Below are 57,671 nucleotides of genomic sequence, written 5' to 3' on the forward strand. Positions count from 1 at the left end.
GACGAGCCTGCGCCACCCGAGCCTGCGTTGCGGCCCGCAGTTGTCCTCACCGGCATTGCCGTAGACGAGCCGTATGCAGCACGCGCGCAGATCGCACCAGATTTCTCCGCGCTCAAGCTGCCCGTGGGCGCCACGGTCACCATCACCGCAGAGCTGCAAATGGGCGGGCAGCGCATCTCCGGCTTTGCGGCTGAGTTTGCGATGCCCATGCGCAGTTCTGACTTGCTGTACCGCTACCTTGATGTGCAGTTTGTCGATGGGCAGGCCGTGTTTTCCGCAGTCATGAGCGACAGCAAACGCTGGGAAGTCGATGCAGAGCTGATCAACAGTGGCCTGCCGCCCGAGGCCCATATGGACTTCGCTGGCATCGTCATCACTGCCGTCGAGTAACCCCTGCTAGCAACTCGAAACACAACTTGTTTCGGCACTGGTGACCTAGCATGAATCTGCAATTAGCGATTCAGGAATCCTTACTACTCTCTTTTCCTGCCTAGATTCTGGATCTCATTGATCTAGACTTAGATACATTTATATGATGCTAGGAAATTATATTTAATTGCACTATTAACATTTGGAGATAATTAAGTGAGTAAGCACATTGAAATTATTAAGGGTTTTCACTAATTTTGTATTTTTACAAAATCGTAAAAATGGATATGCGGCGAATCGCTGCATATACAGATAGGGAGATTTGATGAAGAAGTTTTTTTTGGCAGTCGCCATTGCATGTGGGATAGCGGGTATTGCTCAAAGCGCCCAGGCAGCTGGCAACGTAGAAAGCGCGTCCAAGTCCCATATGAGTGGATGGGCCTGTGATCCCAATTTCCCTGGATATCAAGGCCAAGTGATGATGTATCGCGATGATGGCCTGTGGATCGGAACCGCGCAGATCAATATAGCGCGTGAGGCTGCAGTTAGTAATGCATGCGGTGGTGGCACTATCCATGGTTTTAATGCTAGTTGGGATCTTGATCCTTCGTTGATCGACAACAAAAATCATTATGTTCACTTTTGGTATATCGGTGGCCAAGAAATCGAACTCACCAGTTCGCGGCGATTGATGGGGTTCTGTAATGCAGTGCTCAGCCCTAGCGGTCTTTGCCCATGAACTAATGATTTCTTAGACGCATAAATTGCTGCATTGACAAAAACCCGCTTCGGCGGGTTTTTTCATATCTAGCCCGCCTCAGTTGCGGGCTTTTTCATTTCTGAGGGAGTCTCTTGATGCAGAGCACAGACATCAGCATGCCGATTGCAAAGGCGACAAGTGCGGTGACGTTGGCCACGGCTGCGCAAGCCGATGTGGCAGACAAGATCGCCCAGGCGGCCACCGTCAATTCCAGCTTCGAGACCTGGTACTGGGTCAATTCCATCCCGTGGGGGACCATCGCCTCAATTGTGGCTGTGCTCTACACGGGGCTGCTCATCTGCGAGTGGTTCTGGAAGAAGCTGTGGCGGCCGGCGTTTGAGCGCTGGGGCTGGATCAAGCCGCGCAAGGGCCCGCGCATCATCACGCTGGACGAGTACCGCCAGATGAGCGAAACGCAGAGGGCGGACCTGTCATGAGCAACAAGCAACGGGTCGCAGTAGCGGCCCTTACTGTCTCTGCGGCGGCGATCCTGAGTTTGTTCGGCGCCGAGGGCTTCCGCTCTGCACCCTACATCCCCACTCAGGGCGATGTGCCGACCATTGGCTACGGCTCCACGGTCTACGAAGACGGCACCCGTGTGACCCTGGCCGATCCGCCAATCACCAAGGAGCGAGCCCTGCAGATCGTGCGCGACCACAAGAGCAAGGACGAAGCCATGTTTCGGGCCAGCCTGCCTGGGGTGAAGCTCACCCAGGGCGAGTATGACCTGTACATGGACTTCACCTACCAGTTCGGCATCACCAACTGGCGGTCCAGCTCCATGCGGCGCAATCTCCTGAATGGCGAGTACCTGCAGGCCTGCAACGCGCTGCCAGCCTGGCGCAAGCAAGCGGGCCGTGATTGCTCGCTGCCGCAGAACTGGGGCCCGAAAGGCTGCAAGGGTGTTTGGACCCGGCAACTGGAGCGTCAGGCCAAGTGCCTCGGGGAGCAGTCATGACCACCGGTGTAATTCTGCGAATTTTGGCCTGCTTGGCCCTGTTTGGCACCGGTGCGCTGGTAAACGGGTGGCGCATGAGCGGCCAGGTGGCCAAGTGCGAGGCCGAGCAATCCCAGGGCCAAGCCACCCGCGCGGAAGCCGCACGAACCGACGAAACCCAAACCGCTATCAAGGAAAGCAAGCATGCCCAAGAAACGATCTACAACGCCGACCGCCTGGCGAACCTCAAGACTGGCATTGATGTTGATGTGCGCGCTGAGCTTGCCCGTGCTGAGCGCCTGCACCGCGACACCGACAGCCGAGCCGCCACTTATCGCGCGCAAGCCCAAGCCGACGAAGCTGCCCGCAGCGATCTTGCAGATAAAGCCGCAGCCCTCGACCGCCAGCTTGCAGAAGGCCTCGGCGTGGTCGCAAGCCTCGGAGGCGACCTTAAGCGACGAGACGCCGAAGTAGCCGCGCTGTGCGACCAGGTGAACATCGAGCGCCGGCTGAGCGGTGATGACAGCAATCAGGCCTGCAGCCAGAAATAGGAAAGCCACCCCGGAGCCAATATGGCCCGGGGTGGCTTTTTCCGTTTGTGTGGAAGTTTTAAGGAGTGGAGCTGTTAAGCAAAGCTCTCTTCTGCTGATCGAATTCTTCAGCGGTCAGGATACCCTGATCTCGCAGAGTCGCTAGCTTAGACAATTCGTCAGCGATAGAGCTTGATGGAGCGTTGGTTGAAGGTGCTGTGAACGCCTTAGGCTGCGTGGCTGAGATTGCCCGCAACGATTCGAGTTGCTTTTCGTGCTCCCGCTCGCGCTCTTTGGTGCGGTAGTACTCTTCACGTTGGCGCTCGGAGTACTGCTGGTTTTCTTGAGCAAGGTCCCTCATGATGAGAACAATGATCAAGCCAAGCAGAGGAGACATGAAAAAAGACAGGAGGAAAAAACCCCACCCGCTTCGACCCCTAGAAGTCGCCAGAGAAGCGACTCCCCAGCTCAACAGCCCCCAGAAAACGAGAAGAAGAAAAAGCTCCAAGATAGATGCTCCTATGACCTTTTGAAGGATTTGGTTACAGGATCATAGCCTATGCGTATGCTGGAGATATTTCAAGCCTCCCTCCCATCGCTCAACTCAAAACGGCACGTCTTTGCTCAGCGAGTCCATGAAGTCGGCAGACGGGGCGGCGGGCTTGGGCGGCAAGTACTGGCCGGGGTTCATGAGCACGCCGGTAGAAGTCTTCCGGTATTGCTCCCACATCTCTTCATCTGTCTCTGGCACCCATCTGTCAATGAGCGAGCTTTCTATGCAGATCGCTTCAGGGTGATCGTCTTTGATGTGGTCCTCAGTGCAGCGAAAGCGGGTGGTCTTCCACTTCCCCAAGTCCTGAATTTTCCAAAAGTAGTGCTTCTCAAGCTTCATGCTGACCTCCTAGGTTTACTGTGTATTTATACAGTAAAGCAGGAAGTCAAGAAATACAGCTTGGTTCTAGGCCCGGCCAAGAGTGCAAATGAAATGCACGAATTGTGCACGGAAAGCAAGAATAATGGCGTCAATGCTAGGTTCTCGATCCCGGCTCGGGGCACCACTGCTGAGATGCATGTCGGACCTGGGTGCAATGCCCGGGCAGATCATCTACAAAACAGCAGATGCTTGCAGGCATCGCAGCAACTTCCATCCTATCGACCCCAAATGGCTTGCAGGCGCAGGCAGCCTAACGGTCCTCCTTCAGCGGAAACCGCTGACCCGGGAAGAACACCCGCTCAATCTCTCGCAGCGTGCGTGCACCAATCGTGTGGATCTTCAATAACTTATGCGGATAGGCCTCACGCAGTTGCTCGGGCGTCATGATGCCGGCGCGGGCAAGTGTGCGCACCGTTACCAGTGGCAGCCTGCCATTCAAGGCCGAATCCTGGGCAAACCGGATGGATGGCGGGGCAAAGTCCGGTTCAAAGCACTGGTCGGGGAAGAAGGCCATCTCGATCTTGCGAAAGCGCAACATGCCAATGCCATGCATGCGCAGCAATTGCAGTGGATAGGCTTGTTTGACGGCTTCCACCGAGTGCACGCCATTTTTGGCCAGGATTCGGATGATGCGGTCTGACAAAAGACGGTCTAGTGGGGTGTGAGGAGGGGAGGATTTGTTGTATTCATTCGACATCCGGCCGGATCGTAGGGCCTGATGGTACGGAGGGATGACGGCCGGCAGAGGGCATCGGCTGTAGGCCTTGGCAGACAGCAAATGCCAGCGCCTTTCAGACGCGGCCCTCACTGCACCTGCGCTTTGTGCTTAGCGGTCCTGCGAATGTTGTTTTTCCACGCTGGCCGGCATCGCTTCGCGGTCTGCTGACTGATCCTTTTCCAGTAGATGCAGCGGTCCCATCCACCGGAACGGCCTGCGGTTGGGACTTTGTTGGCGTGCCAGCGCATCGACGGATTGCAGCCACTGGGTCAGTTCCTCGGCCCGCATCTTTGCGCTACGCTGCGCACCCAAACGGCCCAAAAAGCGGCTCAGTTCCTCCCGCCACGCGGCATAGTCGCCGCAGCCATGGGTGCACCAATGCGGGCGCATGCCCAGCCAGGCCTTGATGCTGGGGTGCTGGCTCAGTGCGCTGGTGTCGAGGATGCAATGCACATCGACATGCGGCGGGAACATCGCTTCAACCTCGCGCAGAAACACCAGAAACTCCTGGTGCCGCAGGCGTGGCTTGCACTGCGCGGCGGGGCTTTTGCAGACGCTGTTCAGCGCCTTGCAAAGTGCGGCTGAGAGCGGGTGCTGGCAGCCTTCGCTGCCCGGCAGGGTTGGGGCTTCGCTAGGTTTTGCGGGGGTGGCCGGCAGGCTGAGCGGGCTCTTGGTATCCAGGCAGATGACCAGGGCCTTGTCGCTGCCGCTCAGGTAGAGCGCGGCGGGGGCCTGCAATTGCTCCAGCAGCAGCGGGTCGCTGAAGAGAGCAAAGTGGGGGCGGGACTTGGTCTTGCCCAGCAGCTGCAGATAGCGGGCCACGCTGCTTTTAGACATGCCCGTGCGTGCAGCCAGCGCACGCACGCTGTCGGATGCTGCGTCCTCAGACCCCAGTGCTGCCTTGGCGGTGGTGGCGATAGCCAGCAGCTTGCCATCATCGATGGTGCGGGGTTTGCCGGTGCGCATGCTGTCGTACAGACCCAGGATGCGATGGCTCGCAAAGCGGCGGCGCCACTTGCCCACCGTCGCCTGGGTCAACGCCATGCTGTTGGCAATGCTGACATTGCTGTCGCCTTCCACGCTGCGCAGGATGATCCTGGCGCGCGTGGCGATATGGGTGGGCTGGGCGGGATTATTGGCTAAGTGTTCGAGCTGTTCTCGTTCACGCGCAGTCAGTGTGATCCCTGACTTGGGTCTGCCTTTTTCCATCGTGATTTCTCCGTCTCTCGGAATCTTCTGCGAAGCCTCTGCGGAGGGGAACGGCTAGGAGTCGGGACGCAGCGTAAGGCGTTTTCGCAAGTCAACAGACAGCTATTGACAACGAAGAACGAGCAGCGATTCGCCCGAGCCTGCATCCAGCCGACTCCAGGGTTTTCCAGAAGATTCCTTGCTATGCGTTGAGGCAGCCTTTAATGCTGCTTATTTAATGGACAGATGAAATGATTACCAGCTAATTATGGCAATGTATTCTGGGACGGTATCGAATATCGATTGCATATATATGTTGTGTAGTTATGGGACGGGGAGTCATGTGGGTAGCTTGGGTCATGATTTCTATGAAATTATTGTGTCTTGCGGCGGTTGCTGCTTAGGATTGTTCAATAACCCATTGATGTCATCAATATGACGGTTGAAAAATTTCATCTAGCAACAAATTAATTTTGACAAATAAGCTCATACAGTCTATTTAGGCTGAGAAACACTTTGTTAACATTTTAATGAAAATGGCATGTACATCGACAAAACAGATCGATACCATTGCGCCGTTCAGTAATTGCGCTGCGCGGTCGCATGGCATGGTTTCTGAAAACACTGAATTTTCATCTGAATGATCCATGAATGAGGAGCTCGCCTTGAATATGACAAATCACACCAATTCCCATATCGCAACTATTGCCAAGCCAGTGGCCAAGCGCAAATCGCGCGGTCAGGGTATGACGGAATACATCATTATCTTGGGCCTGATCGCCATTGCTGCGATTGCCGCTTTCAGCTTTTTCGGTCAAACGGTTCGCAGCCAGGTTGCGGGTATGGCCAAGGAAGTTGGTGGTGAATCGGGTAAGGAAGGTATTACTGCTGCACAGGCTGCTTCGGGTAAGGCGCTGACCAATGCCCAGAAGAACATGAATATGTCGACCTACACCGAAGGCGGTAACGACGGCGCCAAGTAAGAGCCGCTATCGCAACCCTGGGTACCTTGCTGCAAAGCCGCAGGCCTTGGCCTCTGTCGTACGGTGGTAATACCTGCAGCTTAGGCTGGGTACTCAGTGCAAACCCTTGGGGTGTGCCGGGTTGAGATAATTGCTTTGAGCCATCAACGGGAGGGAGGGCCTCCGGAATTCAACGAATTACATAATAGTGGCAATCATGCATAAACCATATTCGTATCGGTCTGGCGATCGCGTACAAAAAGGCCAGGTGATTGTCTATTTGTTGGCCATCATTCCGGTGGTTTGTCTCAGCATATTTTTGGTCTATAACACGGCCATTGCTGCGCGAGACAAAATGAAGCTGCAAAACAATGCCGATGCGATGACCTATAGCGCATCCACGGTATTTGCGCGGCAATTGAATTTTTTGGCTTATACCAATCGGGCCATGGCCGCGAATGAAGCGGGCGTGGCCATGCTGGCGAGCTTTCAAACGTCCATCGGTATGGTGGTCAGCGCGGCAGCCAATATCCAGGTCGCGCGGGTCGAGATCGAAGGGCAGAAGGGCGTCTGGAACCTGGCCCAGGCCGCAGCAGCTGCTGCGCGTTATGACTTCATCAGCGCCATCAATTACCTGGTCAAGTGGGGCGGCAATGTGCAGGCCGCTGCCAAGTACCAGCGCCAGGCCAACAACATCGCCAAGGCGATCGAGCCTTCGGCCCGGCCGTTCCAGATCATGGTCGATGCACTGCGGGTGCTGAACACCGCCATCTCGCTGGCCCAGGCGGCAACCACCGGCGTCAGCATCCCCGAGGCCATCGTGGTCGCCAAGGATGTGCTCAACGACAACGACGACAAGGCCTATTTGCCGGTGGCCGCCAATGCGCCACTGATTGCGAGCTCGTCGCTGGAGTTTCTCAACTTCATCAAGCTATACAGCACCACGTCGGACCGCCGCAACGACGAAGACGATTTTTTTGATGCTATGCGCTTTGCCCATGCGGCGCAGGCCACACGCGATGACTTCACCAAGGACCGGCGCATCTTCCCGGGCCTGATCGGTCAGGGCATCAGCGGTATGCAGAACGATGGCGCCAGCTTTGACCTGTCCAGCGGCCCGATTGCGACCGCCATGCAGGAGCTGCTCAAAGGCACGGTGTCCTGGAAGGGCGGCACCGAGCTGGTCGCCACCCGGGGCTCGGACTTGGCCGATGAGCGCGGCCGTATCCGCTGGCAATCCGCTGATTCGGTGAATGTGGCCGGGGCGGGCATCCTGCTGGCCGAGCGCTTTGTCGGCGACTTTGGCCTGGGCGCAGCCGCCGCCACGGGTGGTTCCGGCTATGCCGACAAAGGCTGGTCCGGCAACCGCCTGGCCTTGCGCTCCTATGACAAAAACTTCAAACCGCGCAATGTCGACCCCGAGTACCAAAGCGACGAAAAGCGCAACTACGGCAAGCTGACCAAGGACGGGCTGTCTGACAGCGCCATCTATGCAGCAGGGCGCAACCGCGATGGCAACAACTTGCTGGTGCCTTATGCCGTGCTGCAGTTCAACTCGGCCTACAAGTACAAGCCGCGCACCGACATCGGCCTGGTCACCAAGAATTTCTCCCTGCCCCGCTACTGGGACGTACGCCAGCTGCGCACGCTCAAGGGCCGCGACCAGGACAAGTGGTACGGCGACCTGTCGATGACCAGCATCAACCCGCGCAAGTGGGGCAGTCTGACCGACAAGGGGCCCACGATCTCGGTGATGGTCGCGCGCAAGGGCAGTGATGTGCGCACCGGGGAGCAAGCCGGCTTTGGCTATGCCAAGGATGACTACAGCATCGGCCTGCGCGACCGCATGTTTGGTGGCGACATGAGCGCGCTGTCCTCCGCCCAGCTGTATTTCAAACGGCCGCAGGACCGTTGGCAGCGCCGCGACATGACCAAGGACCAGTACAAGTCGCTGCAGATTGCCGGCCGCACGATCAAGGTCGGTTTTACCGGCGGCTATATCGAGCACAAAAACCTTTTCTCCCCGTACTGGCAGGTCCACCATGTCGAGCCCTCCATCTGGGCACGTGGCGTGGCCGTGGCTGGCTCGGCCCTGGGCGGGTCGGATGGCCTGTTCGGGGGCGGCGAGCCCGACAACCAGGATGCGGCGCAATGATGTTCCAGACTCCCCCGATGAAGACCCTGCACCGCCGAGCCCGGCGCCACGCGCAGCAGGGCAGTGCGCTAGTCGAGGTTACGCTGATCAGCGGCTTTGCAGCGCTCTTGATGGCGGCTGTTCCGTTGATCGCCGACTACGGCCAGGCGCGCATGCAGGTCACGGCGGCGGCCAAGCTCAATGCCTGGCAGCGTTCGGTCTGGTTTCCTTCTGCCACCGAGACCGACGTCATGTCGGCCGACCAGTACAAGGGCGCCAACGGGGCCATCCGCAAGTCGGATACCGAGCTGAGCAATGATTTGCGCCGCCATGTGTTCCGCGACCCCAAGCAGGACACCGACACCGGCGTGCATGGCGAGACCGTCTCCGAGTTCACCTCGGGCCAGGCCCGCATGCCTGATTTCAACGAGACGCTCACCGCCAAGACCACGGCGGCACCGCTGCCCTCGGTCGCCGCCTTCATGGACACCATCTTCTCCAAGGTCGGTGAGGTGCAGAACCTGGCCAAGGGCGAGTCGATCGCCAAGTTCCGCTTTGTCACCCAGGGTTATATGCGCACCGAGGTGGCATTGGAGCGGGGTGCCGGGTTTGCTGCCGCGCGCTTTCCTACCGAGTTCGGCAGGGCCGAGTCAGCCTTGCACAAGAACGACACGCCGCTGCCGCTCAAGCTCGAGATCAAGGACCATGTGACCATGCTGTCCGAGCCCTGGAGCGCCGGCGGCACCAACCGCGAAGAGTCCAAGATTCAGGGTCTGGTGCCGATGAAGCTGCTGGACCGGCCCGAGTACCAGGATTTCCGCGCGCCGTTGGGGCAACTGGGCAGCACGCTCAAATGGCTCTGGCCCACCTTCGACCACAACATGCTCACCATGGGCCTGGCGCCAGGCGATGCGCAGGAAAAATCGGTGCCGCTGGATCGCTACGAGTGGCTGCAGAAGGTGCCGGCCGACGACACTTACAACGACAACCCGGGCGAGCATGAATGCGGACCGCTGGAGAAGCCCGAGGGCAAGGACTGCTTCCGCTTCTACCGCGCCTTCCCACCGCCACCCGTCGTCAACACCTTGCCATGACGATGATGCTGTTGCACAGGTCCAGGCGGGGAGCGCGTGCTGTCCGCCGGCCCGCTGGCCTGTGGCTGCCGGTAGCCTGGCTGTTGTTGGCCGCGCTGGCTGCCGCCATGCCGCTGGCCGCGCGCGCCGCACCCGGTAGCGCCATTGCCTGGCCGGCCATCCTGTTCCCCGACAAGAACCTGTCGCCGTACTGGGTGGCCGAGCTGATCGTGCAGAACAAGATACCGATGCAGATCCAGGCCTTTGATGTCGATGGCGACACCCGCAAGGCCCAGCGCTTCTACCAGGAATGGTTGGGCGGCAAGGCCGATTATTCGGAGACCACGTTGGAGGGCATTCCCATCGTCGGTGCGCGTGACGGCAATTTCCGCATCACGGTCGAATTCCGGCCCCTGCCCAGCGGCAAGCAACAGGTGCGTATCTCCTCGGCCTGGCTGCACGGCGCGGTGCCGCAACTGGTCAGCGACCAGCTGCAGCGCCGCAGCTACCTGGCCATGCCCATGGGCACCGATGAGTTCTCCGACACCTTTTCGTTTGATGCAGACCGGGTCAACCGCACCACTGTCTGGGGCAATACCTTGAGCGTCGAGGCCAATGAGCTCTATATCCGCGAGCAGGCGCTGGTGGCGGGCTGGACGGTGTTGAGCCGCAAGACCATCAAGGGCGGCACGCGCGCCCAGGTGGTGCTGCGGCGCGGCGGGCAGGAGGCGGTGATCGCCATCGCCCACAACGGCGTGGGTTGCTCCATCGTCGTCAGCAACACCTTGCCGCAGGCCTAGCCGTTTCCCCCCATGCCGATACCGAAACACCCCAACCCTGTTCCTCGCGCCAGCCGGCAGTCCGGGCAGATCATGACCGAGTACGTGATCGTCGCGGGCGTGTTGGCCGCCGTTTTTTTTGCACCCATGCCGGGTGCCGACAAGTCCCTGTTTCAGCTGCTGATTGATGCCTTTCGCGCAGCCTGGGCTTCCTATTCCTACACGATCTCTTTGCCATGGTGACCCCAAACTCTCCCAAATCGAATCGTTTCTCGCGGCTGGCCAATGGCTCGCGCCGTGCCGCGCCACTGATCGCCGCCATCACCCTGGGTGTGGTTGCCGCCGGCCTGGGCTGGTACTACCTCAAGACCTCCGAGGCCGAGATCCAGGCCAACCTGGAATCCGAAGCCGAACGCCTGCGCACCGATGTGGTCGTGCCGATCCAGAACATTCCCGCCGGCACCGCACTGCAGCCCGAGATGGTGGCCAAGCGCAGCGTGCCCTCGGCCTATGTGCATGCCGATGTGCTGACGCCTGACATGATCGACGGCTTCCTGGGCCGCCAGCTGTCGGTGGACATCAGCGCCGGCAAGCCGCTGCTGGCCAACTTTTTTGTGACGCCGCGCAAGCTGTTCTCCGAGGAGCTCGAAGCCGGCGTGCGCGCGGTAACCATCCCGGTCGATGAGGTCAGCACCATCTCGGGCATGCTGCGTGCGGGCGACCATATCGACTTCCTGTTCATCGCCGACAAGGATGGCGGCACCCAGGCCGAAGACGCCATCGTCGTACCGCTGTTGCAGGACGTGGTGGTGCGCGCCACCGGCCAGATCACCTCGGAGCAGTTCTCCGAGCTGCGCAAGCGCCCCGACATCGCCAACACCGTCGATCCCTACCGCCAGCGCAGCTACACCACGGTGACCGTGGGCCTGCCGCCGGTCGATGCGCAGCGCCTGATCCTGGCGCAAAAGCTTGGCAAGATCGTTGCGGCACTGCGCAATGCCGATGACCGCCAGAAGCTCGACACCGGCACCAACGCCCAGCAACTCGCCAGCTATATCGACAGCTTCCGCCCCCAGCAGCCTGTGGTGCGTGCAGCGCCCGGCCGTGCGCCGGCGATGGTCGAGTACATCGTCGGTGGCGGCGGCGTCAAAACCCAGGTGCAAACGCCGTTGGCCGCCTTGCTGGGCGCGGCAGCCGTGCCCGGTGCCACCGTGCCCACGCCCCAGGCGCCTGCAGTCGCCGGTGCTTACTGATCGCTTTTAGTCCTGATTTATTCCCTGGCCTCGCTGCGCCATTCGCTCCAAAGATTTGCTAGACCATGAATTCCTCGATGATCTGTATGTCCCGTCCCCGTCCGGCCCTTCAGACCTGGGGTGCGACGGCTTGCGTCGCGCTCGTCCTGGCCCTGCCCACGGCGCCCTTGTCGGCCGCGCAGCCCTCTGGCGGCACCACGCAGCCCTCAGCCCCGGGCGCACTCGGTGATTTGCTGCGCGCTGCGCAATCGGCCTCGCTGCAGGCCGAGGCCGAGCAGCGCGGCCAAGGCGGAGACGGTGGCGATTTTGCCCGCGATACCGAGAGCCAGGCCGCGCCTATGACCTCGCCAGGCTTTCGCACCTTGCCCACCGTCAGTGTCAAAACCCAGCCTGCGGCAGAGGGATCCAGCATCGGTGACGTGCAGCCCTTGGTGATCAAGCACCTGCCCGCATCGCTGTCGCTCTATGTGGGGCAGATGACCTTGATCGAGGTGCGCGACGTGGTGCGTGTGGCCGTCGGCAACGGCAAGATCATGGAAGCGCGTGTGGTGGACCAGAAGAGCCTGTTGCTGACGGCGCTGGACGCCGGTGAAAGCACCATCCATGTCTGGCGCAAGGACGGCCAGGTCAGCAGCCTCAAGGCGCGCGTCAACGTGGTCGATCTGGACCGCATCGAAGGCGAGATCTCGATGCTGACCGCTGGCATCACCGGTGTGAGCATCTCCCGTGTCGGTGAAAAGATCATCCTCGACGGCTCCAACCTCGACCCCGCAGCAGTCACGCGGCTGCGCGAGATTGCGCGCATGTACGGCCCGGCCGTAGTGTCCTTCGCCACCTCGGAGCGCCTGCGTGTCGACCGCATGATCGAGATGGATGTGCGCATTGTGGAGTTCTCCCGCTCGGCGCTGGACGACCTGGGCATGAAGTGGGATACCACCGGTGGTGGTTTCAACTTTGGCCTGTTCTCCGATATCGCCTCCAACGGCGGCTACCGCATCCTGCCGGAGAACTCGCCTTTTCTGAACATGGACAGCGGCTATGGCCAGGGCTTTCTGGACCAGCGCCGGCGCAAGGCGCGCTACTACTTTGGCCTGAGCACGGCGCTGACCTCGGCCATCAACCTGCAGGTGCAGCGCGGCAATGCGATGCTGCTGGCCTCCCCCAAACTCACCACCCGCAGTGGCGGCGAAGCGCGCTTCCTCTCCGGTGGTGAAATCCCCTTGCCCGCGATGAGTGCGCTGGGCACTGGCTCGGTCAACTACAAGCCCTATGGCCTGCGCCTGAATGTCAAGCCGATGGCCGATGGCGCTGGCAACATCTCCGGCTCGATCATGGCCGAGGTCAGCAACATCGACCAGTCCATCTCGGTCGATGGCATCCCGGGCCTGCTGACGCGGCGCACCGAGAGCGAATTCAACGTCGATGACGGCGACACCATCATCCTCTCGGGCCTCATCAGCCGCCAGGCCTCGCGTGCCACCGATGGCCTGCCGGGCCTGCGCAATGTGCCGGTGCTGGGCTGGGCCTTCAAGAACAACAACGACAGCGATAACCAGATCGAGACCGTGGTGTTCATCACCCCGCGTGTGGTCACTGCGCGCGATTCGCGCCCCCGCCTGGAGCGCACCCAGCAGATGGAAGAGCAGATCTCCAATGGCTTTACCGACCTGACCGAAGACCTCCACCGCAACTCCAAACCGGTCGAGCCGCCCCTGCCCGAGCGGGGTCTGGACCCCGAGAGCTATTCGCACAACTGATGGCTGCGGCCGCTGATCCCGGAGAAGACCGTGCATAAGTTACTAGTCAATTCGCCCCGCCAGAAGGCGCAGGAGTTCGAGCTCGGTGCCGAGACTTTCACCATCGGCAAATCCAGCGACCGCTCCTTGCACCTGACCGGCTGGAACGTGGCCCGCGACCATGCGGTGGTGATGCTGCATGACGGCGACGTCTTCATCGAAGACCGGGGCAGCCTGTTTGGCACCTGGGTCAACAATGAGCGCGTGACCCGCTATGGCCCCTGCCGAGGGGGCGAGGAAGTGGTGGTCGGTGGGCACTCGATCATCGTGGTGCTCGATGACAAGCTGGGCGGACAACGCGAAGAAGCGCAGAGCCCGGGCCAGACCTCGCAGCCATTGCTGGAGCACCAGCGCCCCACGCGCACCGAGCCGCGCCCGGAAGACCCGATGCTGCAGTGGCGCCGCCTGCTGCACCGCCAGCTGCTGGAGCAGCTTGAAGCGCGGCGCATCGACACCATCAAGATGAAGGACGATGAGCTGCGCTCCAACGTGCGCGCACTGATTGCCGAAATCATCCGCGACACTCCCAACCTGCCCGAGACCATTGACCGGGCCGAGCTGAGCCAGCAGCTGCTGGACGAGGCCATTGGCCTGGGCCCGCTGGAAGTGCTGCTGCAGGACGATTCGGTGACCGAAGTGATGGTCAACCGCTTTGACGAGATCTGGATCGAGCGGCGCGGCCGGCTGGAACGTACCGATGTGTCCTTCACCAGCGACCTGGCCGTCAACGGCGCGATCGAGCGCATCGTGACGCCGCTGGGCCGGCGTATCGACGAGAGTTCGCCAATGGTCGATGCGCGCCTGAAAGACGGCTCGCGGGTGAACGCCATCATCCCGCCGCTGGCGATTCGCGGCCCCAGCATCACCATCCGTAAGTTTCCGAAGAAGCGCATGGGCGCCGAGGGCATGGTGCAGTACCAGTCGATCTCGCAGCCCATGGTCGATTTTCTGCAGCTGGCGGTCGAGAACAAGCTCAACATCGTGGTCTCGGGCGGTACCGGCACCGGCAAGACCACCTTGCTGAACATGATGTCCAACTTCATCCCCAACGACGAGCGTATCTTGACGGTGGAGGATGCTGCCGAACTCTCGCTGAACCAGCCCAACCTGGTGTCGCTGGAAGCGCGACCGGCCAACGTCGAAGGCAAGGGCGCCGTGTCGATCCGGGACCTGGTCAAGAACTCGCTGCGGATGCGCCCGGACCGCATCGTCGTCGGTGAGTGCCGAAGCGGCGAAGCACTGGACATGCTGCAGGCGATGAACACCGGCCACGATGGCTCGCTCACCACCTTGCACGCCAACTCGCCGCGCGATGCCGCTGCCCGTATGGAGGTGCTGGTCACGATGGCTGGGATGAACATCCCTGTCACCGCCATCCGCGAGCAGATCGCCTCGGCGATCCACATGGTGGTGCAGCTCACCCGCTTTCCCTGCGGCAGCCGCAAGATCACCCAGATCACCGAGGTGCTCAACTGCACCGATGGCGTGATCCAGATGCAGGATATTTTTGTGTTCCGCAAGACCGGGCTGGATGCCGAGTTCCGCACCCAGGGCCGCTTTGAGGCGACCGGGGTGATTCCGGACTTTGTTGCCAAGCTGGTCGAGCACGGTGTGCCGGTGAACATGGAGGAATTGTTCTTCCAGGGAGAGCCGGCATGAAGAACTGGCAGTTCCTAGGCTTTTTGCTGGCCGCCGCCGGCTTTGTAGTGCTCACGGGCTGGCTGGTCTACAGCCGCATGGGGGAGTGGCGCGACAAGTCCAACGTCTTCCTGCGCGGCCGTGGCCTCCGAATTCTGGGTATTTCGGAGTTCCATGCGCAAAAGGCGCTGACCCTGGCGACCGGCCATATGGCCATGGTGGTCGTGGCCGGCATCATCACCTACCTGATTGCGCGCAACTGGTTGCTGGTGGTGGTGGTCTGCGGCGCTGTCTACTTTCTGCCAGCGCGTTACTTTGCCTGGCAGCGCAAGAAGCGGCGCGAGCGCATCGAGGCCGAGCTGCCCGACGCCTTGCTCTTCATTGCCAGCGCATTGCGTGCCGGCAGTGCGCTGTCGGTGGCGCTGCAGATTTTGGTGCGCGACCAGAAAGGCCCGCTGGGCGATGAGTTCGCGATTGTGCTCAAGGAGCAGCGCATTGGCCTGTCCTTTGACGACGCGGTACAGAATATGGCGCGGCGCATCCAGATTCCGGACTTCATGCTGGTGGTGGTGGCCTTGCGCGTGGCCAAGGAAGTGGGCGGCAACCTGTCCGAGCCGCTGCAGTTGCTGGCCGAAACCCTGCGCAAGAAAGCCATGCTGGAAGGGCGCATCAAGGCGCTCACGGCGCAGGGCCGCATCCAGGGCCTGGTGATGACCATGTTCCCCGTGGTGCTGGGCGGCATTCTGTACCTGATGCAGCCGACCATGCACCTGCTGTTTGTCACCCCCATCGGCTGGGGCGTGCTGGCCGTGATGACGGTGATGCTCACCTTGGGCTATATGTCCATCAAGAAAATTGTCGCCATCGACATCTGAGCCATGAAAAACGCCATTCTGCTTGCCGCCATCTTTTTGTCCGCTGTGATGGCGGCCATTATCTTGCTGTACTTTGTGGCCATCGTGCGCAAGGCCCGGCCATCGGTGCGCGAGCACATGGACCCGCTGCCCTGGGGCATCCGGCTCATCTGGCCGGCCGTCAACGTGCTGCAGTTCCATGTCTCGGAGATTGCGCCCACCTCCAGCCTGTTGCGCTGGAAGCGCAAGCTGCAGTTGGCCGGCCTGGAGTATGTGCTGAAGGCTGAGGAGATCATCGCCGTGCGTGTGATCTCGATGGCGTTGGTGGGGCTGGCCTTTACGGGCGCCACGATGGCGCTGAAGATCGATGGGCAGTGGGTGCGCCTGGCCTGCCTGGCGGGCCTGCTGCTGGGCTGGATGCTGCCGGCCATCTGGGTCAATGACCGCAAGAAACGCCGCGACAAGGAAGTGCTGCGCACCTTGCCCGGTTACCTCGACCTGATCACCTTGTGTTGCCAGGCGGGCCTGGGCTTGACGGCGGCGATCTCGCAGGCGGTGCAAAAGGGCCCGCGTGGCGCGATGCACGAAGAGCTGGAGCGCCTACTGCGCGAAATGCGCACCGGCATGAGCCGTATGGATGCCTTCAACGCCATGGCCGAGCGCATGGACAACAAGCATGTGCGCGGCCTGGTCTCCAACCTGACCCAGGCCGAATCGCTGGGTGCCAGCGTTACCGATACCCTGGTCGCCATCTCCGAGCAGCGCCGCACCGAGCGCTTTCAGCACGCCGAAAAGCTGGCGATGGAAGCGCCCGTGAAGATGCTTGGCCCGCTGGTGATCTTTATCTTTCCGGTCACCTTCATGGTGATCTTTTTTCCACTCGCGGTGCAGATGTACCAAACCTTGAAATGAAGGCGCTTGGTATGCCCGCACTCAAAGTCCAGCTCGCCCAGCGCTTTACCGAGCGTGCCTTTGGGCTGATCTTTCGCCCACCGCCCGCCAGCGGCGAGGCGCTGGCGTTCGACCGCTGCGCGGCCGTGCACACCTGCTTCATGCGCTATGCGATCGATGTGGTGTTTGTCGATGCGCAGCAGCAGGTGCTGCGCATCAGCGCCGGCCTGGCGCCCTGGCGCATGGCCTGGTGCCGGGGCGCACAACGGGTGCTGGAGCTGCGCAGTGGCGAGGCAGCGCGCCTGGGGCTGGCACCGGGCCAGCGGCTGCAACTGTGTTGAAAGGGCTTGAAATGCGCAAGATAAAACCAAGCGGCGCCCAGCAGCGCGGCGTGTCGATGACGGAGACCTTGATCGCGCTGCCGGTGGTGCTGGTGTTCACGCTGTCGCTGATCCAGTTTGCGCTGATCTACCGCGCCAGGCTGACCCTGCAGTACGCCGCGAACGAGGCGGCACGCGTCGGCTCGCTCAACAACGCGCTGCCGCTGCCCTATGACCTGCGCATTCCGCTGGCCAAGAAGGGCATGCTGGCCGATGTGAGCTTGGGCAATGTCAAATCCGCGCTCACCAAGGGCAGCGTCTGGCAAGGCTTTGTGCGGGGCATGATGCCACTCTATGTGTCGGATGCGAGTGTGTCGGGCCTGCTCAAGGGCTGGATCAATACCAATACCGATCTGATCCAGGGCAGCTGCATCGAGTACGTCAACCCCACGCAGAACACCTTTTTGGACTGGGCCATGGTGGAGAACTATGGCGAATCGCGCGGCATTGTACGCATCCCCAACGACAGCCTGCGCTACCGCAAGCCGCTGCCCTATGAGCGCGATGCCCGCACCGGCGCGACCGACACCTACAACGGCGACACGCCGAACCTGGAAGACACGCGGCTGCGCGGTGCCGTCTCCAACAAGACCTTGGGCGAGACCAATATCCTGCACCTGCGCGTGCACTATGGCTACAAGCTCAGCGTGCCGATTGCCGGGCCCATCATCATCAAGGCCATGCAGGGCTACCGCTATGTCTCCAAGCACATCGGCTCGGTGCTGACCACGGGCGACGATGTGCTCAGCGCCGAGGCCACCGACCTCTCGGCTATTGATGCCTTCTTTCTGGCGAGCGACCGCTTTCCGCTGACGCAGGAGGCCTCGGTCGGCATGCAGTCCTCGCTGTACTGGCATCCCTTCTATTCCTTTGGGCCGGCCCGCGATACCTCGGACCTCAATGCCAGTTTCAAATGGGAGGTGGCCGACGGCAACAGCGGCCTGGGTGACTACGCCACCCTGGTGCCCGACCTGGTCGGCAATATCCGCAACGGTGCGCAGTGGGTGACCGCCCATGTGGGCAATGCGGCCATGGACGGCCTCAAGGATGTCGTGGGCCTGCGCAATGCCTTCTGCCCTGCGATCTGGACCAATCCGATGGGGGTGGAGAATGTTCCCAATCCATTCGATGCGGCGCCTTGATGGGCCACTGGCCGCAGCGGCCGCGCTGCTGCTGTCGGCCGCGCTGGGCGCTGAGCCGGCGCGGGCGCAGACGGTGTGCAAGGACGATGGCGTGGAATACCTCCTTGGCGGTGCCGCTGCCGCCGGACCCGGCTGCAAGGCCGCAGTTGCGCCGCCCGCACGCCGCACGCTGCGCACGGCAGCATCTTCACCGGCCGCAACGCATACCCCGTCGCCTGCAACACGCCCGCGTGAGCGCGCTGATTTTAGCCAGGACGAGCGCCGCCTGATCCTGGAGACCGAGTTGAAAAAGGCCCAGCAGGTGCTGCAGGGCTTCTCCCAGGCATTGGGTGGGTCGGGCGGCAGCGCAGCACCGGCCGACAAGACCCGTGCGCTGGCCGATGTGCGCGCACTAACCGCCGAGCTGGCGCGCCTGCCACCAGCGGTGCGCTGACGGGCTAGTCAGGGTTCTCCAAAGACCGCACCAGTTCGGCCGCATTCGGGTAGCCCGAGGCCTTGGCCCGCTGGGCCCAGTACAGCGCGCTGGCACTGTCATGCTCGTAGATACCGATCTGGGCCAGGTTGAACTGCGCCGAGGCATGGCCCAGGTCGGCCGCCAGAATCAGCCAGTCACGTGCCTGGGCGTCGTCGTTTTCCACCGAACGCAGGTGCTGGTAGACATTGAAGGCCGCGCGCTTGTCGCCCCCTTGCGCCAGGCGCTTTTGGCGCAGCAGTTCGGCTTCGGACATGCGCGCAATGCCGACGCTGTTGGCACCCGGCTCATAGCGGATGCCGGTGGGCGGGGCCGGCAAGGGCACATAGGGGATTTGCTGGCAGCCAGTGCTGGCCAGCACGGCCAGCAAGGCAAGGGCGAGGGCGATGGGCGTTATGCGCATCGCCGCATTGTGGCATTGCGCAGCCAGGCGCCGTGGATCCGCTCAGCGCACAAAGGTGGAGGGCTGCAGGTCCGGTGTGGTGGCCTTGCGCCGCTCCAGCCAGAACGCCTCGTTCCTGGTCAGCATCTGGAAGTCCTGCGCATCCTGCAGCTTTTGCGCGGCATCCATCGGCCAGTTGGGGTTGTAGATCAGCTCGCGCGCCAGGGCGACCAGGTCCGCCTGGCCGTTGCGCAAAATCGCCTCGGCCTGCTGCGCATGCACGATCAGGCCCACGGCCATCGTGCAGGCGCCGGTGGCGGCCTTGATGGCCGAGGCCAGTTCCACCTGGTAGCCATAGGTGGCAGACTGGCCACCGCGCAAGGGCGAGCCGGCAATGCCGCCCGAGGAGCAGTCGATCACATCGACGCCCAGCGGCAGCAGGCGCTGGACCAGCGCGATGCTGTCTTCCAATGTCCAGCCGCCGGGCGCGCCATCGGTGCAGGACAGCCGGACCAACAGCGGCAGGCCCGCTGGCCATACCGCGCGCACCGCTTCGACTACGTTTAGCAGCAACCGGCAGCGGTTGTCAAAACTGCCACCCCAGGCATCGCCGCGCTGGTTGGCCAGCGGCGACAAAAAGCTGTGCAGCAAATAACCATGGCCGGCATGCAGCTCCAGCACCTGGTAGCCGGCGCGCGCGGCGCGGCCGGCGGCAGCGGCAAAGGCCTCCACGACTTGCTGAATGTCTTGCAGCGACATCGGCAAGGGCGTGTCCAAGCCCTTGCCGGCCGGGATGGCGCTCGGGCCCATTGGCATCCAGGCCTCCCAGTCGGCGATGTCCGGCTGGTAGGGCAGAGCGCCCCGCCCCTGCGCAGGGGTCAGCTGCCGGGCCTTGCGGCCGGCATGCATCAGCTGGATGCCCGGCGTGGTGCCGCAGTCGCGCATCAGCTGCACGATACGCTGCAAGGGCGCGACCATGTCGTCCTGCCACAAGCCTATATCGCCCAGGGTGCCGCAGCCACGCCGCTCCACGCCGGTGCCTTCCTGGAACACCAGGCCGCTGCCGCCTGCAGCCAGGCGGCCCAGATGCATCAGATGCCAATCCTGCACCTGGCCATGGCGGCCCTGGTACTGCCACATGGGGGCGGCCACGATGCGGTTCTTGAGCACGACATCGCGCAGCTGCAACGGGCTGAAAAGCTGAGTCTGGGTTTCGCTGTGGGCCATGGTGCGGCGGCCTACTTCTTGACGAGAGGGCAGGCCGACTCAGACAGCGGCAGGAAGGCCTTGTCGGCCGGCACCGTGCTGATGACCTTGTAGTAGTCCCAAGGGGCCTTGGACTCCTGCGGTGACTTGACCTGGAACAGGTACATGTCGTGCACCATCATGCCGTCCTCGCGCAGGCGCCCATTCTTGGTGAACACATCGTTGATCGGCATCTCGCGCATCTTGGCCATCACCGCCTTGGCATCGGTGCTGCCGGCGGCTTCCACTGCCTTCAGGTAGTGCTTGACCGAGGAGTAGGCGCCCATCTGGCTCATATTGGGCATGGCATTGACCTTGGCGAAGTACTTCTTCGAAAAGGCCCGTGTCTCGTCATTCATGTCCCAGTAAAAGGCCTCCGACAGCAGCATGCCCTGCGCGGTGCGCAGGCCCACCGAATGCACATCGTTGATGTACATCAGCAGCGAGGCGAGCTTTTGCTTGCTCTCGGGGGTGATGCCGAACTCGCGCGCGGCCTTGATCGAGTTGACCAGGTCATTGCCAAAGTTAGCCAGGCCGATCACGTCGGCCTTGCTGGCCTGGGCCTGCACCACGGCGGACGAGAAATCCGAGCCATTGAGCGGGTGGCGGGTCTCGCCGATCACCTTGCCGCCCACGGTGCCGATGGCCTGGGTGGTGGCCTTGACGATGTCATAGCCGCCGGAGTAATCGGCGGTCAGAAAGTACCACTGCTTGCCGAATTTCTCGGCCGCAGCCTTGCCCACCGCATTGGCCAGCGAATAGGAGTTGTAGGCCCAGTGTGCCACCGTGGGGCCGCACATGTCGCCGGTGATGCGGTCGCTGGCCGGGCCGCTCATCACCAGCACCTTGCCCTTCTCCTTGGCGATGTTCAGCACCGCCAGCGCAGCGGCCGAGCCGCCCACGTCCTGGATCGCGTCCACGCCGTTGTCGTACCATTCGCGCGCCTTGGCGGCGGCCGAGTCGGCCTTGCTTTGGTGGTCAAAGGTCAGCAGCTCCACCTTGCGGCCCAGCACCTGGCCGCCGGCCTCGTCCAGTGCCATCTGGGCGGCGGTGATGCTGCCCTTGCCGGTGATGGCCGAGTAGACGCCGGACTGGTCGACGATCAGGCCGATGCGCACCGGCGGGCCCGATTGCGCCATGGCGCCCAGCGACAGGCAGAGCAGCGCTGCTGCCAGGCCCAGGGGTTGGAGGGGAGTGCGCAGTGCGCGGATGTGAGAGATAGCCATGTTCTTGTCTCCTGTTCAGCCGGTGGTCAGTACCTGGGATTCGCGGATCATCTGTTGCCAGCGCAGGCGCTCGGCCTGCAAGAATTTTTCATACTCGGCCGGGCCCTGGGCGGTGACCGAGACGCCTTGCTTCTCCAGCAGGTTTTTCAGCTCGGGCGCCTGCAGCTGGGCCACGGTGACCTTGCCCAGGCGGTCGACCACCTCGGCACCGGTCTTGCGCGGCACAAAAAAGCCGTTCCAGATCGGCGCGGCAAAGCCGGGGTAGCCCAGCTCGGCCACGGTGGGGATCTCGGGCCAGGAGGCCATGCGCTGCGCGCTCAAGGTGGCCAGCACGCGCAGCTTGCCCGACTGCACTTGCGGCCGGGTAAAGAGCGCCGTCATCGTGCCCACATCCACGCGCTGCTGCAGCAGATCGGGCAGGGCCGGGGCTTCGCCCTTGTAGGGCGCATGGATCATTTGCGCGCCGCTGAGCTTGCCCAGGTACTGCAAGGCCACATGCAAGGGCCCCAGCGGCCCGGTGGACATATAGCGCAGCTTGTCCGGGTGCTGCTTGGCATCGGCCAGCATCTCGCCCAGGGTCTGGTAGGGACTGTCCTGGGCCACCGCCAGCACATAGTCCACATTGCAGATCGAGGCCACCGCCGCAAAGTCGCGCTGCGGGCGGTAGCCCAGGTCGGGCATCGTGTGTTCGAGCACGATATTGGTGCCCACGCCGCCCATCAGGATGTTGTAGCCATCGGGTTCGGCATGGGCCACCTGGTTGGCGCCAATGGCGCCTGCAGCGCCGACCTTGTTGTCGACCACCACCGGCTGGCCCAGGCCGGGCTCCAGCGCCTTGGCCAGCAAGCGGCCCAGCACATCGGTGGCGCCCCCTGCCGCAAAGGGCACGACCAGCCGCACCGGCCGCGACGGATAGGGGCTCTGCGCCCAGGCCGGGTGGCCGGCCAGCAGGCTGGCTGCGCCCCAGGCGGTGCTGCGTGCCAGCCACCGTCGCCTGCCGGGATTGACCGGTGCTTGTTCCAGGGAAAGCTTGTCGTTCATGGCATTGTCTCCGTTCCGTTTTTTGTGGTGTGCCGTGTCCTAAGCGAGATGAGAGAGGCGCTATAGCCGGGTGGCGCTGATCGTCAGTCCTCCATCGATATGCAAGGTCTGGCCGGTGATGTAGCCGGCCAGCGGATGCAGCAGAAAGTCGATCGCATGGGCGATCTCGACAGGCTCGGACACCCGCTGCAGCGGCACGGCGGCGAGCAGCGCTTGGGTCTGCGGCGCGCCGGGCGGGCTGGCGGTCTTGAACAGTTCGGTGGCCACGGGGCCGGGGGCGATGACATTGACGGTGATCTGGTCGGTGGCCAGCTCCAGCGCCCAGGTGCGGCTCATGCCGATGACTGCGGCCTTGGTGGCGCTGTAGGCGGTGCGGTTGGGCTTGCCCAGCGCGGCGCGCGAGGAGATATTGACGACACGGCCGGCGCGCGCCTGGCGCATGCCTGGCAGCAGCGCCTGCATGCAGACCAGGCAGGCATTCACGTTCAGCGCCATGGCTTCGTTCATGTCGGCCACGCTGGTGTGGGCCAGGTCGGTGGTGTGGGCCAGCGCGGCGTTGTTGACCAGGCCGTAGAAGGGGGCCTGCGCCGCCAGCTGCTCCACCTGCTGGCGCGTGCCCTCCAGGTCCATCAGATCGCAGGCGATGAACTGCTCATCGGCCCGCGCATCGGCGGGGATGCTGCGGGCCAGGCCAATAGGCTGGTAGCCCTTGTCGGCCAGGTAGCGCATCGTGGCGCGGCCAATGCCCCGGCTGGCGCCGGTGACCAGGACGCGGGGTTTGCGGTTGCTGTCTGTCATGCCAGGCCTTTCAAAATTTGCCGACCGATGATGGTCTTTTGCACTTCGGTCGCCCCTTCGTAGATGCGCATGGGGCGGACTTCTCGGTAAAGGCGCTCGACCACGCTGCCGCAGGTGATGCCCATGCCGCCCCAGAGCTGCACGGCCGCATCCACCACCTGGAACGCGGCCTCGGTGCCCTGCATCTTGGCCATGGCGGCCTCGGTGCTGATGCGGCGCTGGCGCACATCGCGGCACCAGGCGGCCTTGTGCACAAGCAGGCGCGCGGCCTCCAGCTGCGTCGCCATATCGGCCAGCTTGTGCTGCACGGTCTGCATCTCGGCCATCGCCTGGCCATAGAGTTGGCGCTGGCTGACCCGCACCAGGGTCTCGTCCAGCGCACGCTGGCCCATGCCCAGCGCAGCGGCCCCTACCGAGCTGCGGAAGATATCGAGCACACCCATCGCCACCTTGAAGCCCTCGCCGGGCTGGCCCAGCAGGCGGTTGGCCGGCACCTTGCAGTGCTCAAAATGGATCTCCGCCAGCGGGTGGGGCGCGATGATGTCGATGCTGCGGTGGATGCGCAGGCCCGGGGTGTCGGCATCGACCAGCAAGGCCGACAGGCCGCTGGCGCCCTTGGCCTCTTCGGTGCGGGCGATGACAACGTAGAAGTCGGCAATGCCGCCGTTGGAGATATAGGACTTGGCGCCATCGAGCAGGTAGTGGTCGCCCTGCAGCAGGGCCCGCGTCTTGGTGGCGGCCACGTCCGATCCGCCATCGGGCTCGGTCAGCGCAAAGGCCGCTACCTTGCGGCCCTCGCTGCAGGCCTGCACATAGGGCGTCACCAAACGGGGATCGCCTTTTTGCCAAAGCGCGGCGCTGCCAATGCCCTGCATGCTGAAGACAAAATCGGCCAGCGGCGCGTAGTAGCCCAGGCATTCGCGCACCAGGCAGATGGCGCGCAGGTCCACCACTGGCGCCATGCCATCGGCCATCGCTGGTGCGGCGTATTCCAGCAGGCCATGCCGGGCCAGGCTCTGCAGCCAGTGGCGGCATTCGGCCTGCAGGTCCTGCGGCGTCTCATCAGCCAGAAGCGCGCGGTTGTCGCTGATCCAGCGGTTGAGCCGGGCGATGACCTCGTCATGCCGTGCGTCAAAAAAGGGCGTTTCGGCCAGGGTCCATGGCTGCTTCATGCGGTGGCCTCCTGGGCAAGCAGGCGCTGGGCTAGGTCACGCAGCTCATTGCGTTTGACCTTCTTGCCATTGGGCCCCATGGTGTAGGGAAAGGTATCAACCCGGAAGATGCGGATGGGCACCTTGTAGCGGGCAATCTGCTGCTGCAGCTGGGCCTTGATGGCCTCTTCGTCCCAGCCGCCATTGGCGCTGTCGCTGGGCTCCAGCACAAAGGCCACCGGGCGCGAGCCGCCTGAGGCATTGACGGCCACCACCTGGCAGGCACTGGCGCCGCTCAGGGCGATCACCGACTCCTCGATCTCGGCCGGGTTGACCAGAAATCCCCCGATGCGCAGCACATCGCCCAGGCGCGAGATATGGGTAAAGCCGCCGTCGCCATTGAGGTAGCCCAGATCGCCGGAGCGCAGGTAGCCGTCTTCGGTGAAGGCCTGCTGCGTGGCCTGCGCATCGTGCAGGTACTGCTGCATCAGGGTGGGGCTGTAGAACTCCAGCTCGCCGGGCTCTTGCGCCTCGGCGAGGGCACCGGTCTCCAGATTGCGCACGCGCACCCGCGCTTGTGGGCAGACCGGAAAGCCGCCCGATTGGGCGCGGCGGGGCAGGGGCGCGTGCGGGTCCTGGTGGGCAAACAGCGCAAAGGTCTCGCTCATGCCAAAGCAGCCGACCATCGGGATGCCGAACTGGCCTGCGCGGGCCGGCAGCGCATCGAGCCCGGGCACAAAGTTGGCATGGCCAAAAAAGCGCAGCGCCTGCGGCTGCCAGCCCAAGGGCAGGTCGGCGATCAGCTTGTCGACCATGTCATTGGTGCCAAACATGTGGGTGATGGGCTCGTGCTGCAGGCAGGCTGCGGCGCGCGCGGTATCGAACACCTCATGCAGCACCAGGCAGGCGCCTGCGGCCAGGGTGGCCATCGCTGCGGTGTAGCCAAAGGCCCCGCACAGCGGCAAGGCCAGCAGGCTGCGGCAGCTGGTGTCGATGCCAAAGCCAGGTGCCACATCCTGCGCATGCTGGGCCACGCTGGACTGGCGGTGCACGATGAGCTTGGGCTGGCTGGTGGTGCCTGACGAGGACAGGATGATGCAGGTCTGGTCGCCCTGGCAGGCGCTGTTGTTTTGGGGCGTTGCGGGTGCTGCCATCAGCGTTTGCCAGGGCTGGATGGGCAGCGCCGAGCCAGCGACTTGCATTTGGCCTGGGTTGCTGTGGGCCGGGCCCAGGCTGGCATCGATCAGGCACTGCAGGCTGCCGCCTTGCTGCGCCAGGATCTGCTCCAGGCTGTTGCCGGGCAGCAGGCTGGCTGCGCTGGCGGCAGCGCCATTCATAACGGCAAGCGCATTCGCGGTGGCGCGGTCAAAGGCCAGTGCCTTGCAGCCGGAGCGGTCAATAAAGCTGCTGATTTCCTTGACGCCGAGCTTGAGGTTGAGGCTCAGGCTGGTGATGCCCAGCTCGGCGCAGGCCAGGTGCAGCAGCAGCCAGTGGGGGGTGTTGGGCAGCCACAGGCCCAGCACATCGCCGGCCACCAGGCCTTGCTGGCGCAGGCCGTTGGCGCATTGCTGCACCTGGCTGCGCAGCTGCGCATAGCTGTGGGTGCTGCCGCCAAACTGCAGCGCAGGCGCGTCGTCGGCGCCCAGTGCCAGCAGGCGGCGCACATCGTTGGCCCGCGCGCCGCTGGGCGCGCTGGCCATGGGTTGGGATGTCATAGGCGGCTTTCAGACGGTGGCGACTGGGGTCACGGGCGAGCCGACGGCACCGGGCAGGCGCAGCGCCGGCGCGGTCAGCATGAAGCGGTAGCGGCCATGGGCCTCCAGCCACTGCGCCAGCGGGTGCAGGTACCAGAGTTCGCCAAACGGCATGCCGAGCTTGAACAGGCAGAGCTCATGCAACGGCAGAAAGGCGCAACTGCCATCGACCGGCCGGCCCGGCACCGATTCGATGCCGTAGTTGTCGGCCACCAAGGTGGTGATGTGGCTGTCGATGATCCACTGCTGCAGCTCGGGATCGCGCCCATCGAGCACCGCGCCAACGGTCTCGGGCATGTCGGACTTGGGCGGGCCATCGCAGGCGAGCAGCAGTTCGCTGAAGCCGGTGTAGAGCGCCACGATGTCGCCCTTGCTGACCTCGATGCCATCGGCCTTTAGCACTTCCTTGAGCATCTTGCCCGACACCAGGGTGTGGCCGTCGCCAAAGTGGCGGCGCAGGTTGACCAGCACGCCCCGGCCCTGGATGGCCTGCTCGGCCAGGCGCTCCACGCCCAGCGCCTTGGCGCGGGACTGGCCGCCCATGTCCGGCAGGTCATCGGGCGCCAGGATGTCGATGCCGGCCTGGAAGCCGTTGTAGTAGACCAGCTCGTCCACGCCATCGCCATTGATGTCGAAATGGCTGCCCACATGCGACAGCGCATCCCATTGCGTCGAGTACTGCAGGTAGATCTCGGCATAGTCGTCGCTGACCACGTCGGTGTAGAGCGGGTTTTCACGCGAGAGCGCAAAGTTCAGGCCCGGGCCCAGCGGCCGGCGCGAGGGCTTGATGATGGGCGGGTGGCGGCGCGGGTTGAGCGCATTGCCGCCGGGCTTGTCCAGCGGCAGGCTCAGGCAGAAGCGCTCACCGGTCTGTATCTCCTGCGCCGCTTCCTTCACCTTGTCCGCCGTCAGGTAGTTCAGGCGGCCGAGCTGGTCATCGGGGCCAAAGTCACCCCAGTTCGATTGCGCGGGGCGCTGGGTCCAGCGGGGCGAGCCAGCGCTGCCGACAACAGGGGCAAGGTGCGGGGCATGTACAGGGCGGTAGGCGTTCATAGGGTTTTCCAGGTAAACGGGGGAGACAGGCCCCGGCAGCAATCTGCATTAGCTTGTGCGGGCCTTGCGGGGTGACAAGCAACTATGAAACGGGAAGCGCTGGAATGGCAAAAGCTGGCAGCACGGATGTTCACGATATGAACTCAGGTTTTCCCGGGGCGCAGAGCCCTGCGCGCCTCGTCAAGGTGCTGCGGCTGCTGACGCGCCACCACGTGCAAGGCCTGTCGATTGCGGATCTGACGGCGCTGTCGGGGCTGGACCGCTCGACCGCGCGGCGGTTGCTGATGGTGCTGGCGCAATCCGGCTATGCGGCCAAGGATGCCGAATCAGGCCGCTACCGGCTGGGGGTGGAGGCCATGCTGACGGGCCTGGCCGCGATGGCCAAGCCGCCCATCTTTGAGGTTTGCCACCCGGTGATGGTGAGCGTGGCCCGGCGCACCGGCGATACGGTGTTTCTGATCATCCGCGTGGGCGACTTTGCCCACTGCCTGCATGTGCAGCCAGGCAGCACGGTGCTGCATGCCCACAGCCTGATGACCGGCCAGATCCGCCTGCTGGGCCAGGGCACGGCCAGCCTGGCCTTGGCCGCCAGCCTGCGCGATGCCGAGCTGGAGCAGATCTACCAGCGCCGCCGGCTGGACTACGAGGCCGCCGGCATCAGCCAGGAGCGGCTGATGGACATGGTGCGCCAGACACGCAAACGCGGCCATTCGCTGAGCGTCAACCTGCTCACCTCGGGCGCCACTGGCGTGGGCCTGGCGATCGAGTTCCAGACCGCCCATAGCGCACACATCGCTGCCATCAGCGTGGCCAACCACGATGCGCAGATGGATGCCCGGCACCAGGCCCAGGCGTTGCAGGTGCTGCGCGAGGAGCTGGCGCAGGCGGGCATTGCGCAGGTGGGCTGTGGTGGGCGCGATCGCGTAGGACGATAGCGCAGAGTGGTCGCTGGCAGGCCTGGGTGCGGAACCTAGGGAGTACCCAGGGCTCCAAGTGCGTTCTTTTGTGCACTTTTAACGCGGAGCCCTGATCCATGACGACTGAAGAAATTCGTGCCACTTTGACCCTGTGCCTGCTTGCCTCGTTCGCCGATGGCGAGAAGCACGAGCGTGAGCGCGAGCAGATCCGCCAGGTGGCCGAGGGCCTGGCGGCCGACCAGCAGATCAACCTGCCCCACCTCTACCAGGATGTGCTGCTGCGCCGCGTGCAACTGAGCGATGTGCTGGCGCAGCTGCAGACCACCGAATCGCGCCAGCTCGCCTATGAGATGGCGCTTTGCGTTTGCGAGGCCGATGGCAGCACCAGCCCCAAGGAAGCGGAATTTTTGGCGCAACTGCGCGAGGCTTTTGGTACGGCAGGGCAGGCGCCCGGTCCTAGCGCCGCGCCTGCAATGGCTGCCGCGACGGGGGTGGCTGCAGCGGCCACCTTGGCCACGCCACCCGCGCAGGCGCTGGCTGGCAACCTGGTCGATGCGCCGTTGAACGCCGCCTTGCCCGAGGCTCCGCTGGCGCTGACCGAGCCCGCTCCCCATCCGGCAGCCGCAGACCCGCTGGTGCCAGCGCAGACCGAGCGCCGCCCCTCGACTTTGTCGGTGGAGGCCATGGACCAGAAGATTCTCAAGGCCTCGATTCTCAATGGTGCGATCGAGCTGCTGCCGGAGAACCTCTCCACCCTGGCCATCATTCCGCTGCAGATGCGGCTGGTCTACCAGATCGGGCAGAACTATGGCTACGAGCTGGACAAGGGCCATATCAAGGACCTGCTCGGTGCCCTGGGTGTGGGCTTGACCTCGCAGTACCTGGAGCAAGCAGGGCGCAAGCTTTTGGGTGGTTTGCTGGGCAAGGCGGGCAAGGGACTGCTGGGTGGCCTGGGCAAGCAGGCGGTCAGCAGCGGCATGAGCTTTGCCTCCACCTATGCGCTCGGCCATGTCGCGAACCAGTACTACGCCGGCGGGCGCCAGCTGTCGACCGAGATGCTGAAAAACGCCTACCAGCATGTGATGCAGGATGGCCGCCAGCTCCAGTCGCGCTACCAGGCGCAGATGCAGGAAACCGCCAGCGGCCTGAATACCGCCAAGATCCTGTCGATGGTGCGCGGCGGCCAGTAAACACATATCTAAATGTAACTAGTCCTGTAGGAAAAAACCTGGGATTTGTGCAGGACGATACCCTCAGTATTGTCGGAATATATGGATTGCCGAATCTGATTTTTGCGACCTAGATATGCCCAACCCGCCTTCATCGGCGGGTTTTTTTTGTCTGAGTCTGGCGCCATGGAATGTCTTACAGAAACCAGCACTTATCCCAAATTTCTCCTCTGAAAGAGGGCTGGCATCGACTGGAAAGTTCGGTTCGCATGCTGAGGTTGTGGCGGAGATTTTGGTGCTTTTCTCAGACAGTGGGACAGCTGCGCGGCGCTGGCTGTGCTTATTGACCGGAACTAGTCGTGTTTATATGTTCTTTCAATAAATTAATTTACGTTTTACCAAAGATTCAAAGTACGGTTGCCTTTGTGAATGCTTGTGTTTGTATGAGTAATCAGCGGCACCTGTCCTCGCGCGTCGGTTGGTATGGCCTGAGTTGACCTCTCCCCATCCTGGCGTCTTGGCGTGGTGCACAAGGAGACGCTATGAACCCGATTGGTGCGCAGAGGACACTCCGCCGTCTGCTGTATGGGGGGCTCGCGAGCCTGGCCCTCGTCTGCAGTTTTAACGCTTCGGCGGCATCGGCAGGGTCCGGGCGGGCCTATGGTCTGCAGGTAACCGCCGATGTGGTGGGTTTGGGGCTTGGCGTCCCGATTGCCGATACCGGGCAAAAAACGGCACCACCGGATTTCAATACCCCCACATCGGTCCTCAATGCGTCTGTCGCTGCAGGCGTCGGTAATTTGCTGACCGTGCGTACGGGCGTTCTCAACTCCGCCACCCAAAGCAAACTGGCACAAAACAGCGTTGTGTCCTCATCGTCCGTCAGCGGCTTGGCCCTCAAGCTGGCTGGGCTGGGGCTGGGCGCAGACACCATCAGTTCGCAGGCCAAGATGTCCTGCGTCAATGGGGTGCTGACGCCATCGGGCAGTGCAGAAATCCTGGGAGCTTCGGGATCTCTCCTGGGTGTAAGTGTTGCCGCAAACACCCGGGTCGACCTGACGATTGGCGTGCCCACCCTCGGAACCATGGTGGGGGTCATTCTTCACACCAATGAGCAAACCCTGAGCCCAGACGGCAAGACCTTCAGCGTCAATGCGCTGCGGGTGGAGCTGGTAGCCTCTGCGTTGGGCATTCGCTTGCTCGGCGCTTCGGTCATCGTGGGCAACTCCACCGCCACCATGGCCGATTGCGCGCCCACGGTCACCTTGGGTTCCCTGCCCTTGATCACCACCAGCAACCAGGCGGCTATCCCCGTCAGCGGAAGCTGCAGCGCTGGCAGTGGCAATGTGACGATCAGCTCCTCGCCCACAGGCGCGACGCAGTCGCTGCCTTGCTCGGCTACGGGCAGCTATTCCGGTTCGGTGAACACCACCGGGGTGGTCGATGGCCCCGTGACGCTGACGGCATCACAGCCCCCCGCAGGGCCGGCCAGATCGGCGAGCCAGTCCACTACCAAGAACACGGCCCCGGTCTTGCAACCGCCGGTCGTGACCGTCGTGTCTGCGCCCCATATCACCCTGGCCAACCAGGCGTCCTATGGGGTCTCGGGCACCTGCTCGGCCAATGGCGCGAGTGTTGCCATCACCATCGGCGGCGTCGGGGGTGTCACTTCCACAGCGCAGTGCAGCGGCGGCCTCTGGTCCGCGACGGGCCTGAATGTCGCCAGCCTGGTCAATGGGCCCATCACGGTCACGGCTTCGCAAACGGTCAGTAACCTGACCGGCACGGGCAGCCTGCTGACCAGCAAGGATTCCACCGGCGCTGTGCCTGTGGTGGTGGTGACTTCGGCACCTGCGATCACCGCAGCGAATCAGGCCTCCTACACCGTATCGGGCACCTGCTCGGTGAACGGCAGCAACGTATCCGTTGCGATCGACGTTGTCGAAGCCACGGTGCCCTGTACCGGCAATATCTGGGCCGCCGCAGGTCTGGATGTCAGTGGTTTGCTCAATGGCGCCCTCACGGTCACGGCTACGCAAACCGCCAATGGCCAAACAGGTACGGGTAGCCTGGGCACCACGAAGGACTCGGCCGGGGCCATTCCTGTCGTGACCATCAGCTTGGCGCCCGCCATCACGCTGGCCAACCAGGCTGCTTATACGGTCTCGGGCAGCTGCTCGGTGAACGGCAACAACGTGGCCGTGCTGGTGGGATCGGTGTCCACCTCTTCGCTGTGCACCAACGGCGGCTGGTCTACTGCGGGCCTGGATGTCAGTGCCTTGCCCAATGGTTCGGTCACGGTCATGGCTTCGCAAACCGTTGGCGCGCAAACCGGATCCGCGACCCTGGTCACCAGCAAGGATGTGACGGGCGCTGTCCCTGTTGTCGCCGTTACCTCGGCTCCCACGATCACGCCGGCGAACCAGGCGTCTTACACGGTCTCAGGCACCTGTTCGGTTAACAACACCGGCGTGGCTGTTCTGATCGGCTCCCTTCCTACAACGGCGACCTGCAGTGGCGGCATCTGGTCTTCTGCAGGCATCAATGTCAGCAGCCTGGCCGATGGATCGGTCACCGTGACGGCCTCACAGACGGCGAACGGCCAGACCGGATCGGGCAGCTTGGTGACCAGCAAAAACACGGTGGTAGATGCACCCGTGGTGACCATTAGCTCCGCACCCGCCATCACGGCGCTGAACGAGGCCTCATATACGGTCTCGGGTACTTGCTCAGCCAATGGCACCAATGTCTCCGTTCTGGTGGGATCTGTTGCAGCCTCTGTGCCTTGTACAGGCAACATCTGGTCCAGCTCGGGCCTCGATGTCAGCGGCTTGGCAGATGGCTCGGTGTTGGTCTCCGCCTCGCAAACGGTAGGCACACAAACGGGGACGGGCACGCTGGTGACCGCCAAGGACACAGCGGGTGTCGCACCGGTGGTGACGATCAGCTCGGCACCGGCCATTACGGCCTTGAACGAAGGAGCCTATACCGTCGCGGGCACCTGCTCGGTTACTGGTACCAACGTCAGCGTCCTGATCGGCTCTGTCTCTGCAACAGCGGCCTGCGATGCCGGCCTCTGGACCACATCGGCGGTGAATGTTGAAGCCTTGCCTGATGGTGCGGTCACGGTGACGGCTTCGCAAACCACCAATGGCCAAACGGGATCGGGCACGCTGGTGATCAGCAAAGATACGGCAGGGGTCGCACCCGCCGTGGCCGTCACCTCGGCTCCCGCTATCACGGCTGCCAACCAGGCCTCCTATGTCGTGTCCGGCACCTGCTCGGCCAACGGCACCACTGTGGCGGTGCTGGTGGGCTCCATCTCTGCATCGGCCATGTGCGACGGAGGTGCCTGGGCCACCGCTGGCCTGGATGTCAGCAGCTTGCCGGACGGGTCCGTCACCGTGACGGCCACACAAAGCTTCGATGGCCAAACGGGATCGGGCAGCTTGGTCACCAGCAAGGCTGCGGCCGGGATTGCGCCTGTGGTGACCATCAGCTCGGCGCCGGCGATCACGGCGGCGAATGAGTTGTCCTATACCGTCTCTGGCACCTGTACGGCCAATGGCATGGGCGTTGATGTTCTGGTTGGCTCCGTTGCTGCCACTGCGCAATGCAGCGGCGGCATCTGGTCCACCGCAGGCTTGAACGTCAGTGGGTTGGCAGATGGACCCGTCTCGGTCCTTGCCTCGCAAACGGTGGGAGGTCTGTCAGGCTCGGGCAGTTTGGTGATCAACAAGGACTCGGAGGGACTGGCCCCCCTGGTCAGCATCACCTCGGCGCCTGTCATCACGGCGGCCAACGAGACGGGCTATACCGTCTCGGGCACCTGTTCGGAAAATGGTCTGGGGTTGACGGTACACATCGGTGACATCGCCGTTGTGCCGCAGCCGGTCTGCAGCGGTGGCATCTGGTCCACCGCAGCGATCGATGTCAGCAGCCTGCCGGATGAAGCGGTGCTGGTAACGGCTTCGCAGACGGTGGGTACCCAGACGGGTACCGGTAGCCTGGTGACCACCAAGGACACCGCAGGCGCCGCGCCCGTGGTGGCCATCAGCTCGGCACCAGCGATTACGGCGGCGAACCAGTCGGCCTATACCGTCTCTGGCACTTGCACGGTGGAGGGCAGCAACGTAGCCGTTCTGGTCGGATCGGTAACGGCATCGGCGTCTTGCACCGGCGGTGTCTGGTCCGCTGCAGCGCTGGATGTCAGTGGCCTGCCCAATGGATCAGTCACGGTGACGGCGTCGCAGACAGCGGACGGCCAGACAGGATCGGGCAGTTTCGTGACCAGCAAGGACTCCGCAGGGACTGCACCCTCAGTGACCCTCACGACGGCGCCTGCGATCACGGCCGCCAACCAAGCTGCCTATGTGGTATCGGGCAGCTGCTCGGTCAACGGCACGGATGTCTCCGTTCTGGTCGGCCAAGTCGCTGCAACGGCCACTTGCACCAACGGCACCTGGACAACCCCGGGAATGGATGTCAGCGGCTTGCCCGCTGGCGCGGTCACGGTCATGGCCTCGCAAACGGCGGGTAGCCTGACGGGATCGGCGAGCGTGGTGGTCAACAAGGAGCAGGGAGGGATCGTGCCCCTGGTGAATATCACCACGCCACCTGATATCACTGCCACTAACCAGACGGCGTATACCGTCTCGGGCACCTGCTCGGTGGCGGGTACCAATGTGGCCGTCCAGGTCGGCTCCATCGCGGCATCGGTAGCTTGCGATGGCAGCACCTGGACCACTGGCCCTCTGGATGTCAGTAGCTTGCCGGATGGATCGGTCACGGTGACCGCTTCGCAGACGGTGAGCGGTGGCTCGGGATCGGCCAGTGTGGTGGTCAACAAGACTGCGGTCGCTACGGCGCCTGTGGTGACCATTGAATCGGCCCCCGCCATTACGCTGGCCAACCAGATGTCCTATACCGTTTCGGGCACTTGCTCGGCCAATGGCACGAGCGTCTCCGTCTTGGTCGGCGATGTGGCCGCCACTCCTATGTGTGTCGACACAGCCTGGACTGCTTCGGGACTGAATGTCAGTGCTTTGGAGGATGGCCCGGTCGTTGTAACCGCTGAGCAAGTCGTAGGCAGCTTGTCCGGATCGGACAGCGTGGAGACCACCAAGGCTACGACGGTGATCGTTCCGGTGGTGGTCATCACCTCGGCACCTGCGATCAACGCATCGAATGAAGCCACCTACACCGTCTCGGGCACCTGCTCGGCCAACGGTCAAGCAGTGAGCGTGCTCATCGGCGCGCTGCCCGCAACGGCACAGTGCAGCGATGGCATCTGGGCGACTGAGCCCATCAATGTCAGTGGCCTGGACGATGGACCGATCACCGTACAGGCCTCGCAAGACGTCGGTGGTCAAGTGGGAACGGTCAGCCTGGTGGTCAGCAAGGACACGGCCGGCGCAGCACCTGCCGTGAGCGTGACCTCGGCACCGGCGATCACCGCAGCAAACCAAACGGCTTACACCGTCTCGGGCACTTGCTCGGCCAATGGTGAAGCAGTCGATGTTGAGATCGGCACGGTAGCTGCATCGGCGCAGTGCAATGCGGGCATCTGGTCGAGCGCGGCCGTGGATGTCAGTGGCTTGGACGATGGACCGGTCACCGTGACGGCCTCGCAAACGCAGGGTGCCCAAACTGGCTCGGGCAGCCTGGTGACCACCAAGGATGCAGTGGGCGTGACACCCATGGTGAGCGTGACCTCGGCACCGGCGATCACGGCGGCGAACCAAGCAGCCTATACCGTCTCGGGCACCTGCTCGGTGGACGGCGCGAACGTGGCAGTCCTGGTCGGCTCGGTCACTGCATCCGCACAGTGCAATGCAGGCATCTGGACCTCCGGGGCCGTGGATGTCACTGCCTTGCCCGATGGGGCGGTCACGGTCATCGCCTCGCAAACCGCCAATGGTCAATCGGGATCTGGCAGCTTGGTGACCGCCAAGGACGCGGCAGGCGTCGCTCCTGTGGTGGCCATCACGTCCGCCCCTGCGATCACGGCATTGAACGAGTCGGCGTATTCCGTCTCGGGTACCTGCTCGGCCAATGCTGGGGTGGTGACGGTGCTGGTCGGCTCGGTGTCCACATCGGCGCAGTGCAACCTGGGCATCTGGACCACGCCGGTCATCGATGTCAGCGCGCTGGCTGATGGATCGGTCACGGTGACAGCCTCGCAGCTGTTGGACGAACTGACAGGGTCCGCCAGCCTGGTGGTTGGCAAGGACACGGCAGGCGCTGCCCCCGTGGTGACCGTGAGCTCGGCGCCCACCATCACCGTGGCCAACCAGGCTGCGTATAACGTCTCGGGCAGCTGCTCGGTCAACGGCACCACCGTGGCGGTTCAGGTCGGCTCGGTGGCTACAACGGCCCCATGCGCGGGTGGCACCTGGGCCGCTACAGGCCTGAATGTCACAGCGCTGGCCGATGGACCGGTCACTGTGACGGCAGCGCAGACTGTGGGCGAGCTGATGGGATCGGGCAGCCTGGCAACCCTCAAGGACACCGCAGGCGCAGTCCCTGTAGTGACCGTGGGCTCGGCACCCGCCATCACGGTGACCAACCAGGCCTCGTATACCGTCTCGGGCAGTTGCTCGGTCAGCGGCACCCCCGTGGCAGTTCAGATTGGCTCAGTGCCTGCAGCGGCGCCATGCACGGCTGGCACCTGGACCGCCGAAGGCGTGAATGTCAGCAGCCTGGCCGATGGTTCGGTCACTGTGACCGCTGCGCAAACAGCGGGCGGTCTGCAGGGAACAGGCAGCCTGATGACCAGCAAGACCACCGGCGCAGTCGAGCCTGAGGTGACCATCACGTCGGCACCTGCGATCACGGCAACCAACCAAGAGGCCTATGTTGTCGCGGGCACCTGCTCGGTCAATGGCACCAATGTGGATGTCGAGATCGGCTCGGTGCCTGCCTCGGTGTCGGCATCGGTGGCCTGCACCAGCAACAGCTGGACGACCGCCGCGTTGGATGTCAGCACGGTGCCCGATGGAACGGTGACCGTCACGGCTGCGCAAACGGCGGGCGGACTGACCGGGTCGGACAGTGTGGACGTCAACAAGGCCACCGGCGGAGTCGAGCCTGAGGTGACCATCACGTCGGCACCTGCGATCACGGCAGCCAACCAAGCGGCCTATACCGTCTCGGGCACCTGCTCGGTCAACGGCACCAACGTGGATGTCGAGGTCGGCTCAGTGCCTACATCGGTGTCGGCATCGGTGCCCTGCACCAGCAACAGCTGGACGACCGCCGCGTTGAATGTCAGCACGGTGCCCGATGGAACGGTGACCGTGACGGCTACACAAACGGTGGGCGGACAGTCCGGATCGGACAGTGTGGACGTCAAAAAGGCTACCGGCGCAGTCCAACCGGTGGTGACCATTACGTCGGCACCTGCCATCACGGCAGCCAATGCGTCGGCGTACTCCGTCTCGGGTACCTGCTCGGCCAACGGCAGCAATGTGGTTGTGGAGGTCGGCTCGGTGTCTGCCACGGCGCTGTGCAATGGCGGCATCTGGGCGACCGAGGGCATGGACGTCAGCGGTCTGGCGGATGGACCGGTTGAGGTGACGGCTACGCAAACGGTGGGCGGCCAGACGGGCACCTTCACCACCAGCAAAGATGTGGCAGGCGCCGCACCTGCGGTGGCGATCACCTTGGCACCAGCGATTACGGCAGCCAACCAGTCGGTCTATACCGTCTCGGGCACCTGCTCAGCGGATGGCGCGGACGTGGATGTGCTGATCGGCGGCCTCGCTGCATCGGCGGTTTGCAACAACGGCATCTGGGCCAGCTCGGCGATCGATGTCAGTGGCCTGGCCAATGGGCCGGTCTCTGTGTCGGCGTCGCTCACGGTGGGTGGCCAGACGGGCTCCGGCGGTTTCACGACCAGCAAGGACTCCGCTGGCGCAGTACCTGTGGTGGCCATTAGCTCGGCACCTGCGATCACCGCATTGAACCAGGGCGCCTACACCGTCTCGGGCACCTGCTCGGCCGAAGGCAGCACCGTGACTGTGCTGATCGGATCCATTCCAGCCACGGCACAGTGCAATGGCGGCATCTGGGCGACCTCGGGCGTGGATGTCAGCGGCCTGGCCGATGGTGCGGTCACGGTCATGGCCTCGCAGAGCGCTGGCGGTCAAACGGGATCGGGCAGCTTGGTGACCAGCAAGGATTCGGCAGGCGCTGCCCCTGCGGTGGCCATTACCTCGGCCCCAGCGATCACGCTGACCAACCAGACGGCCTATACGGTATCGGGCACCTGCTCGGCCGAGGGTGCTAATGTCAACGTGCTGGTCGGCTCCATCGCTGCAACGGCCGTGTGCAACGGCGGCATCTGGGCGATCTCGCCCATCGATGTCACCGCTTTGCCCGATGGACCGGTTTCCGTGTCGGTGTCACTGACGGCGGGTGGCCAAACGGGCACGGGCGGCTTTGCGACCAGCAAGGATGTGGAAGGTATCACCCCTGCGGTGGCCATTACCTCGGCTCCTGCGATCACGGCAGCCAACCAGACGGCCTACACCGTCTCGGGCACCTGCTCGGTCAATGGCAGCAATGTGACGGTGCTGATCGGCTCCATTCCTGCGACGGCGCTGTGCAATGGCGGCATCTGGGCCACCCAGGCCATCGATGTCAGTGGCTTGTCCGATGGCCCGGTCACCGTGTCGGTGTCGCAGACGGCGGGTGGCGAGACGGGCACCGGCGGCTTTATCACCAGCAAGGATTCGGCGGGTGCCAAGCCATCGGTGGCCATTAGCTCGGCCCCGGCGATCACGCAAGCCAACCAGACGGCCTATTCCGTCTCGGGTACTTGCACGGCCGACGGCAGCAATGTGGCGGTCCTGATTGGCTCGCTCTCCGTTTCCGCTACTTGCAACGGCGGCATCTGGGCCACTCCGCCTGTGGATGTCAGTGGCTTGCCTGATGGACCTATCACAGTGACGGCTTCGCAGACGGCGGGCGGTCAGACGGGCAGCGGCGGCTTTGTTACCAGCAAGGATTCGGCTGGTGCCAAACCATCGGTGGCGATTACCTCGGCTCCGGCGATCACTGCAGCCAACGAAACGGCCTACACCGTCTCGGGCAGTTGCTCGGTCAATAACAGCAATGTGCTGGTGCTGATCGGCTCGCTGTCGGTCTCGGCAACCTGCAATGGCGGCACCTGGACCGCCGGGCCTGTGGACGTCCGTGGCTTGCCGAATGGACCGATCACGGTGACGGTGTCGCAAACGGCAGGTGGCCAGACCGGCACCGGTGGTTTTGTGACCAGCAAGGACTCGGCAGGCACCGCGCCTGCGGTGACCGTGAGCTCGGCCCCTGTGATCACCCCGGCCAACCAGGCGGCCTATGCTGTCTCGGGCACCTGCTCGGTCAATGGCAGCAACGTGGCCGTCCTGGTCGGATCCATACCGGCATCGGCAACCTGCAACGCTAACGCCTGGTCTGTCTCGGGCCTGAACGTCAGTGGCTTGCCGAATGGACCGGTCCTGGTGACGGCTGCGCAGACGCTGAACGACACGACAGGGTCGGGCAGCCTGTTGACCAGCAAGCAAGGCGCGGCAGCCGCCGTGACGGTGAATGTGGCGCCTCCCATCAACAGCAGCAACCAAGCCAGCTACGGTGGCGTCTCGGGCAACTGCAGCGCGGCGGCTGGCCTGGTGACGGTGACCATGACCGACAGTGGCGGCGCCAGCGACATCAACAACACCGTGGCTTGCAACGGCGGCTCCTGGAGCTTGAGCGACGTGAACGTCAGCAGCCTGCGCGATGGCACGGTGGTGGTGACGGCATCGCAAACTGTGGATGGCACGGTCATCTCCGACTCGCTGAACACGGTCAAGGACGCAGAAGGGCCTGCGGTCGCGATCACCACGGCACCCAACATCAACAACGCCAACCGGAACGCGTACAACCCTGCGGGTACCTGCACCACCGATGACGGTCTGGTGACGGTGCGCGTGGGATCTGTGACTGCGACGGTGGCCTGTGCCAACGGTACCTGGACGGCACCTGGTATGCGGGTAGCTGCCTTGCCCAATGGATCGGTCACGGTGACAGCGTCGCAGACCGATGAAGCGGGCAATACGGGTAGCGATACGCGCCAGGTGTCCAAGAGTACGGACTCTGGTGGCGAGCCGCCCGAGCCGCCCGTCGCCTTGATCGCACCACAGAGCGGCACCTGGGTCATCAGCGAAGAGCGCAATGGCAAGCCTGGCCGTGGCATGGGCATCGACATCCAGGACGGCTTGCTGTTCATGCAGGTCTACAACTACCGCCAAACGGGAGAACCGACCTTCCATACGGCGCTGGGTACCTTGCACGAAAACACGGTGACGGCTCCGCTGTACTTCTACGAAGGCGGTCGCTTCTTTGGCAGCGAGCAACGTGATGGCCATGAAGCGGGTAGCCCTGGCAATGTGGTGATCACCTTTACCAGCCGTAGCACGGGCACGATCCAGTTCCCTGGCGAACCCACCAAGGCCATGCAGCGCTTCGACTACGAAGGCACGCCCGCTGGTGTCTTCTCCGACCCGGCCTTTGTCGATCGCTGGGCCATGGTTGAATTCAACAGCAGCAACCAACCGGTGCGCAGCTGGTGGGCCGATATCGGCAGCAGCGAGCAGGTTTCGATGAGCGAGGACTGGGCAGTTGCCGCCATGAACTGGCCATATCCTCCAGCGGTTGCGACGACAGTCCACGGCTTTGGCGGCACCTTGTCGGACCATGTGGTGGCGCAATGCAGCTACGGTGGCCGAGGTCTGGTGTTCAACTGCTCGGGCAACCGTGGCGGGGCTAGCGGTGGTCCGTTGATCACGATGACGATGCAGCGTGGCGTGGACCAGTTGAGCGGTACCATGCAAGAGGGCGGTGGCGACAACCGGCGCCTGGTGGGCTTCCGCGTGGCACGTGCGGCCTACACCTGGCAGGACAACCAGAGTGTGCGCACCAGCTACTACGCACCAGGCTACTTGCCAGAGTCGGGCACCTGGGTGGTCAGCAACGAGCGGAGGGGCCTGCCTGGACGCGGCATCTCCATCGAGCTGCAAAAGCCGCTGAGCCAGGAAGACCATCTGTTGTTCATGTCGGTCTACGACTACGAGAGCGACGGCAAAGCCACCTTCCACAGTGTGTCTGGCGCGCATGACGCATCCACCACACCAGAGCCCAACACGCCTGATCTGCCCACGCTGCAGTACCAGGGCGGGCGCTACTTTGGTGGCCCGGCTGCCATCGCCAGCTTCAAGGCCGATGCCGGTCTGACCACGGCGATCCACTTCAACGCGCAATCGGTGGGGGTGCTGGCCTTCCCGGGTGAAGAGCCCGTGCAGATCGAGCGCTTCTACTACGGCCTGAACAAGGGCTCGGCCCAGTCGCTGCGCGGATCCTGGGCGCTGCTGTCTGCCACGGATGCGATGCCCAGCCGGAACTTCCGCTTCCAGACCCGCGATGAGACCTCGGTGATCGATACCGACTCGGGCTATGTCTGTGTCGCCGAAGTGCTGCGCCAGTACAACTTCCACTGCACCGGCCCTGCAGGCGCACCAGCCTTCCGCTTTGTGGCCGGCTTCTATGGCGCCAGCGCCGGCATTGTGGGAGATGCCGAGGATGCCCCCGCCATTACCGTGATGCGGGTGACCGACCCGAACGGCGAGATGGTGCAGGCGGGCGACTGAGGAGGGTGCCACTGCTGGCCTGCCATGGCCCGGCGGTGGCTTCCGACCCTGCAGAAGCTGGTCCTAGGCCGGAACTGCTAAAATGCCCGGGCGCAATGCACTACAGAGCAACGGTTTTGCAGAAAACACCTGCAAACCGTTGTTTTTTATTGCCTGCGCCACAGGCACTGGCCGGCTCTTGCGAAGCATGCTGGCAGTGTTGAAGACCGTTTGGCATCCCCGGCTTTTGGTGACGGCGGTTCCTAGCGTGAGCCAGCAGGCATCCTGCTGGCTTTTTCTTCGTCTGTGATCGACAAACCGGGCACAATGTCCGATATTGTGGATATTGCGCCGCTCGGGTGGGTGGCGCATGGAGAGTCGCCAGTCTGGCCCGGTATCGGTAGCTGTTCTGGCGCCTTGTGGAGAGCGATGCGGCCTGCCGTGTCATCAGGCGTGGGGTTGGCCAGCGCAAGCGGGCGGCCCCCATTTAGGAAGGTACAGAACATGCCCAGTTACAACCCACCCTTTGAGATCCATGTCCACGGACAAGTGCTGCTGCGTGCCGATGTCGGCTTTGACCAGCTGCAAGAGGCCTTGAAACCACTGTGGGGCTACGCGGGCGCGAAGTCGCTGGTCGATGGTTCGGAGAGCGCTTACGAGGAAGAGCCCGGCATTCTGTTCGAGCCCAAGGACCATGTGCTGCAGATGTGCTGGACCGTGCGCGGCGATGATGATTTTCGCCAGTCGCTGGACGACATGTGCATGAACCTCAACGAGCTGGCCGACCAGGGCGCCGCGATCGAGGTCACCTTCTATGACGCCGAGTTCGACGACGAAGAGCAGGACCGCAGCGCCGAGTCGCGCGACGACTTCATGATGCTGTTTGTGGGCCCGACGCCTGCGGCCATCATGCAGGTGCAGCGCGACATGCTGGTGCAGGACGTGGTCAGCACGATGGAACGCCATTTCGATGCCGGCGAGCTCGTCGGCGTGGTGGCAGAGATCGACAAGCTGTTCAGCCAGCGCTTTGATGCACTGGTCGATTCGCTGGAGATCGGCAAGCCACCCCGTGGTACCGGTGGTCCCGGCGGCGGCCATGGCGGCGGTGGTGGACGCCGCCCACGCCATCTGCATTGATCATCGGCTGCGCTGCCAACGGCGCAGCGCTTCTTTTATCTAACCCCAAGGCAGCCGCTGTGCTGCCTTTGTTATTGGCCTTGCCCATGTCCAGCCCTGTCCTGCTTCCCTATCTGCAGTCCTACCCCGCCGCCTTGCAGCAGCAGGCAGGCAGCTTGCTGCAATCGGGCAAGCTGGGCCAGTGGCTGCTGCAGCGCCACCCGCAGCCGCACCAGATGCGCTCGGACAAGGCCTTGCATGCCTATGTGATGGGCCTCAAGGGCGAGCACATGCGCAACAGCGCGGCGCTGGCCAAGGTGGTCTATGACAGCAAGCTGCAGCTGGTCTACCAGGCGCTGGGCATCCATGTGCGTACCGGCAAGAACCATGGCGGCAAGACCCAGTCGCGCCATGAGATCCGCATTGGCAGCCTGTTCAAGCATGCGCCCGAGGCCTTTTTGCGCATGATCGCCGTGCATGAGCTCGCGCATCTGCGCGAGTCCGACCACAACAAGGCCTTCTACCAGCTCTGTGAGTACATGGAGCCGTCCTACCACCAGCTGGAGCTGGAGGTGCGCCTCTACCTGACCTGGCTGGACCAGGGCGGCCACCGGCTGTGGCAGCTGGGGGCGGATGCGGCGGACAGCGCCAGCTGATCAGTCCGCAGCCTGGCAGAGCTGGGGCGGCAAGCCCAGCCACTGCGCGGCGGCGTATTGCAGCGCGGCCAGCTCGCCGGTGGTCACCAGGCTGAAGGCTTCGTCAGCAGCGGGGGCCTGCGCTGGCTTGCGCAGCATGCCGGTGGCATGCAGCAGGCTGTAGGTGCGGCGCGCCACGGGCGTGGCCGTGTCGATCAGCGCCACCTGGTCGCCCACCAGCGCGCGCAAGGTATCGGCGGCAAAAATATAGTGCGTGCAGCCCAGCACCAGGGTGTCGATCTGGCCGGGCTGTGTGCCAAAGTCACCCATTGCGGCCAGGTAGGTCTGGCACAGGCCCTGAATATGCGCGGCATCGGCGGAAGCATCGCGCCCGGGCCGGGTGCTGTCTTCAATCGCTCGCGCCAGCCCATTGCAGGCCTGCACCGCAAAGCGGGTTTGCGTCGCATGCGCGGCCTGCAGGATGGCAAAGCGGCTGCTGTTCACGGTGCCCTGGGTGGCGATCACGCCCACCACATGGGTCTGGCTGTGCTGGGCGGCGGGTTTGAGGGCGGGCTCCACACCGATGATGGGCAGGCCCGGGTGCTGCTCGCGCAGGCCCTCAATCGCCGCTGCGGTGGCTGTGTTGCAGGCAATGACCAGCGCCTTGATGTCATGGCGCTCGCGCATCTGCTGGGTGATGTGGGCGCAGCGCTGCTGCACAAAGGCGTCGCCACGCTCGCCATAGGGGGCGTTGCCGCTGTCGGCCACATAGACGAACTGCTCATCGGGCAGCACATCGCGCAGCGCGCGCAGCACACTCAGGCCGCCGATACCGCTGTCAAAAACACCAATGGGGGAAAGAGGGCTGGGCATGGAAGCGTGCAGGGTGGGGGCTAGGGAAAAAGAAGCGGGCGCCGTGATTGTAGGCAGGCTGCAGCTTTTATGCATCGACCGCTGCCAGCAGCATCAGGCAGGTGCAGACAATGCTGACCAGCCAGACCCCGAGCGCCACGCCCAGCACATGGGGCCAGCGCGACAAACCAGGCCACCAGCGCCGCAGCAGGCCATGCACAGGCGTGATCAGCAAGGCCTGCAAAAAGCTCGCCGAGATGAGGATGGGCCAGAGGCTGTCGCCATGGATGGCCTTGAGCAGCGCGCCATCGCCGGCCCAGACAAAGAGCTGCTCGGCGGGCGCATAGCTGGCAAAGCCAGGCAGGCCCAGCGAGACAAAGCTCAGCACCAGGCCGCCCAGGCTCCAGAGCAGGGGCGTACGCTGGGCCTGGATCCATCGCCAAAGTCGCTGCAGAAAGGGCATGGCGGTATTGTGCCTTTGAACGCCGGCAACCGGTGGTGCGGCCCACGCCGCGCCGTCGCCCCGGCGTCGTTTGGCCGCCGCGATGCCCCAGGTTTTTGGCAAAGATTTCCCCTTATGCCCAGCACAGCCTTGGGCGGCGGTGTATAAATTTGCCCTGTCAATCTGGGCTTTGCCCGGCATTGTTGCCAGCAGCCACCGCTGCTGCCCAACCAACAACTAGGAAAACGCAGCCATGGGCGCGCAATGGAAAGCAAAGGGCAAGGCGCTGGTCGCCGATGCCAAGGGAAAACTCTTTGGCAAACTGGTCAAGGAAATCACGGTCGCAGCGCGTTTGGGCGGGGGTGACCCGGCCAGCAATTCGCGCCTGCGCATGGCTGTGGAAGCGGCCCGCAAGGCATCGATGCCCAAGGACACCTTGGAGCGTGCGATCAAGAAGGGCTCGGGCGCTGGCGCCGATGCCGTCAACTACTCGACCGTGCTGTTTGAAGGCTATGCACCGCACCGCGTGCCGGTGATGGTGGAGTGCCTGACCGACAACCCCAACCGCACGGCACCCAATATGCGTGTCTGCTTCCGCAAGGGCCAGCTGACCGCCGTGGCCTGGGATTTTGACCATGTGGGCATGGTCGAAGGTGAGCCAGAAAACGGCGCCGATGTGGAATTGGCTGCCATCGAAGCGGGCGCGCAGGATTTCGAGCCGGCGGAAGAAGAGGGCGTGACCCTGTTCATCACCGAGCCCACGGACCTGGACACCGTCAGCAAGGCCTTGCCCGAGCAGGGCATCAAGGTGCTGTCGGCCAAGCTGGGCTACAAGGCCAAGACCCCCATCAGCATGGGCAGCCTGCCTGCCGAAGCGCAGGAAGAAGTGCAAGCCTTCCTGGCCGGTCTGGAAAACGACGATGATGTGCAGAACATCTATGTGGGCCTAGTGGACTGAGCACCGCCCGGCAAACCCAACCGAAACGGCCGCGCAGGCCGTTTTTTCATGGGCGCTTGCGAGGCGGCCGTAGGCAGTTTGCGCTTCTTCATCATCTGCCCATTGACAGGGCGGGCCAGATATGCAGAAATTCGCTTGCGCTGGTCGTCGGCGCAGTTTAGATAAGAGCCCATACCATGAAAAAACTCATCGTCCTCGCCAGCATCGCGCTGGCATCCCAGTTTGCGTTGGCAGCGGACAAGACCCCTACTGCCCAACAGCAGCTGATGGGCACTTGCAACACCGAGGCCAAGACCAAGGAACTCAAGGGCGATCAACGCAAGGCTTTCATGTCCAGCTGCCTGTCTGACGGCCGCAAGCGCCAGCAAGAACGCATGAAGACCTGCAACGTCGACGCGACCGGCAAGAAGGGCGACGAGCGCAAGGCCTTCATGAGCGAGTGCCTGAAGAAGTAAAGATTGATTCCGATCCGGCGCCCAGGCGCTGGCTCTGCCGAACCGGCAATTAAAAAACGCCAAGCATGCTGCCATGCTTGGCGTTTTGCGTAGTGGGCCCGAAGGCCGCACAGCGCGCTATACGAACCGATTAGAAGCGGTGGCGGATGCCGACGCCAAAGCTGGTGCCGTTGCCAAAGTCTTTGACCTTGTCGTACATCACGATCGCGTAGCCGTCGGTGCGCTTGGAGAAGTCGTAGTTGTAGCCGACGGAGACGGTGTCACGCTTGGCATTGCTGTCTTGCAGCTTGCTGTGCGCCCAACCGGCGAGGATGCGGCTGGTGGCGCCCAGTGGCACGGTGGCGCCCAGGCTGGCGGTCTTGATCTTGAAATCGGTGTCCTTGCCGGTCGTCTGGCCGTAGGTGGCATAGGCCTTCACAAAGCCTGCGTCATAGCTGCTGCCCAGCATCCAGTTGCGGTGGTTCTCGGCCAGCACGGCGGGCACGGGGTTGCTCATGTCCACGTCTTCATAGAAGCCGGTGATGGCAAAAGGACCGTTGGCGTAGGTGGCGTTCAGACCGATGTTGTTCTTGCCGCCTTGGCCAGCTTGCTCACCAAACTGGTAGTGCAGGTTGCCGCTGAAGCCGCCGACCTTGGGCGTGCTGTAGATCACCTGGTTGCTCCAACCGGTGTCGGAGGGGTTGCTGCTCTGCCAGCCGCTCTTGTTGAACAGCGACACGTTTTGGTGCAGCACCAGGGGCGAGAAGGTGAAGGAATCACCAAAGGGGTTCATCGAGATCGATGGCACGAAGTTGGGCGCCACGGTGCGGCCCAGGGTCACGGCACCAAAATCGCCGGACAGCGACACCAGCGCATCGCGCGACCAGAAGACGTCGCCGTTGAAGCGGCCGGGGGTGCCGGTGTCGGCGCGCATGAAGCTGGTCAGCAGGAAGCTGGCCTTGAGGCCGCCGCCCAGGTCTTCGGTGCCCTTGAAGCCGAACCAGGAGGTGGTCATGCCACCGCTGCCCAAGGTAGAGGTGCGGCCGTCATCGCCGGGAGCTTTCATCGAGCCAATATACATATCGACCAAGCCGGTGGCGGTCACCGACGATTGGGCCTGCGCCGCGGAGGCGCAGACGGCCATCACGGCCAGGGCGAGCAGTTTGTTGTTCATGGCAGTCCTTTGTTACAAGCGTGTGAATTTGTGATAGCGGTGAATTGTGAAGTCAGTGCCGACCGCTCTGAGCAATATGTGTGCCAAAAGCTCAAAAAACCGCTGGTAAAGACCCGAGGTGTGGCGTGGATGCCGCATATTGGGGGTATACGGTTTTTGCAAGGACTTAGCCGCTGTTGACCCGTCAGCGCCGTTTATTGGGGCTGGAAGCAGAAATTTCTCAAAGTCCGGCCAGGGGCAAAGATTGATGTAGCTCAATGTCTGCAGCCCGCAATCGGGGCACAGTGCGGACCATGCCTGACTCACTCCGCCTGGATGAATTTGCCCTGACCAGCGCCAGCGCTGGTGCCCTGCTGCGCCAGCGCCACCAGCCGCTGCTGGAGGCCCTGTACCTGGAGCAGGGCTCCGTCGCCTTCGGTGTGCAGGAGGAGGGGCGCATGCGCCACCTGCTCGGCACGATGGAAGGGCCGTGTTGGCTCGACGCCGCACCCGCATTGGCGGGCCAGCCTTGCGCAGTCGATATGGTGGCCCAGACGGCGGTGCACTGCCGCGCGGTGCCGGTCGCACACTTGCGCAGCTATATGCAGCGCTGGCCGGCCGAAGCCCAGGGCCTGGTCAGCAGCATGGCCCAGGGCTACTGCCAGCAGGCGGCGCTGGCCGTCAGCCGGGTGGCGCAGGATGCGGTGGCGCGCTGCGCCCAGTGGCTGCTGCAGCATGCCGAGCCTGGCGACCAGGGCCTGCGGGTGCAGCTGGCGCAATCCAAGCGCCAGATTGCCGCCCACCTGGGCATAGCGCCCGAGACGCTGTCGCGCGTGCTGCGCCAGCTGCGCGACCAGGGCCTGCTCGACGGCCTGGGCAAGAACCTCTGGCTGCCGCAGCCCGAATCACTGCGCCAACTGGCCAAGGCCTAGGGACCCTCTGCAAAACTCCCTGCCGTGGTCTGAACGCGGACTCGGGCGATCCGCTGCGTTGTCTTCCTTGTGAATAGCTACGGCTATTCACTGCAAAAGACGCCTTGCGGCTCATCCCGATCTGCGTCCATCCCACTTGGCGAGGGTTTTGCAGAGCATCCCTAGGGACCCTCTGCAAAACTCCCTGCCGTGGTCTGAACGCGGTCTCGGGTGATCCGCTGCGTTGTCTTCCTTGTCAATAGCCACGGCTCGACTGCAAAAGACGCCTTGCGGCTCATCCCGATCCGCGTCCATCCCGCTTGGCGAGGGTTTTGCAGCGTATCCCTGGTCCGCCATTTGTAACCCGGGTTTTCTCCGTCGGGTTTTGTCCTGATACCGGCGCTGGTACATAACCGCCAATATGTGGCACCTGAAAGGAGGTGCCGCATGCCGGAGTCTGTTATTTGCCATCACCAGGATCTGGTTGCCGCCGCCCTGGTGGCCCGGTAGCGCGGCATGGATGGCAGGCCGGTGCATTGGCAGCCCGATCCTCCACCGCCGGTAGACGGCCTGCGCGATACGGCAGGGCCCTGGCTGTGGCGGCTGTGGGTGGTGGTGCCCTTGATGGTGCTGCTGGGCACGGCGCTGCTGCAGTGGCTGGCGATCCATGCCAGCCAGCAGACGGTGATCACCCAACTATCCGCCCAGCAGGCGGACGAGACCGAGATGCTGGCCCGGCTGATGGGCAGCAAGCTGGAGCAAAGCCAGAAGGTGCTGGGCGCGCTGGCCGAAGCGGCAGCGCCCTGGGTGCAAGGCCCCGCGTCCCAGCCGCCTCCGCTGCTGGAGCAGGGGCTGGCGGCCACGCGCTACTTTGACAGCCTGGTGTTTGCACGCGGCGCCCAGGTCATCCGGCGCCAGGTGCGTGATGCCGGCCAGGGCGACGAGGCCGTCGAGCCCGCCGAGCGGGACCTGCTGCGCCGGGTGATGGTTGACGGCAAACCTCAGGTGTCCGAACCCTTCAAAAGTGCCGCCGGCGGGCCCAGCATTGCGCTGGGCATTCCGCTGCGCGACAAGCAGGGCACCGTGCAGGGCGCCATGGCCGGGGTGCTGCGCCTGCAGTCGCAAAGCCTGCTGCCGGTATCGCTGGCGGCCACCCCGCCTGATAGTGGGCAGCTGGTGCTGATGACGGCTGCCGGCGTGCTGATCTCCCACCCCGACCCGACCCGGATTCTGGGCACCACCGACGAGGACCCCTTGCTGGCCCAGGTGCTGCAGCGCTGGCAGGAACGCGCTGCCGCTGGCGGCCCCCCATCGGCGCAGTCCTGGTGGTTGGCGCCCCACCTGGTCAGCGTGGCGCAGATGCCGGCCGCCCGCTGGCTGGTGCTGCGGGTGATGCCCCATGACCAGAGCCTACAAAGCTGGGGCCGCCAATGGCGCAGCTGGTGGTGGCTGCTGCTGATGCCGCTGGCGCTGGCAGCGCTGACCTGGCTCTGGCTCTGGGGCCATAGCCGGCGCTTCAAGCAGCTGGTGGCGCAGACACCGCTGCCGATTGCGCCCGCGCCGGTGCTGGCGCTGGCCTCGGGGCCGGTCCAGGCGGCCGACCCGGCCAGCGGCCCGCCGCCCGACGAGATTGACCGCATGGGCATGCACCTGCAAGAGCTGGGCCAGCAGCGCGACTCGCTGGTCGAGCAACTGCGCCAGCAGCAGCAATTGGCCGAGACGGTGCTCGCGCATGCGCGCTTTTCCTTTTTGCTGCTGCAGGGCGAGCAGATCCTGCAGGTGTCCCAGGCGCTGGCCCATTTGCTGGGCTACAGCCGCCAGGATCTGCAAGGCCAGCCAGTGCGCATGCTGGCGATGGCCGACCAGGATTTTGACCAGGCCTGGGAGCAACTGGCCCCGGATCTGGAGCGCCAGGGCAGTGCCGAGACCAGCGTGGTGCTGCGCCACCAGTCGGGCGCGCCCGTCATGGTCAGTCTGCACCTGGTCCATAGTGCGGATGCAGGGGCGGATCTGCGCTGGTGCTTTGTGCGCGCCGGCCAGGCCCGGGTGGCGGCGCAGTCACCCAGCCGCATGGACAAGCTCACTCTGCTGCCCAACTACGAAGCGCTGCTGCTGCACCTGACCGCCTTGCTGCAGGCCCGGCGCGAGGGGCTGGACCAGTCCTCGCCCAGCGCGCCGGTGCTGTTCTATGTGAATGTGGACAACATGTCCGCCATCAATGCGCTGGCCGGCCATGCGCAGGGCGATCTGGTGCTGCAGCATGTGGCGCGCCAGCTGCAGCTGCTGCAGCCCTTCCAGGGCTATGCGGCGCGGGTGGCGGGCGACAAGTTTGCGCTGGTGCTGCGCCAGTGCAGCCCGGAAAAGGCCCATGAGCTGGCCGCCCAGCTCTGCGACACCTTGCAGAACTGGCAGCCCCAGCTGCGCAGCAAACATTTTGTGGTCACCGTCAGCATCGGCCTGCTGCAGATCGATGCCTCGTTTGCCGATGCACTGCAGGCGGTGCGCGCTGCCGACATGGCCAGCTACAGCGCCAAGCGCCAGGGCGGCAACCGCGCCTGCTGGCGTGAAGCCAAGGTGGCCTGAAGGCAAGGGCGGCCTGGGCGGGACGCTGAGGGGCTTGTCGCCACAGCTTCGGGTAACAACCGGGATAGCTGGCAGGTCCCGGCTGATAAGCTTGAATGTCCACATTCAAAAGACTCGCATGCGCGACCAAGCCCTGTTTGACAAGATTGACCTGCACCTGATCCGGGTGTTGCACACGGTGCTGACCGAGCGCAGCGTCTCGCGGGCGGCCTTGCGCCTGGGCATGTACCAGCCTGCGGTGTCGGCGGCGCTCAAGCGCCTGCGCGATCTGGCGGGCGATCCTTTGCTGGTGCGCTCGGGCGCGGCGATGACTCCGACCGACAAGGGCCAGCGCATGGTCGAGCCCGCGGCTGCCATCCTGCGCGCTGCCGAGGGCCTGTTCAGCGATGCCCGCGATTTTGACCCGCAGACGGCGACCCGCACCTTCCGCATTGCAGCGAGTGATTACTTCGATCCGCTGTTTCTGCCCGCGCTCGTGGCGCGCATCAAGTCCGAGGCACCGCTGTGTGTGGTGGAGATCTATCCGCTGTCGTCCGAGACCCATTACCACGCCCAGCTCGCCAACGGCGATATCGATGTGGTGGTAGGCAACTGGCTGCAGCCCACCGGCGACCTGCACATGACCAGCCTGATGAGCGACGATGTGGTGAGCATGGTGAGCAGCCGCCACCCGGCGGTGCGGCGGGGCTGGGATGTAGAGGCCTGGCTGCAGGCCGAGCACATTGCGCCGACGGCCACGCACCCGGGCGCGCGCGGCATCATCGACTCCCGCCTCGATGCGCTGGGGGTGGAGCGGCGTATCATGGCGCGCTGCGCCCATTTCAGTGCGATTCCGGCCATGGTGGCATCGAGCTTGCTTGTGCTGACCACGGGGCGCCAGTTCTGTGAGCGCTTTGTCGACAAGCATGCGCTGACGATTCTGGACTGCCCGCTGGCGCTGCCACCGCTGGACTATTACCTGCTGTGGCATGCCCGAACCCATGCCTCCGATGCCGCCGTCTGGCTGCGTGCCTGCCTGAAAAAAACCGCTCTCTCTTTGCGCAGCCCGGCGGGCCATTCGGTGTGAGTGCGTGCATCTTGAGGCCAAATGCCCACATCGGGTAACAATTTGAGGGACAATTGCCGCCCATGAAAGAACAGACCCCGACACCGACAACCGATGGCGCGGCCGCGCCCCGGTTACAGCTGATCGGCATCACCAAGCGCTACCCAGCGGTTGTAGCCAATAACAAAGTATCGTTAAAAGTACGTGCCGGGGAAATCCATGCCGTGCTGGGCGAGAACGGCGCCGGCAAGTCGACCCTGATGAAGATCATCTACGGCTCGGTCAAACCCGATGAGGGCCAGATCCTGGTCGACGGCCAGGCGGCGCAGATCCGCAACCCCCAGGAGGCGCGCCAACTGGGCATCAGCATGGTGTTCCAGCATTTCAGCCTGTTTGACACCCTGACCGTGGCCGAGAACGTATGGCTGGGCCAAAACAAGCGCATGTCGCTGGCGGAAGTGACTGCTCGCATCACCGAGGTGGCCAGCGAATATGGGCTGGACATTGACCCCCAGCGGCCGGTGCACAGCCTGTCGGTGGGCGAGATGCAACGGGTGGAGATCATCCGTGGCCTGCTGACCCGGCCCCGGGTGCTGATTCTCGATGAGCCGACCTCGGTGCTCACGCCCCAGGCGGTCGAGAAGATGTTCATCGTGCTGCGCAAGCTGGCCGCCGAGGGCTGCAGCATTCTCTATATCAGCCACAAGCTCCATGAAATCCGCGCGCTCTGCACCGCCTGCACGGTGCTGCGTGGCGGCGAGGTGACCGGCGAATGCGATCCGCGCGAGCAAAGCAATGCCTCGCTGTCGCGCATGATGATTGGCGCCGAGCCCCCGATGCTGGAGCTGCGCCCCAGCCAGGCGGGTGCGACGGTGCTGACGGTGCAGCAACTGCGCCTGGCCAAGCAGGATCCGTTTGGTATTGATCTCGACGGCATCTCGCTGCAGGTGCGGGCGGGTGAAGTGGTGGGGATTGCCGGCGTCTCCGGCAATGGCCAGAAGGAGCTGCTGTATGCGCTCTCGGGCGAAGACATGCGCGCCGAGCCGCAGGCCGTGTTGATGGACACGATGCCGATGGGGCGCATGGGCCCGGGCCAGCGCCGCGCGCTGGGCCTGCATTTTGTACCTGAGGAGCGCCTGGGCCGGGGCGCCGTGCCCAGCATGAGTCTGGCGCACAACCTGGTGCTGACCCGCAATGAGATGCTGGGCGCAGGTGGTTGGCTGCGCATGGGCCAGCTCGACCAGATGGCACGCGGCATCATTGCGCGCTTTGGCGTCAAGGCCGGTGGGCCGCATGCGAGTGCGCAGTCGCTCTCGGGCGGCAACCTGCAAAAGTTCATCGTAGGCCGGGAGATTGATGCCAAGCCCCGTCTGCTGATCGTCTCGCAGCCCACCTGGGGGGTGGATGTGGGTGCGGCAGCGCAGATCCGGGGCGAGATCCTGGCGCTGCGCGATGCGGGCTGCGCCGTCTTGGTGCTCAGTGAGGAGTTGGAAGAATTGTTTGAAATCAGTGACCGCCTGCATGTGATTGCCAAGGGCCGACTGTCGCCATCGGTGGCGCGGGCCGATGCCTCGGTGCAGCTGATCGGCGAATGGATGAGCGGCCTCTGGGAAGGCCGCAGTACCGCTCCGGCTGCCGTGGCTGCGGTTGCTGTCGAGGAGGGCCGCCACCATGCTTAAGCTGGAGCAACGCCCCCAGGCCTCGCGCTTCTGGACCTTTGGCTCACCGGTGCTGGCCTTGCTGATCACGGTGCTGATCGGAGTCGGCCTGTTTGTGCTGCTGGGCAAGGACCCCATCAAGGGCCTGCAGGCCTTTTTCTGGGAGCCCATCAAGTCCGGCTATGCGCTGGGCGAGCTGACGATGAAGGCCACGCCGCTGCTGCTGATTGCGCTGGGCCTGGCGGTCTGCTTCCGCTCCAATGTGTGGAACATTGGTGCCGAAGGCCAGTTTGTCATTGGTGCCGTGGCTGCGGGCGGCATGGCCTTGCTGGCCGACAAGAACACCGGCCCCTGGATCGTGCCCGTCATCCTGCTGGCCGGCATGCTCGGCGGCATGGTCTGGGCCGGCATCGTCGCCTGGCTGCGTGACCGCTTCAATGCCAATGAGATCCTGGTCAGCCTGATGCTGGTCTATGTCGCGACCCTGGTGCTGGGCTACCTGGTCTATGGGCCCTGGAAGGACCCGATGGGCTACAACTTCCCGCAGACCAAGAGCTTCGAGAAGATCACGCAAATCCCCAAATTGGTGCAAGGCATGCGCATGAACATTGGCGTGCTGATCGCACTGGCCGGTGCCGCGATGCTCTGGATCTACCTGTTCCGCACCCGTGCTGGCTTGGCCCAGCAGGTCGGTGGCCTGGCGCCATCGGCGGCCCGCTATGCCGGCTTCTCGTCGCGCAAGGCCTTGTGGACGGCGCTGATGATCTCGGGCGCCACCGCTGGCTTGGCTGGCGCGCTGGAAGTGGCCGGCCCCCTGGGCCAGCTCACCCCCTATGTGCCCGCCGGCTATGGCTTTGCGGCCATCATCGTCGCCTTTGTCGGACGCCTGCACCCGGTGGGCATGGTTTTCTCCGCGATTCTTATGAGCATGTTCTATATCGGCGGCGAGCTGGCGCAGTCGCGCCTGGGTCTGCCCAAGGCCCTGACCGGCGTTTTCCAGGGGCTGCTGCTGTTCACCTTGCTGGCCTGTGACACCTTGGTGGTCTACCGCCTGCGTTGGGTGGCATCACGTGCCGCAGTGAAGGGAGGCCTGTGATGGAATCCTATGCACTGCTTTTGGGCGCCACGCTGAGCGCTGGCACCGTCCTGGCGCTGGCCGCGCTGGGCCTGCTGATCAATGAGAAGGCCGGCATCGTCAACCTGGGTGCCGAGGGGATGATGCTCTGCGCGGCCATCGCCGGCTTTGCCACCGTGGTCCACACCGGCAGCACCTGGCTGGGCTTTGGCGCGGGCATGCTGGCGGGCGCCGTGCTGGCCGCCATCTTTGGCGTGCTGGTGATCTGGCTCAACACCAACCAGTATGCCACCGGCCTGGCACTGTCCTTGTTCGGCGCGGGCTTTTCGGCCTTTGTCGGCCTGTCCTATGTGCAGGCCAAGCTACCCAGCCTGCCCAAGTACGCCATCCCTGGCCTGGCAGATATCCCGCTGCTGGGCCCGGCGCTGTTTACCTTGCACCCCCTGGTCTATGGCGCGATGGCGCTGGTGCTGGTGATGATGTGGTTCCTCTACCGCACCCGCGCCGGCCTGGTGCTGCGCGCCGTGGGTGAATCGCCCACTTCCGCCCATGCGCTGGGCTACCCGGTGCGCCGCATCCGCCTGATGGCGGTGGTGTTTGGCGGCGCGATGTGCGGCCTGGCCGGTGCCTATATCTCGACCGTCTATACCCCCCTGTGGGTCGAAGGCATGGTCTCGGGCCGGGGCTGGATCGCGCTGGCGCTGACCACCTTTGCCACCTGGCGCCCCGCGCGCGTGCTGCTGGGCGCCTACCTGTTCGGTGGTGTGACCATGCTGCAGTTCCACCTGCAAGCCAGCGGTGTGCAACTGGCCAGCCAGCTGCTGTCCATGCTGCCTTACCTGGCCACCATCGTGGTGCTGGTGCTGATCTCGCGCAATCCGACCTGGATTCGCGCCAATATGCCTGCCTCTTTGGGCAAGCCTTTCTATCCGGGGTCATAACAACGATGACAGCGACCCGTTTTTCGTCCGTTCTACCAATAACTAAGGATTCATCCATGCAAACGCGCAAGCGCTCCGTGATCAAGCTGATCGGCCTGTCGGCCCTCTCTCTGGCAGCCCTGACGGCCTGTGGCAAGAAGGAAGAGCCAGCGGCCCCTGCGGCGCCCGCGCCGGCAGCAGCAGCGCCAGCGGCTGACAAGCTCAAGGTCAGCTTCATGTACGTGAGCCCGATTGGCGACGGCGGCTGGACCTTCCAGCACGAGCTGGCGCGCAAGGCGATTGCGCAGAAGTTTGGCGACAAGATCGAGACCTCGATGGTCGAGAGCGTGCCCGAATCGGCCGATGCCGAGCGCGTGCTGCGCGACATGGCAGGCCAGGGCAACAAGCTGATTTTTGCGACCAGCTTCGGCTACCAGGAGTTTGTGCAGAAGGCCGCCGCCGATCTGCCCAATGTGAAGTTCGAGCACGCCACCGGCTACAAGCAGGCCGACAACGTGGCGGTCTACGACACCAAGACCTTTGAAGGCGCCTACCTGGCTGGTATCGTGGCCGGCTCGATGACCAAGACCAAGACCGTGGGTGTGGTCGCCTCGGTGCCGATTCCGGAAGTGGTGCGCAACATCAACAGCTTTGTGCTGGGCGCGCAAAGCGTGGACCCCAGCATCCAGGCCAAGGTGGTCTGGGTGAACGAATGGTTTGCACCTCCCAAGGAATCGGAAGCGGCCACCAGCCTGATCAATGGCGGCGTGGACGTGATGTACCAGAACACCAACTCGCCGGCCGTCCTCAAGACCGCCGAAGAGCGCGGCGTCTACGCCTTTGGCAAGGATGGCGACATGAGCGCCTTCGCACCCAAGGCCCACCTGGGCTCGGCGGTGATCGACTGGACGCCTTACTACAGCAAGGTGGTGGAAGACACGCTGGCTGGCAAGTGGCAGTCGGGCAACTTCTGGTGGGGCGTGAAGGAAGGCGCGATGGACCTGGTCAAGATCGCCGACCAGGTGCCCCAGGAAGCCAAGGACAAGGTGGCCAAGGCCAAGTCGAGCATGAAGGACGGCAGCTTCGCCGTCTGGACCGGCCCGATCGTGGACAACAAGGGCCAGGAAGTGCTGGCCAGCGGTGTGGTGGGCGATGACGCCTTCCTGCGCGGCATCAACTTCTATGTCAAGGGCATCGAAGGGGTGGTGCCTGGCGCCAAGTAAGCCTGGCGGCAAGGCCCGCCAAGGTCAGCAAGGGCTTGCTGGCCTGACCGGGCCTGCTGGCCAACAAACAACAGTGCAGCGCGGCGGCTGGGGCTGCACTTGGAACCTGGCTCGATTTATGCATATATTGGCCGGGCGATGTTCTACGCCGCTGCAGGACCGCATGCTGGCCTGTACAGCTCGACATTCCAACAACATTCGAGGACACAGAGATGACTGATTTCCATAAGCGTTCGCTGATCAAGGTCGCCGCACTCTCCGCGCTGGCCGCTGCCGCCGTGGTGGGTTGCAGCAAGAAGGAAGAGGCGCCAGCGCCCGCACCGGCTGCAGCCCCTGCAGCTGCTGCGCCTGCGGCCGATCCGCTGAAGATCGCCTTTGCCTACGTGGGCCCGGTGGGCGACGGCGGCTGGACCTTCGCACACGACCAGGCGCGCAAGGCGCTGGAGAAGGAATTCGGCGACAAGATCCAGACCAGCTATGTGGAAAGCGTGCCCGAAGGTGCAGATGCCGAGCGCGTGCTGCGTGACATGGCCACCCAGGGCAACAAGCTGGTGTTTGGCACCACCTTTGGCTACATGGACGTGATCCAGAAGCTGGCGCCCGAGTTTGCCGATGTGAAATGGGAACACGCCACTGGCTACAAGGTGGCCGGCAATGTCAGCACCTATGACAGCCGCACCTACGAAGGCGCCTACCTGGCCGGTATCATCGCTGGCTCGATGACCAAGTCCAACACCTTGGGCGTGGTGGGCTCGGTGCCGATCCCCGAAGTGATCCGCAACATCAACAGCTTCACCCTGGGTGCGCAAAGCGTGAACCCCAAGATCAGCACCAAGGTGGTCTGGGTCAACGAATGGTTCAGCCCACCGAAGGAAACCGAAGCGGCCACCAGCCTGATCAATGGCGGCGCCGACATTCTGTTCCAGAACACCGACTCGCCGGCCGTGCTGAAGACCGCCGAAGAGAAGGGCAAGCGCGCCTTTGGTTGGGACTCGGACATGACCGCCTACGGCCCCAAGGCCCACCTGGGCTCGGCCATCATCAACTGGACGCCGTACTACATTGACACCACCCGCAGCGCGCTGGAAGGCAAGTGGACCAGCCGCCAGACCTGGTGGGGTGTGAAGGAAGGCACGATCGACCTGGTGTCCATCGCCGAAGATGTGCCTGCCGAAGCCAAGGCCAAGGTGGAAGAGGTCAAGAAGGGCCTGAAGGACGGTAGCTTCAGCATCTGGAAGGGCCCCATCCTGGGCCAGGACGGCAAGGAAATTCTGGCTGCCGACAAGGTTGCCGACGACGAATTCCTCAAGGGCATCAGCTTCTACATCAAGGGCGTGGAAGGCAATGTGCCCGGCAAGTGATGCTCGGGCGCTGCGCCCAGACGTGTGACGCCCCATCTAAACGCGAGTGGCAGCGGTGCATTTAGCTCCGGTGCTACCATTGCGAACCAAGGCTGC

49 protein-coding genes are annotated in these 57,671 nt (G+C 63.6%); 33 read left to right on the forward strand and 16 right to left on the reverse strand.

Going from position 1 to position 57,671, the window contains the following annotated elements:
- The 5 genes from EDF71_RS25085 to EDF71_RS17180 all read left to right on the forward strand — a co-directional run.
- Positions 1-390, forward strand: a 390-nt coding sequence (locus tag EDF71_RS25085) for a hypothetical protein (protein ID WP_166656569.1), incomplete at its 5' end; no start/stop codon positions are given.
- Between the two features lie 304 nt (positions 391-694).
- A complete protein-coding gene (locus tag EDF71_RS17165; RefSeq protein ID WP_133857782.1) occupies positions 695-1,108 on the forward strand; it encodes a hypothetical protein in 414 nt (137 codons plus the stop codon).
- Positions 1,109-1,224: 116 nt separating this feature from the next.
- On the forward strand, positions 1,225-1,566 hold the full coding sequence (locus EDF71_RS17170) for a hypothetical protein (RefSeq protein ID WP_133857783.1): 342 nt from the start codon (positions 1,225-1,227) through the stop codon (positions 1,564-1,566).
- Positions 1,563-2,087 (forward strand): glycoside hydrolase family protein, encoded by a 525-nt coding sequence (locus EDF71_RS17175; RefSeq protein ID WP_133857784.1) that lies wholly within the window; start codon positions 1,563-1,565, stop codon positions 2,085-2,087. Before EDF71_RS17170 ends, EDF71_RS17175 begins: the two co-directional genes overlap by 4 nt.
- Positions 2,084-2,617: a hypothetical protein gene (locus EDF71_RS17180; protein WP_133857785.1), complete on the forward strand. Its 534-nt coding sequence runs from the start codon at positions 2,084-2,086 to the stop codon at positions 2,615-2,617. Before EDF71_RS17175 ends, EDF71_RS17180 begins: the two co-directional genes overlap by 4 nt.
- Before the next feature lie 58 nt (positions 2,618-2,675).
- Here EDF71_RS17180 and EDF71_RS17185 read toward each other — a convergent pair whose 3' ends face one another.
- From EDF71_RS17185 to EDF71_RS17200, 4 genes are all read right to left on the reverse strand, one after another.
- Positions 2,676-3,104, reverse strand: a complete 429-nt coding sequence (locus EDF71_RS17185; protein ID WP_208301075.1) for an SHOCT domain-containing protein — start codon at positions 3,102-3,104, stop codon at positions 2,676-2,678.
- 96 nt (positions 3,105-3,200) lie between these two features.
- Positions 3,201-3,488 carry a hypothetical protein gene (locus EDF71_RS17190; protein ID WP_133857786.1) on the reverse strand — a complete coding sequence of 96 codons (288 nt, stop codon included), beginning with the start codon at positions 3,486-3,488 and terminating at the stop codon, positions 3,201-3,203.
- 292 nt (positions 3,489-3,780) lie between these two features.
- Entirely contained in the window at positions 3,781-4,173 is a 393-nt protein-coding gene (locus EDF71_RS17195; protein WP_166656570.1) for a helix-hairpin-helix domain-containing protein, read from the reverse strand.
- A gap of 183 nt (positions 4,174-4,356) precedes the next feature.
- On the reverse strand, positions 4,357-5,457 hold the full coding sequence (locus tag EDF71_RS17200; protein WP_133857788.1) for a helix-turn-helix domain-containing protein: 1,101 nt from the start codon (positions 5,455-5,457) through the stop codon (positions 4,357-4,359).
- A gap of 725 nt (positions 5,458-6,182) precedes the next feature.
- Here EDF71_RS17200 and EDF71_RS17205 point away from each other — a divergent pair.
- The 13 genes from EDF71_RS17205 (at position 6,183) to EDF71_RS17265 (ending at position 18,771) form a co-directional block, all read left to right on the forward strand.
- The gene (locus EDF71_RS17205; RefSeq protein ID WP_052330047.1) at positions 6,183-6,419 is read left to right on the forward strand and encodes a hypothetical protein; all 237 of its coding nucleotides are present in this window, start codon (positions 6,183-6,185) and stop codon (positions 6,417-6,419) included.
- A gap of 334 nt (positions 6,420-6,753) precedes the next feature.
- On the forward strand, positions 6,754-8,553 hold the full coding sequence (locus EDF71_RS17210; RefSeq protein ID WP_133857789.1) for a hypothetical protein: 1,800 nt from the start codon (positions 6,754-6,756) through the stop codon (positions 8,551-8,553).
- Positions 8,553-9,626, forward strand: a complete 1,074-nt coding sequence (locus EDF71_RS17215) for a hypothetical protein (RefSeq protein ID WP_133857790.1) — start codon at positions 8,553-8,555, stop codon at positions 9,624-9,626. Before EDF71_RS17210 ends, EDF71_RS17215 begins: the two co-directional genes overlap by 1 nt.
- Positions 9,623-10,405: a hypothetical protein gene (locus tag EDF71_RS17220; protein ID WP_133857791.1), complete on the forward strand. Its 783-nt coding sequence runs from the start codon at positions 9,623-9,625 to the stop codon at positions 10,403-10,405. Before EDF71_RS17215 ends, EDF71_RS17220 begins: the two co-directional genes overlap by 4 nt.
- Positions 10,406-10,417: 12 nt before the next feature.
- Positions 10,418-10,627: a hypothetical protein gene (locus EDF71_RS17225; protein WP_133857792.1), complete on the forward strand. Its 210-nt coding sequence runs from the start codon at positions 10,418-10,420 to the stop codon at positions 10,625-10,627.
- Positions 10,621-11,637, forward strand: a complete 1,017-nt coding sequence (gene cpaB, locus EDF71_RS17230) for a Flp pilus assembly protein CpaB (protein WP_133857793.1) — start codon at positions 10,621-10,623, stop codon at positions 11,635-11,637. The genes EDF71_RS17225 and cpaB overlap by 7 nt, the downstream gene beginning before the upstream one ends.
- Positions 11,638-11,723: 86 nt before the next feature.
- Positions 11,724-13,394, forward strand: coding sequence for a pilus assembly protein N-terminal domain-containing protein (locus tag EDF71_RS17235; RefSeq protein ID WP_243854343.1), 1,671 nt, complete (start codon positions 11,724-11,726; stop codon positions 13,392-13,394).
- 30 nt (positions 13,395-13,424) lie between these two features.
- Positions 13,425-15,092, forward strand: a complete 1,668-nt coding sequence (locus EDF71_RS17240) for an ATPase, T2SS/T4P/T4SS family (RefSeq protein ID WP_133857794.1) — start codon at positions 13,425-13,427, stop codon at positions 15,090-15,092.
- On the forward strand, positions 15,089-15,946 hold the full coding sequence (locus EDF71_RS17245; RefSeq protein ID WP_133857795.1) for a type II secretion system F family protein: 858 nt from the start codon (positions 15,089-15,091) through the stop codon (positions 15,944-15,946). Before EDF71_RS17240 ends, EDF71_RS17245 begins: the two co-directional genes overlap by 4 nt.
- 3 nt (positions 15,947-15,949) lie before the next feature.
- Positions 15,950-16,837 carry a type II secretion system F family protein gene (locus EDF71_RS17250; protein WP_133857796.1) on the forward strand — a complete coding sequence of 296 codons (888 nt, stop codon included), beginning with the start codon at positions 15,950-15,952 and terminating at the stop codon, positions 16,835-16,837.
- Between the two features lie 11 nt (positions 16,838-16,848).
- Positions 16,849-17,157: a DUF192 domain-containing protein gene (locus EDF71_RS17255; protein WP_133857797.1), complete on the forward strand. Its 309-nt coding sequence runs from the start codon at positions 16,849-16,851 to the stop codon at positions 17,155-17,157.
- Between the two features lie 11 nt (positions 17,158-17,168).
- Positions 17,169-18,338 (forward strand): TadE family protein, encoded by a 1,170-nt coding sequence (locus tag EDF71_RS17260; RefSeq protein ID WP_133857798.1) that lies wholly within the window; start codon positions 17,169-17,171, stop codon positions 18,336-18,338.
- Positions 18,307-18,771 carry a hypothetical protein gene (locus tag EDF71_RS17265; protein WP_166656571.1) on the forward strand — a complete coding sequence of 155 codons (465 nt, stop codon included), beginning with the start codon at positions 18,307-18,309 and terminating at the stop codon, positions 18,769-18,771. Before EDF71_RS17260 ends, EDF71_RS17265 begins: the two co-directional genes overlap by 32 nt.
- A gap of 4 nt (positions 18,772-18,775) precedes the next feature.
- Here the strand turns inward: EDF71_RS17265 and EDF71_RS17270 are convergent, their stop codons facing one another.
- From EDF71_RS17270 to EDF71_RS17305, 8 genes are read right to left on the reverse strand one after another with little or no spacing between them, the layout of a single operon-like run.
- Positions 18,776-19,213 (reverse strand): sel1 repeat family protein, encoded by a 438-nt coding sequence (locus EDF71_RS17270; RefSeq protein ID WP_133857800.1) that lies wholly within the window; start codon positions 19,211-19,213, stop codon positions 18,776-18,778.
- 42 nt (positions 19,214-19,255) lie between these two features.
- Entirely contained in the window at positions 19,256-20,419 is a 1,164-nt protein-coding gene (locus EDF71_RS17275; protein ID WP_133857801.1) for an NADH:flavin oxidoreductase/NADH oxidase, read from the reverse strand.
- Between the two features lie 11 nt (positions 20,420-20,430).
- Positions 20,431-21,663 (reverse strand): ABC transporter substrate-binding protein, encoded by a 1,233-nt coding sequence (locus tag EDF71_RS17280; RefSeq protein ID WP_133857802.1) that lies wholly within the window; start codon positions 21,661-21,663, stop codon positions 20,431-20,433.
- Positions 21,664-21,678: 15 nt separating this feature from the next.
- Positions 21,679-22,704 (reverse strand): tripartite tricarboxylate transporter substrate binding protein, encoded by a 1,026-nt coding sequence (locus EDF71_RS17285; protein WP_133857803.1) that lies wholly within the window; start codon positions 22,702-22,704, stop codon positions 21,679-21,681.
- Between the two features lie 60 nt (positions 22,705-22,764).
- A complete protein-coding gene (locus EDF71_RS17290; RefSeq protein WP_133857804.1) occupies positions 22,765-23,502 on the reverse strand; it encodes an SDR family oxidoreductase in 738 nt (245 codons plus the stop codon).
- Positions 23,499-24,674, reverse strand: a complete 1,176-nt coding sequence (locus EDF71_RS17295; protein WP_133857805.1) for an acyl-CoA dehydrogenase — start codon at positions 24,672-24,674, stop codon at positions 23,499-23,501. The genes EDF71_RS17290 and EDF71_RS17295 overlap by 4 nt, the downstream gene beginning before the upstream one ends.
- Positions 24,671-26,368, reverse strand: coding sequence for an AMP-binding protein (locus EDF71_RS17300; protein ID WP_133857806.1), 1,698 nt, complete (start codon positions 26,366-26,368; stop codon positions 24,671-24,673). The genes EDF71_RS17295 and EDF71_RS17300 overlap by 4 nt, the downstream gene beginning before the upstream one ends.
- 9 nt (positions 26,369-26,377) lie before the next feature.
- Complete coding sequence (locus EDF71_RS17305) at positions 26,378-27,460, reverse strand: cyclase family protein (RefSeq protein WP_133857807.1); 1,083 nt, start codon at positions 27,458-27,460, stop codon at positions 26,378-26,380.
- A gap of 137 nt (positions 27,461-27,597) precedes the next feature.
- Here EDF71_RS17305 and EDF71_RS17310 point away from each other — a divergent pair, with 137 nt between their 5' ends.
- The 3 genes from EDF71_RS17310 (at position 27,598) to EDF71_RS17320 (ending at position 41,230) form a co-directional block, all read left to right on the forward strand.
- Positions 27,598-28,395 (forward strand): IclR family transcriptional regulator, encoded by a 798-nt coding sequence (locus EDF71_RS17310; RefSeq protein ID WP_133857808.1) that lies wholly within the window; start codon positions 27,598-27,600, stop codon positions 28,393-28,395.
- 98 nt (positions 28,396-28,493) lie between these two features.
- A complete protein-coding gene (locus EDF71_RS17315; protein WP_133857809.1) occupies positions 28,494-29,567 on the forward strand; it encodes a TerB family tellurite resistance protein in 1,074 nt (357 codons plus the stop codon).
- Between the two features lie 521 nt (positions 29,568-30,088).
- Positions 30,089-41,230: a hypothetical protein gene (locus tag EDF71_RS17320; RefSeq protein WP_133857810.1), complete on the forward strand. Its 11,142-nt coding sequence runs from the start codon at positions 30,089-30,091 to the stop codon at positions 41,228-41,230.
- 63 nt (positions 41,231-41,293) lie between these two features.
- Here the strand turns inward: EDF71_RS17320 and EDF71_RS17325 are convergent, their stop codons facing one another.
- Entirely contained in the window at positions 41,294-41,581 is a 288-nt protein-coding gene (locus EDF71_RS17325; RefSeq protein WP_133857811.1) for a hypothetical protein, read from the reverse strand.
- A gap of 132 nt (positions 41,582-41,713) precedes the next feature.
- Here EDF71_RS17325 and EDF71_RS17330 point away from each other — a divergent pair, with 132 nt between their 5' ends.
- Both EDF71_RS17330 and EDF71_RS17335 read left to right on the forward strand, forming a co-directional pair.
- A complete protein-coding gene (locus EDF71_RS17330; protein WP_133857812.1) occupies positions 41,714-42,346 on the forward strand; it encodes a DUF6806 family protein in 633 nt (210 codons plus the stop codon).
- 86 nt (positions 42,347-42,432) lie between these two features.
- Complete coding sequence (locus EDF71_RS17335; RefSeq protein WP_133857813.1) at positions 42,433-42,981, forward strand: YgjP-like metallopeptidase domain-containing protein; 549 nt, start codon at positions 42,433-42,435, stop codon at positions 42,979-42,981.
- Here the strand turns inward: EDF71_RS17335 and murI are convergent, their stop codons facing one another.
- Positions 42,982-43,833: a glutamate racemase gene (murI, locus tag EDF71_RS17340; protein ID WP_133857814.1), complete on the reverse strand. Its 852-nt coding sequence runs from the start codon at positions 43,831-43,833 to the stop codon at positions 42,982-42,984.
- Between the two features lie 67 nt (positions 43,834-43,900).
- A complete protein-coding gene (locus tag EDF71_RS17345) occupies positions 43,901-44,275 on the reverse strand; it encodes a hypothetical protein (protein ID WP_133857815.1) in 375 nt (124 codons plus the stop codon).
- Positions 44,276-44,507: 232 nt separating this feature from the next.
- Here EDF71_RS17345 and EDF71_RS17350 point away from each other — a divergent pair, with 232 nt between their 5' ends.
- Both EDF71_RS17350 and EDF71_RS17355 read left to right on the forward strand, forming a co-directional pair.
- Positions 44,508-45,212 (forward strand): YebC/PmpR family DNA-binding transcriptional regulator, encoded by a 705-nt coding sequence (locus EDF71_RS17350; RefSeq protein ID WP_133857816.1) that lies wholly within the window; start codon positions 44,508-44,510, stop codon positions 45,210-45,212.
- A 176-nt stretch (positions 45,213-45,388) separates the two neighbouring features.
- Positions 45,389-45,667 (forward strand): PsiF family protein, encoded by a 279-nt coding sequence (locus tag EDF71_RS17355; RefSeq protein ID WP_021027750.1) that lies wholly within the window; start codon positions 45,389-45,391, stop codon positions 45,665-45,667.
- 130 nt (positions 45,668-45,797) lie between these two features.
- On the opposite strand, the gene EDF71_RS17360 is transcribed toward EDF71_RS17355, so the two are convergent.
- The gene (locus tag EDF71_RS17360; RefSeq protein ID WP_133857817.1) at positions 45,798-46,820 is read right to left on the reverse strand and encodes a porin; all 1,023 of its coding nucleotides are present in this window, start codon (positions 46,818-46,820) and stop codon (positions 45,798-45,800) included.
- A 293-nt stretch (positions 46,821-47,113) separates the two neighbouring features.
- Between EDF71_RS17360 and EDF71_RS17365 the strand changes: the two genes are divergently transcribed.
- From EDF71_RS17365 to EDF71_RS17400, 8 genes are all read left to right on the forward strand, one after another.
- Entirely contained in the window at positions 47,114-47,731 is a 618-nt protein-coding gene (locus tag EDF71_RS17365) for a Crp/Fnr family transcriptional regulator (RefSeq protein ID WP_243854344.1), read from the forward strand.
- 510 nt (positions 47,732-48,241) lie between these two features.
- On the forward strand, positions 48,242-50,293 hold the full coding sequence (locus EDF71_RS17370; RefSeq protein WP_133857819.1) for a diguanylate cyclase: 2,052 nt from the start codon (positions 48,242-48,244) through the stop codon (positions 50,291-50,293).
- Between the two features lie 118 nt (positions 50,294-50,411).
- A complete protein-coding gene (locus EDF71_RS17375; protein WP_133857820.1) occupies positions 50,412-51,359 on the forward strand; it encodes a LysR family transcriptional regulator in 948 nt (315 codons plus the stop codon).
- 62 nt (positions 51,360-51,421) lie between these two features.
- Positions 51,422-53,017 (forward strand): ABC transporter ATP-binding protein, encoded by a 1,596-nt coding sequence (locus tag EDF71_RS17380; protein ID WP_133857821.1) that lies wholly within the window; start codon positions 51,422-51,424, stop codon positions 53,015-53,017.
- A complete protein-coding gene (locus EDF71_RS17385) occupies positions 53,010-54,092 on the forward strand; it encodes an ABC transporter permease (protein WP_133857822.1) in 1,083 nt (360 codons plus the stop codon). The genes EDF71_RS17380 and EDF71_RS17385 overlap by 8 nt, the downstream gene beginning before the upstream one ends.
- A complete protein-coding gene (locus EDF71_RS17390; protein WP_021027743.1) occupies positions 54,092-55,012 on the forward strand; it encodes an ABC transporter permease in 921 nt (306 codons plus the stop codon). Before EDF71_RS17385 ends, EDF71_RS17390 begins: the two co-directional genes overlap by 1 nt.
- A 56-nt stretch (positions 55,013-55,068) precedes the next feature.
- On the forward strand, positions 55,069-56,214 hold the full coding sequence (locus tag EDF71_RS17395) for a BMP family ABC transporter substrate-binding protein (protein ID WP_133857823.1): 1,146 nt from the start codon (positions 55,069-55,071) through the stop codon (positions 56,212-56,214).
- A 212-nt stretch (positions 56,215-56,426) separates the two neighbouring features.
- On the forward strand, positions 56,427-57,575 hold the full coding sequence (locus tag EDF71_RS17400) for a BMP family ABC transporter substrate-binding protein (protein ID WP_133857824.1): 1,149 nt from the start codon (positions 56,427-56,429) through the stop codon (positions 57,573-57,575).
- Positions 57,576-57,671 lie beyond the last annotated feature (96 nt).

Source organism: Comamonas sp. JUb58 (genome assembly GCF_004364775.1).
Taxonomy (GTDB): domain Bacteria; phylum Pseudomonadota; class Gammaproteobacteria; order Burkholderiales; family Burkholderiaceae_C; genus Comamonas.

Excerpts from the sequence above, each read along its gene's own strand:
- EDF71_RS17165 (WP_133857782.1), top strand. The coding sequence starts at position 695 with ATGAAGAAGTTTTTTTTGGCAGTCGCCATTGCATGTGGGATAGCGGGT.
- EDF71_RS17170 (WP_133857783.1), top strand. The coding sequence starts at position 1,225 with ATGCAGAGCACAGACATCAGCATGCCGATTGCAAAGGCGACAAGTGCG.
- EDF71_RS17175 (WP_133857784.1), top strand. The coding sequence starts at position 1,563 with ATGAGCAACAAGCAACGGGTCGCAGTAGCGGCCCTTACTGTCTCTGCG.
- EDF71_RS17180 (WP_133857785.1), top strand. The coding sequence starts at position 2,084 with ATGACCACCGGTGTAATTCTGCGAATTTTGGCCTGCTTGGCCCTGTTT.
- EDF71_RS17190 (WP_133857786.1), bottom strand. The coding sequence starts at position 3,488 with ATGAAGCTTGAGAAGCACTACTTTTGGAAAATTCAGGACTTGGGGAAG.
- EDF71_RS17200 (WP_133857788.1), bottom strand. The coding sequence starts at position 5,457 with ATGGAAAAAGGCAGACCCAAGTCAGGGATCACACTGACTGCGCGTGAA.
- EDF71_RS17205 (WP_052330047.1), top strand. The coding sequence starts at position 6,183 with ATGACGGAATACATCATTATCTTGGGCCTGATCGCCATTGCTGCGATT.
- EDF71_RS17210 (WP_133857789.1), top strand. The coding sequence starts at position 6,754 with ATGAAGCTGCAAAACAATGCCGATGCGATGACCTATAGCGCATCCACG.
- EDF71_RS17215 (WP_133857790.1), top strand. The coding sequence starts at position 8,553 with ATGTTCCAGACTCCCCCGATGAAGACCCTGCACCGCCGAGCCCGGCGC.
- EDF71_RS17220 (WP_133857791.1), top strand. The coding sequence starts at position 9,623 with ATGACGATGATGCTGTTGCACAGGTCCAGGCGGGGAGCGCGTGCTGTC.
- EDF71_RS17225 (WP_133857792.1), top strand. The coding sequence starts at position 10,418 with ATGCCGATACCGAAACACCCCAACCCTGTTCCTCGCGCCAGCCGGCAG.
- cpaB (WP_133857793.1), top strand. The coding sequence starts at position 10,621 with ATGGTGACCCCAAACTCTCCCAAATCGAATCGTTTCTCGCGGCTGGCC.
- EDF71_RS17235 (WP_243854343.1), top strand. The coding sequence starts at position 11,724 with ATGTCCCGTCCCCGTCCGGCCCTTCAGACCTGGGGTGCGACGGCTTGC.
- EDF71_RS17245 (WP_133857795.1), top strand. The coding sequence starts at position 15,089 with ATGAAGAACTGGCAGTTCCTAGGCTTTTTGCTGGCCGCCGCCGGCTTT.
- EDF71_RS17250 (WP_133857796.1), top strand. The coding sequence starts at position 15,950 with ATGAAAAACGCCATTCTGCTTGCCGCCATCTTTTTGTCCGCTGTGATG.
- EDF71_RS17255 (WP_133857797.1), top strand. The coding sequence starts at position 16,849 with ATGCCCGCACTCAAAGTCCAGCTCGCCCAGCGCTTTACCGAGCGTGCC.
- EDF71_RS17260 (WP_133857798.1), top strand. The coding sequence starts at position 17,169 with ATGCGCAAGATAAAACCAAGCGGCGCCCAGCAGCGCGGCGTGTCGATG.
- EDF71_RS17265 (WP_166656571.1), top strand. The coding sequence starts at position 18,307 with ATGTTCCCAATCCATTCGATGCGGCGCCTTGATGGGCCACTGGCCGCA.
- EDF71_RS17270 (WP_133857800.1), bottom strand. The coding sequence starts at position 19,213 with ATGCGCATAACGCCCATCGCCCTCGCCCTTGCCTTGCTGGCCGTGCTG.
- EDF71_RS17275 (WP_133857801.1), bottom strand. The coding sequence starts at position 20,419 with ATGGCCCACAGCGAAACCCAGACTCAGCTTTTCAGCCCGTTGCAGCTG.
- EDF71_RS17280 (WP_133857802.1), bottom strand. The coding sequence starts at position 21,663 with ATGGCTATCTCTCACATCCGCGCACTGCGCACTCCCCTCCAACCCCTG.
- EDF71_RS17285 (WP_133857803.1), bottom strand. The coding sequence starts at position 22,704 with ATGAACGACAAGCTTTCCCTGGAACAAGCACCGGTCAATCCCGGCAGG.
- EDF71_RS17290 (WP_133857804.1), bottom strand. The coding sequence starts at position 23,502 with ATGACAGACAGCAACCGCAAACCCCGCGTCCTGGTCACCGGCGCCAGC.
- EDF71_RS17295 (WP_133857805.1), bottom strand. The coding sequence starts at position 24,674 with ATGAAGCAGCCATGGACCCTGGCCGAAACGCCCTTTTTTGACGCACGG.
- EDF71_RS17300 (WP_133857806.1), bottom strand. The coding sequence starts at position 26,368 with ATGACATCCCAACCCATGGCCAGCGCGCCCAGCGGCGCGCGGGCCAAC.
- EDF71_RS17305 (WP_133857807.1), bottom strand. The coding sequence starts at position 27,460 with ATGAACGCCTACCGCCCTGTACATGCCCCGCACCTTGCCCCTGTTGTC.
- EDF71_RS17310 (WP_133857808.1), top strand. The coding sequence starts at position 27,598 with ATGAACTCAGGTTTTCCCGGGGCGCAGAGCCCTGCGCGCCTCGTCAAG.
- EDF71_RS17315 (WP_133857809.1), top strand. The coding sequence starts at position 28,494 with ATGACGACTGAAGAAATTCGTGCCACTTTGACCCTGTGCCTGCTTGCC.
- EDF71_RS17320 (WP_133857810.1), top strand. The coding sequence starts at position 30,089 with ATGAACCCGATTGGTGCGCAGAGGACACTCCGCCGTCTGCTGTATGGG.
- EDF71_RS17325 (WP_133857811.1), bottom strand. The coding sequence starts at position 41,581 with ATGCGCCACCCACCCGAGCGGCGCAATATCCACAATATCGGACATTGT.
- EDF71_RS17330 (WP_133857812.1), top strand. The coding sequence starts at position 41,714 with ATGCCCAGTTACAACCCACCCTTTGAGATCCATGTCCACGGACAAGTG.
- EDF71_RS17335 (WP_133857813.1), top strand. The coding sequence starts at position 42,433 with ATGTCCAGCCCTGTCCTGCTTCCCTATCTGCAGTCCTACCCCGCCGCC.
- murI (WP_133857814.1), bottom strand. The coding sequence starts at position 43,833 with ATGCCCAGCCCTCTTTCCCCCATTGGTGTTTTTGACAGCGGTATCGGC.
- EDF71_RS17345 (WP_133857815.1), bottom strand. The coding sequence starts at position 44,275 with ATGCCCTTTCTGCAGCGACTTTGGCGATGGATCCAGGCCCAGCGTACG.
- EDF71_RS17350 (WP_133857816.1), top strand. The coding sequence starts at position 44,508 with ATGGGCGCGCAATGGAAAGCAAAGGGCAAGGCGCTGGTCGCCGATGCC.
- EDF71_RS17355 (WP_021027750.1), top strand. The coding sequence starts at position 45,389 with ATGAAAAAACTCATCGTCCTCGCCAGCATCGCGCTGGCATCCCAGTTT.
- EDF71_RS17360 (WP_133857817.1), bottom strand. The coding sequence starts at position 46,820 with ATGAACAACAAACTGCTCGCCCTGGCCGTGATGGCCGTCTGCGCCTCC.
- EDF71_RS17365 (WP_243854344.1), top strand. The coding sequence starts at position 47,114 with ATGCCTGACTCACTCCGCCTGGATGAATTTGCCCTGACCAGCGCCAGC.
- EDF71_RS17375 (WP_133857820.1), top strand. The coding sequence starts at position 50,412 with ATGCGCGACCAAGCCCTGTTTGACAAGATTGACCTGCACCTGATCCGG.
- EDF71_RS17380 (WP_133857821.1), top strand. The coding sequence starts at position 51,422 with ATGAAAGAACAGACCCCGACACCGACAACCGATGGCGCGGCCGCGCCC.
- EDF71_RS17385 (WP_133857822.1), top strand. The coding sequence starts at position 53,010 with ATGCTTAAGCTGGAGCAACGCCCCCAGGCCTCGCGCTTCTGGACCTTT.
- EDF71_RS17390 (WP_021027743.1), top strand. The coding sequence starts at position 54,092 with ATGGAATCCTATGCACTGCTTTTGGGCGCCACGCTGAGCGCTGGCACC.
- EDF71_RS17395 (WP_133857823.1), top strand. The coding sequence starts at position 55,069 with ATGCAAACGCGCAAGCGCTCCGTGATCAAGCTGATCGGCCTGTCGGCC.
- EDF71_RS17400 (WP_133857824.1), top strand. The coding sequence starts at position 56,427 with ATGACTGATTTCCATAAGCGTTCGCTGATCAAGGTCGCCGCACTCTCC.